This is a genomic window from Archangium sp., from assembly GCF_057119385.1.
Genome location: NZ_DBNGVP010000070.1, coordinates 1 through 57,671, shown reverse-complemented (window position 1 = coordinate 57,671; position 57,671 = coordinate 1). Strand labels below are relative to the sequence as shown.

45 protein-coding genes and 2 pseudogenes (1 of these 47 running past the window's edge) are annotated in these 57,671 nt (G+C 69.3%); 28 read left to right on the top strand and 19 right to left on the bottom strand.

Translation table 11 applies throughout. The features are described from left to right. Positions 1 to 674 carry the final stretch of a hypothetical protein gene (locus AC16DP_RS16470; protein WP_329727158.1) on the top strand. Its footprint begins 1,651 nt before the window's first position, so only the last 674 of its 2,325 coding nucleotides appear in the window; its start codon lies beyond the left edge, outside the window; its stop codon occupies positions 672 to 674. A gap of 137 nt (positions 675 to 811) precedes the next feature. Continuing rightward, a complete protein-coding gene (locus AC16DP_RS16465) occupies positions 812 to 1,657 on the top strand; it encodes a DUF2911 domain-containing protein (protein ID WP_329727159.1) in 846 nt (281 codons plus the stop codon). On the opposite strand, the gene bshA is transcribed toward AC16DP_RS16465, so the two are convergent. Together bshA and bshC are read right to left on the bottom strand one after the other, a co-directional pair. Then, entirely contained in the window at positions 1,658 to 2,818 is a 1,161-nt protein-coding gene (gene bshA / locus AC16DP_RS16460; protein WP_329727160.1) for an N-acetyl-alpha-D-glucosaminyl L-malate synthase BshA, read from the bottom strand. Between the two features lie 17 nt (positions 2,819 to 2,835). Then, positions 2,836 to 4,464: a bacillithiol biosynthesis cysteine-adding enzyme BshC gene (bshC, locus tag AC16DP_RS16455; RefSeq protein ID WP_329727161.1), complete on the bottom strand. Its 1,629-nt coding sequence runs from the start codon at positions 4,462 to 4,464 to the stop codon at positions 2,836 to 2,838. Between the two features lie 125 nt (positions 4,465 to 4,589). On the opposite strand from bshC, the gene AC16DP_RS16450 reads away from it, so the two are divergent. From AC16DP_RS16450 to AC16DP_RS16420, 7 genes are all read left to right on the top strand, one after another. Continuing rightward, on the top strand, positions 4,590 to 7,040 hold the full coding sequence (locus AC16DP_RS16450; RefSeq protein ID WP_414640684.1) for a PIG-L family deacetylase: 2,451 nt from the start codon (positions 4,590 to 4,592) through the stop codon (positions 7,038 to 7,040). Continuing rightward, positions 7,037 to 7,207, top strand: a complete 171-nt coding sequence (locus AC16DP_RS16445) for a hypothetical protein (RefSeq protein WP_329727163.1) — start codon at positions 7,037 to 7,039, stop codon at positions 7,205 to 7,207. The genes AC16DP_RS16450 and AC16DP_RS16445 overlap by 4 nt, the downstream gene beginning before the upstream one ends. Next, positions 7,204 to 8,916: a sodium:solute symporter family protein gene (locus AC16DP_RS16440; RefSeq protein ID WP_329727164.1), complete on the top strand. Its 1,713-nt coding sequence runs from the start codon at positions 7,204 to 7,206 to the stop codon at positions 8,914 to 8,916. Before AC16DP_RS16445 ends, AC16DP_RS16440 begins: the two co-directional genes overlap by 4 nt. Before the next feature lie 168 nt (positions 8,917 to 9,084). Beyond that, positions 9,085 to 9,825: a hypothetical protein gene (locus AC16DP_RS16435; protein WP_329727165.1), complete on the top strand. Its 741-nt coding sequence runs from the start codon at positions 9,085 to 9,087 to the stop codon at positions 9,823 to 9,825. A gap of 267 nt (positions 9,826 to 10,092) precedes the next feature. Continuing rightward, positions 10,093 to 10,962, top strand: a complete 870-nt coding sequence (locus AC16DP_RS16430; protein ID WP_329727166.1) for a hypothetical protein — start codon at positions 10,093 to 10,095, stop codon at positions 10,960 to 10,962. 118 nt (positions 10,963 to 11,080) lie between these two features. Beyond that, positions 11,081 to 12,451, top strand: a complete 1,371-nt coding sequence (locus AC16DP_RS16425; RefSeq protein ID WP_329727167.1) for a TAXI family TRAP transporter solute-binding subunit — start codon at positions 11,081 to 11,083, stop codon at positions 12,449 to 12,451. 103 nt (positions 12,452 to 12,554) lie between these two features. Further along, a complete protein-coding gene (locus AC16DP_RS16420) occupies positions 12,555 to 13,316 on the top strand; it encodes a hypothetical protein (protein ID WP_329727168.1) in 762 nt (253 codons plus the stop codon). A 27-nt stretch (positions 13,317 to 13,343) separates the two neighbouring features. Here the strand turns inward: AC16DP_RS16420 and AC16DP_RS16415 are convergent, their stop codons facing one another. Both AC16DP_RS16415 and speA read right to left on the bottom strand, forming a co-directional pair. Further along, complete coding sequence (locus tag AC16DP_RS16415; RefSeq protein WP_329727169.1) at positions 13,344 to 15,188, bottom strand: penicillin-binding transpeptidase domain-containing protein; 1,845 nt, start codon at positions 15,186 to 15,188, stop codon at positions 13,344 to 13,346. Positions 15,189 to 15,339: 151 nt separating this feature from the next. Further along, on the bottom strand, positions 15,340 to 17,352 hold the full coding sequence (gene speA / locus AC16DP_RS16410; RefSeq protein ID WP_329727170.1) for a biosynthetic arginine decarboxylase: 2,013 nt from the start codon (positions 17,350 to 17,352) through the stop codon (positions 15,340 to 15,342). Between the two features lie 223 nt (positions 17,353 to 17,575). Between speA and clpX the strand changes: the two genes are divergently transcribed. Continuing rightward, positions 17,576 to 18,649: an ATP-dependent Clp protease ATP-binding subunit ClpX gene (gene clpX, locus AC16DP_RS16405; protein WP_329727171.1), complete on the top strand. Its 1,074-nt coding sequence runs from the start codon at positions 17,576 to 17,578 to the stop codon at positions 18,647 to 18,649. A 12-nt stretch (positions 18,650 to 18,661) separates the two neighbouring features. Here the strand turns inward: clpX and AC16DP_RS16400 are convergent, their stop codons facing one another. The 3 genes from AC16DP_RS16400 to dnaK all read right to left on the bottom strand — a co-directional run bounded on the left by AC16DP_RS16400 (position 18,662) and on the right by dnaK (position 22,621). Beyond that, positions 18,662 to 19,417 carry a CvpA family protein gene (locus AC16DP_RS16400; protein WP_329727172.1) on the bottom strand — a complete coding sequence of 252 codons (756 nt, stop codon included), beginning with the start codon at positions 19,415 to 19,417 and terminating at the stop codon, positions 18,662 to 18,664. An 18-nt stretch (positions 19,418 to 19,435) separates the two neighbouring features. Beyond that, positions 19,436 to 20,443 (bottom strand): J domain-containing protein, encoded by a 1,008-nt coding sequence (locus tag AC16DP_RS16395; RefSeq protein ID WP_329727173.1) that lies wholly within the window; start codon positions 20,441 to 20,443, stop codon positions 19,436 to 19,438. A gap of 561 nt (positions 20,444 to 21,004) precedes the next feature. Beyond that, entirely contained in the window at positions 21,005 to 22,621 is a 1,617-nt protein-coding gene (gene dnaK / locus AC16DP_RS16390; RefSeq protein WP_329727174.1) for a molecular chaperone DnaK, read from the bottom strand. A gap of 213 nt (positions 22,622 to 22,834) precedes the next feature. Between dnaK and AC16DP_RS16385 the strand changes: the two genes are divergently transcribed. Further along, positions 22,835 to 23,674, top strand: a complete 840-nt coding sequence (locus tag AC16DP_RS16385; RefSeq protein WP_329727175.1) for a class II glutamine amidotransferase — start codon at positions 22,835 to 22,837, stop codon at positions 23,672 to 23,674. An 8-nt stretch (positions 23,675 to 23,682) separates the two neighbouring features. On the opposite strand, the gene mrtX is transcribed toward AC16DP_RS16385, so the two are convergent. Then, positions 23,683 to 24,405, bottom strand: coding sequence for a myxosortase MrtX (mrtX, locus tag AC16DP_RS16380; protein ID WP_329727176.1), 723 nt, complete (start codon positions 24,403 to 24,405; stop codon positions 23,683 to 23,685). After that, the gene (locus AC16DP_RS16375) at positions 24,402 to 25,004 is read right to left on the bottom strand and encodes an MXAN_2756 family trypsin-like serine endoprotease (protein ID WP_329727177.1); all 603 of its coding nucleotides are present in this window, start codon (positions 25,002 to 25,004) and stop codon (positions 24,402 to 24,404) included. Before AC16DP_RS16375 ends, mrtX begins: the two co-directional genes overlap by 4 nt. Before the next feature lie 254 nt (positions 25,005 to 25,258). On the opposite strand from AC16DP_RS16375, the gene AC16DP_RS16370 reads away from it, so the two are divergent. Further along, on the top strand, positions 25,259 to 26,992 hold the full coding sequence (locus tag AC16DP_RS16370) for a Tox-REase-5 domain-containing protein (RefSeq protein WP_329727178.1): 1,734 nt from the start codon (positions 25,259 to 25,261) through the stop codon (positions 26,990 to 26,992). A 15-nt stretch (positions 26,993 to 27,007) separates the two neighbouring features. Continuing rightward, positions 27,008 to 27,718: an immunity 52 family protein gene (locus AC16DP_RS16365; RefSeq protein WP_329727179.1), complete on the top strand. Its 711-nt coding sequence runs from the start codon at positions 27,008 to 27,010 to the stop codon at positions 27,716 to 27,718. A 25-nt stretch (positions 27,719 to 27,743) separates the two neighbouring features. Here the strand turns inward: AC16DP_RS16365 and polX are convergent, their stop codons facing one another. Next, positions 27,744 to 29,501, bottom strand: a complete 1,758-nt coding sequence (gene polX / locus AC16DP_RS16360) for a DNA polymerase/3'-5' exonuclease PolX (RefSeq protein ID WP_414640686.1) — start codon at positions 29,499 to 29,501, stop codon at positions 27,744 to 27,746. Between the two features lie 126 nt (positions 29,502 to 29,627). Here polX and AC16DP_RS16355 point away from each other — a divergent pair, with 126 nt between their 5' ends. Beyond that, on the top strand, positions 29,628 to 29,945 hold the full coding sequence (locus AC16DP_RS16355) for a Rieske (2Fe-2S) protein (RefSeq protein WP_329727181.1): 318 nt from the start codon (positions 29,628 to 29,630) through the stop codon (positions 29,943 to 29,945). 172 nt (positions 29,946 to 30,117) lie between these two features. Next, on the top strand, positions 30,118 to 30,585 hold the full coding sequence (locus AC16DP_RS16350) for a MogA/MoaB family molybdenum cofactor biosynthesis protein (RefSeq protein ID WP_047862654.1): 468 nt from the start codon (positions 30,118 to 30,120) through the stop codon (positions 30,583 to 30,585). 66 nt (positions 30,586 to 30,651) lie between these two features. Here AC16DP_RS16350 and AC16DP_RS16345 read toward each other — a convergent pair whose 3' ends face one another. Beyond that, complete coding sequence (locus AC16DP_RS16345) at positions 30,652 to 32,415, bottom strand: NAD-binding protein (RefSeq protein ID WP_329727182.1); 1,764 nt, start codon at positions 32,413 to 32,415, stop codon at positions 30,652 to 30,654. Between the two features lie 131 nt (positions 32,416 to 32,546). Between AC16DP_RS16345 and AC16DP_RS16340 the strand changes: the two genes are divergently transcribed. The 4 genes and pseudogenes from AC16DP_RS16340 (at position 32,547) to AC16DP_RS16325 (ending at position 38,624) form a co-directional block, all read left to right on the top strand. Then, positions 32,547 to 34,757, top strand: a complete 2,211-nt coding sequence (locus AC16DP_RS16340) for a DUF4139 domain-containing protein (protein ID WP_329727183.1) — start codon at positions 32,547 to 32,549, stop codon at positions 34,755 to 34,757. Position 34,758: 1 nt separating this feature from the next. Further along, entirely contained in the window at positions 34,759 to 36,378 is a 1,620-nt protein-coding gene (locus tag AC16DP_RS16335; RefSeq protein WP_414640685.1) for a mucoidy inhibitor MuiA family protein, read from the top strand. Further along, positions 36,379 to 37,380, top strand: a pseudogene (locus AC16DP_RS16330) (glycoside hydrolase family 6 protein); the annotation flags it as partial. 218 nt (positions 37,381 to 37,598) lie between these two features. Further along, entirely contained in the window at positions 37,599 to 38,624 is a 1,026-nt protein-coding gene (locus AC16DP_RS16325) for a ribonuclease T2 family protein (RefSeq protein ID WP_329727184.1), read from the top strand. A 96-nt stretch (positions 38,625 to 38,720) separates the two neighbouring features. Here AC16DP_RS16325 and AC16DP_RS16320 read toward each other — a convergent pair whose 3' ends face one another. Continuing rightward, positions 38,721 to 40,685, bottom strand: coding sequence for a WD40/YVTN/BNR-like repeat-containing protein (locus tag AC16DP_RS16320; RefSeq protein WP_329727185.1), 1,965 nt, complete (start codon positions 40,683 to 40,685; stop codon positions 38,721 to 38,723). 250 nt (positions 40,686 to 40,935) lie between these two features. Here AC16DP_RS16320 and AC16DP_RS16315 point away from each other — a divergent pair, with 250 nt between their 5' ends. From AC16DP_RS16315 to holA, 3 genes are all read left to right on the top strand, one after another. Then, positions 40,936 to 41,865 (top strand): TIGR02757 family protein, encoded by a 930-nt coding sequence (locus AC16DP_RS16315; RefSeq protein WP_329727186.1) that lies wholly within the window; start codon positions 40,936 to 40,938, stop codon positions 41,863 to 41,865. A 157-nt stretch (positions 41,866 to 42,022) separates the two neighbouring features. Continuing rightward, positions 42,023 to 43,051 carry a DNA polymerase III subunit delta' gene (gene holB / locus AC16DP_RS16310; protein WP_329727187.1) on the top strand — a complete coding sequence of 343 codons (1,029 nt, stop codon included), beginning with the start codon at positions 42,023 to 42,025 and terminating at the stop codon, positions 43,049 to 43,051. Continuing rightward, a complete protein-coding gene (gene holA, locus AC16DP_RS16305) occupies positions 43,048 to 44,364 on the top strand; it encodes a DNA polymerase III subunit delta (RefSeq protein ID WP_329727188.1) in 1,317 nt (438 codons plus the stop codon). The genes holB and holA overlap by 4 nt, the downstream gene beginning before the upstream one ends. On the opposite strand, the gene AC16DP_RS16300 is transcribed toward holA, so the two are convergent. Then, positions 44,324 to 44,878, bottom strand: coding sequence for an Lrp/AsnC family transcriptional regulator (locus tag AC16DP_RS16300; RefSeq protein ID WP_329727189.1), 555 nt, complete (start codon positions 44,876 to 44,878; stop codon positions 44,324 to 44,326). The genes holA and AC16DP_RS16300 overlap by 41 nt on opposite strands. Before the next feature lie 166 nt (positions 44,879 to 45,044). On the opposite strand from AC16DP_RS16300, the gene AC16DP_RS16295 reads away from it, so the two are divergent. From AC16DP_RS16295 to AC16DP_RS16285, 3 genes are all read left to right on the top strand, one after another. Next, positions 45,045 to 45,902 carry an alpha/beta fold hydrolase gene (locus AC16DP_RS16295; protein WP_329727190.1) on the top strand — a complete coding sequence of 286 codons (858 nt, stop codon included), beginning with the start codon at positions 45,045 to 45,047 and terminating at the stop codon, positions 45,900 to 45,902. A 25-nt stretch (positions 45,903 to 45,927) separates the two neighbouring features. Further along, positions 45,928 to 47,124 carry a sensor histidine kinase gene (locus tag AC16DP_RS16290; protein WP_329727191.1) on the top strand — a complete coding sequence of 399 codons (1,197 nt, stop codon included), beginning with the start codon at positions 45,928 to 45,930 and terminating at the stop codon, positions 47,122 to 47,124. A 128-nt stretch (positions 47,125 to 47,252) separates the two neighbouring features. After that, positions 47,253 to 48,500: a trans-sulfuration enzyme family protein gene (locus tag AC16DP_RS16285; RefSeq protein WP_329727192.1), complete on the top strand. Its 1,248-nt coding sequence runs from the start codon at positions 47,253 to 47,255 to the stop codon at positions 48,498 to 48,500. A 166-nt stretch (positions 48,501 to 48,666) separates the two neighbouring features. On the opposite strand, the gene AC16DP_RS16280 is transcribed toward AC16DP_RS16285, so the two are convergent. The 4 genes from AC16DP_RS16280 to AC16DP_RS16265 form a co-directional block, all read right to left on the bottom strand. Next, the gene (locus AC16DP_RS16280) at positions 48,667 to 49,164 is read right to left on the bottom strand and encodes a serine/threonine protein kinase (protein ID WP_329727193.1); all 498 of its coding nucleotides are present in this window, start codon (positions 49,162 to 49,164) and stop codon (positions 48,667 to 48,669) included. A gap of 11 nt (positions 49,165 to 49,175) precedes the next feature. Further along, complete coding sequence (locus tag AC16DP_RS16275; protein ID WP_329727194.1) at positions 49,176 to 50,105, bottom strand: DUF2381 family protein; 930 nt, start codon at positions 50,103 to 50,105, stop codon at positions 49,176 to 49,178. A 9-nt stretch (positions 50,106 to 50,114) separates the two neighbouring features. Beyond that, positions 50,115 to 50,657: a hypothetical protein gene (locus tag AC16DP_RS16270; RefSeq protein ID WP_329727195.1), complete on the bottom strand. Its 543-nt coding sequence runs from the start codon at positions 50,655 to 50,657 to the stop codon at positions 50,115 to 50,117. A gap of 90 nt (positions 50,658 to 50,747) precedes the next feature. Further along, positions 50,748 to 51,542, bottom strand: a complete 795-nt coding sequence (locus AC16DP_RS16265) for an NRDE family protein (protein WP_329727196.1) — start codon at positions 51,540 to 51,542, stop codon at positions 50,748 to 50,750. 115 nt (positions 51,543 to 51,657) lie between these two features. Between AC16DP_RS16265 and metG the strand changes: the two genes are divergently transcribed. From metG to AC16DP_RS16250, 3 genes are read left to right on the top strand one after another with little or no spacing between them, the layout of a single operon-like run. Further along, positions 51,658 to 53,769, top strand: coding sequence for a methionine--tRNA ligase (gene metG, locus AC16DP_RS16260; protein ID WP_329727197.1), 2,112 nt, complete (start codon positions 51,658 to 51,660; stop codon positions 53,767 to 53,769). 2 nt (positions 53,770 to 53,771) lie between these two features. Further along, complete coding sequence (locus AC16DP_RS16255; protein WP_329727198.1) at positions 53,772 to 54,752, top strand: HEAT repeat domain-containing protein; 981 nt, start codon at positions 53,772 to 53,774, stop codon at positions 54,750 to 54,752. Further along, positions 54,749 to 55,540 (top strand): TatD family hydrolase, encoded by a 792-nt coding sequence (locus AC16DP_RS16250; RefSeq protein WP_329727199.1) that lies wholly within the window; start codon positions 54,749 to 54,751, stop codon positions 55,538 to 55,540. The genes AC16DP_RS16255 and AC16DP_RS16250 overlap by 4 nt, the downstream gene beginning before the upstream one ends. Positions 55,541 to 55,626: 86 nt before the next feature. On the opposite strand, the gene AC16DP_RS16245 is transcribed toward AC16DP_RS16250, so the two are convergent. Both AC16DP_RS16245 and AC16DP_RS16240 read right to left on the bottom strand, forming a co-directional pair. Next, positions 55,627 to 56,967 carry a hypothetical protein gene (locus tag AC16DP_RS16245; protein ID WP_329727200.1) on the bottom strand — a complete coding sequence of 447 codons (1,341 nt, stop codon included), beginning with the start codon at positions 56,965 to 56,967 and terminating at the stop codon, positions 55,627 to 55,629. Next, positions 56,964 to 57,671: pseudogene (locus tag AC16DP_RS16240) on the bottom strand (hypothetical protein); the annotation flags it as partial. The gene AC16DP_RS16245 and the pseudogene AC16DP_RS16240, both read right to left, overlap by 4 nt.

Sequence of the window (57,671 nt, the reverse complement as noted above, 5' to 3'; positions counted from 1 at the left end):
CCACGCTGGAGAAGCTGCCGTCCGAGGCCGCGTCGGAGAGCCGCCGGGTGCTCCGGGACGCGGCGGGCGAGACGGAGCACTGGCTGACCTCGACGGGCGGCGCCCGGATCGACTTCCTCATCGAGGAGGAGGAGCGCGGACCGCTCGCGTGCGACCGCGACTTCCTCCTCTTCCTGCTGACGATCGGCCAGCGCTACTCGGCCTTCGAGACCAGCCGGCGCATGGCCGAGGTGGAGCAGCGCTACCGCACCTCGCGCTGGCAGAGCCTGCGGCCGGCGCGCAGCGTCCGCTCGGACGTGATGCTCTTCACCAACTCCCTGTGGCACACGCGCGTGAGCGAGGATCCGGACATCAACGCGCGCTACCTCGCCTGGCACTCGCTGCACGGATTGCAGGAGACGGTGGAGGCCATGAAGGACCAGGCCGCGGAGCTGGACCAGTACAAGCGGGACCAGTTCGACCGGATGGTGGGCATCCTGGTGTTCGTCTTCCTGCCGGTGAGCCTCGCGTGCGGCTTCTTCTCCGGAGCGCAGTTCCAGGAGATGAGTCCCTCGGTGGGCATCCCCGGCACCACCACCGGCTGGCTCATCTTCCTCGGCTACACGGCGGCCTTCACGGTGCTCGTCTTCGGCACCGTGTTCCTCGCGCGGGTGATGAGCTGGCGCAGGCGCTGAGGGGCTCGCGGCTCCTCCCCGGATGCGCGTGGGCAGCCCGCCGGAGCTGGTCAAACGGGTGCTGACGGCGTGAGGGCCGATCTATAGAGTCCACCCGCTCATCCGCCTTCCCTGAGCGAAAGGACCAAGTGAGGACGATGAAGAAGCTTCTTGGGTGCGTTGTCGCTGTTGTCGTGGCCCTCACCGCGCTGCCCGCCTCGGCGCAGCTCCAGCTGCCCGCCGCGAGCCCGTCGGCCAAGGTGTCTCAGGACGTGGGTCTGACCGAGATCTCCGTCGACTATTCCAGCCCCGCCGTGAAGGGGCGCAAGCTCTGGGGCGAGCTCGTCCCCTTCGGGCAGGTGTGGCGCACCGGCGCCAACATGGCCACGAAGATCTCCTTCAGCCGGGATGTGACCTTCGGCGGCAAGCCCGTCCCCGCGGGCACCTACTCCCTCGTCACCATCCCCGCCGAGAAGGAGTGGACGGTGGTGCTGAACAAGGAGCTCGGCCTGTTCGGCGGTGGCAAGGCCTATGACCAGAAGGACGACGTCGTCCGCGTCTCCGCGACCCCCGCCGAGGCTCCCAACCGCGAGCGCATGACGTTCCTCTTCTCCAACACCACCGAGGACCAGACCTCGCTCGACCTCGAGTGGGGCACGCTGCGCGTCTCGGTGCCCGTCAAGACCGACACGGCGGCGTACGCCCAGGCCAACATCCAGGCCACGGTGAACGGTGCGTGGCGCTCCCTGGCCAACGCGGCCCGCTATGTGGCCGACACGTCCAAGGACTACAACACCGCGCTCGGCTACGCGGATGACTCGCTGGCCATCCAGTCGCACTGGTACAACAACTGGATCAAGGCCGACATCCTGGCGCGCACGGGCAAGTACGCCGAGGCCCGCAAGTTCGCGCAGACGGCCTGGGACCTGGGCCAGAAGGACCAGAACTTCTTCTTCAAGGATCAGGTCGCCAAGGCCCTCCAGGACTGGAAGGGCAAGAAGTAGTCACCGGGCGGTTCCAGCCAGCAGCCGGCGATAGAGCGCCTCGTAGCGATCGATCGCCGGCCCGAGCTGGAAGCGCATCAGGACGTTCTCCCGGGCACGGCGGGAAAAACCCCGCCAGTGCTCGGGCTCGCGGACCAGTTCGAGCACGTGGCTGGCCATGGCCTCCACGTCGCCCACCGGCGCGAGGTAGCCCGTCGTCCCGTGCTCCACCTGCTCCGGGATGCCGCCGATGTTGCTCGCCACCACCGGGATGCCGCAGCTCAGGGCCTCGAGCGCCGCGAGCCCGAAGCTCTCCTGTTCACTCGGCAGGAGGAAGACGTCCGCCGCGGCGAGGATCTCCACGAAGCTCTCCTGCTTGCCCAGGAACGCCACGCGGTCCTCCAGCCCGAGCTCCCGCACCCTGCGCTCGGCGGGAGAGCGCTCGGGGCCGTCACCGATCATCACCAGCCGGCAGGGGCGCCTGCTCTGGACGGCCGCGAAGACGGACACCACGTCGCCGATGCGCTTCACCGGCCGGAAGTTCGAGACGTGGATGAGCACGGGCTCGTTCTCCGTCAGGCCGGGGAAGAGCTGGCGCAGGTGGGTCCGGTCGCGCGCCGGCCAGTAGCGCTCCGTGTCGACGAAGTTGGGGATGACGTCGATGGGGAAGGTCTCCGGGATGCCGAAGCCCTCCCAGGTGGCGCGCCGCAGGAACTCCGAGGGCGTGGTCACCGCGTCGCTGCGCAGGATGGAGAAGCGCGTGATGGGCAGGTAGGTGGGGTCCGTGCCCACGAGCGTGGTGTCCGTGCCGTGGAGCGTCGTCACGATGCGCGGCGCCTTGTTCCCCAGCACCTCGCGCGCCATCCAGGCCGCCGTGGCATGGGGCACCGCGTAGTGGACGTGCAGGATGTCCAGGTGCTCGTAGCTCGCGACCTCGATCATCTTCGAGGCGAGCGCCAGCGGGTACGTCCCCGAGTGGGCGAGCGCCGGGTAGTCGCTCTCCGTCACCTCGTGGAAGAGCACCTTGCGCGTCATGCCATGCAGCCGCACCGGCAGATCGCGCGCGATGAAGTGGACACGGTGGCCGCGCTCCGCCATGGCCAGACCGATCTCGGTCGCGACCAGGCCGCTGCCTCCAAAGGTGGGAAAGCAGGTGATGGCCAGGTTGAGACGGTCGCTCATGGGAGTGCGGGCCGAGGTCACGGCTTCAGGTCCTTCAGGTTGCCCGAGAAGGGCTCACAGGCCTCCAGCACGAGCCGCGTGAAGGCGTGGGAGCCGAGTCGGCTCGCGTAGTAGGGCAGGGCGTGGATGCGCTCCTGGGGCGCGCCGTCCGGAGCGAGGTAGCCCCGCAGGCGCTCCACGCGCTCGAGGGTGGTCTGATCCCGCTGCGTGATGGTGCGGCCGTACCGGGCCGCGAGGCGCGAGACGCCCCGGCGGACGGTCTTGTCGGTGCGGGTGATGGCCTGGGCGAAGGCCGGGTCGATGGCGGCCATGCGCTCGCCGAGGCGCGCGAGCTCGGAGGCGAAGGCGCTCAGGAGGCGGGCCTCGACGGCCTCGGGTGTCTCGAAGGCTTCTCCGCCGTCGCGGGCGGCGAGGCGGGCCAGCAGCTCGTCACGCGGGGCGTTCGCGTCATCCGGTGCGAGGCCGAGCGTGTCGAGCAGGCGGCGTGCGCGATCGTCGATCACCCGGAACCGGGCGCGCGGCACGATGAGCGGCATCGGCAGGCCCGCGTGCGCATACAGGGGCGCGAGCTGCGCGAAGTAGGCGATCTCCCCCGGCCCGCCGACGTAGGCCGCCGTGGGAAGCCAGGAGTCCTGGAGGATGGGCCGCAGCAGCGCCGACGTCGTGAAGCGCAGCGGCTCGCGTTCCAGCCAGGAGCGGAGCCCGGCCGTCGTCACCGAGGCGCCCTCGGGGTGGCCCACGAGGCTCCAGGAGCCTGGAGTGGTGGAGGGATCGAGCCGGTAGCGCGCACCCTCGGTACCGTCGGGAGAGAAGAAGTTCAGCGGCGCGCCCGGACGGATGTGGACCTGCTCGGAGAAGCCCGCCTGGGCGAGGGCATGGCCCCGCTCGGCGAGCTTGCTACAGATGGGCGCGGCCTCCTCGATGGCACGGCGGTGGATGGGCGCGGCGAGCGGCGCGAGGCGCGGGTCTCGCGGGTCGAGGAACACGAGCCCCTCCTCCGCGAAGAGCGCCGAGAGCACGTCGGCGAAGGCCTCCGCCAACGTTGCCTCGGGGCGGTAGGCGCGCTCGAGCAGGGACAGGTGCTCGTCCGCGTGGGGATTGCCGCCCAGCTCGGCGCGCAGGGCCGCGAGCGCACCGGTGATGCTCGGACCCAGGTGGCGGTGGGCCACCGGAACACGCGAGGTAGCGGCATCGGGCAGCTCCAGGGCCAGGCGCAGGGGCCCGCCAGCGGAGCGCGGAACGAAGCAGTGATCGATCTCGGGAAGGTCGTGGTCCTCGGTCTGCAGCCAGAAGACGGGGACACAGGGCCGGCCGGTCTCCTCCGCGAGGGCGCGCGCGGCGACGATGGCGGAGGCGGCCTTGTAGACCGTGAAGAGCGGCCCCAGGAAGAGCCCGACCTGCTGACCGGTCACCACGGCGGTCGTGCCGGGACGGGCGAGCAGCTCCAGGTTCTTCTCGCGGGCGGGGCTCGGCGCGAGGCGCGCGTTGCGAGCCACCAGCACGTCATGAATCGCCGGAGCCATGGGGCGGGAGGCCGCGGCGGCCACGGCTTCGGCGCGGGCGCTCCGGTGCCGGAAGCGGTCGGAGAGGAATTCGAGGGCTCGCGGATCACCGCGCAGCCAGGAGGCGGAGAAGGAGGAGGCCACGGGCGGCTTGTAACACGGACCCGCATCGGGAATTCCCGAAGGATTCCTCACACCCTCGGGGTGGCGTTCCTTGTTAGGGTCCGCCCGGAATGCGGACCCTGGTGATCTTCGGAATGGCAGTGGCCATGAGCCTCGGACTCTCGTCGGTTTCACTCGCGCAAGCGCCCCGGCAACCCCATGCGGGAGAGCTCGCGGCGGACCTCCGGCGCCTCGGCGTCACGGGGAGCGTGCTGTACGTGGCGGCCCACCCCGACGACGAGAACACGCGGCTGCTGGCCTATCTCGCCGGTGAGCGTGGATTTCGCGCGGGCTACCTCTCGCTGACCCGTGGCGATGGCGGGCAGAACCTCATCGGCACCGAGCAGGATGAGCTGCTCGGGCTCATCCGCACGTACGAGCTGCTCGCGGCGCGGCGCATCGACGGCGCCGAGCAGTTCTTCACGCGGGCGAGGGACTTCGGTTACTCGAAGAGCGCCGAGGAGACGCTGCGCATCTGGGACCGGGAGCAGGTGCTGGCCGATGTGGTGCTCGCCATCCGCCGCTTCCAGCCGGAGGTGATCATCACGCGCTTCACCACCCAGCCGCCGAACCACGGGCAGCACACCGCGTCGGCCCTGCTGGCGGAGGAGGCCTTCACCGCGGCGGCCGACCCGAAGCGCTTCCCCGAGCAGCTCGCGGAGGTGAAGCCGTGGAAGGCCGACCGGCTGTTGAACAACGTGTCCACGTGGAACTTGAAGCCGGACGCGGACATGTCCGCCTACCTCAAGCTCGACGTGGGCGGATACGATCCGCTCCTGGGGCGCTCGTGGGGGGAGATCTCCGCGGAGAGCCGCAGCCAGCACAAGAGCCAGGGCTTCGGCGTGCCGGCCGATCGTGGAACGCAGCTGGAGTACTTCAAGCCCCTGGCCGGAACGCAGCCGAAGTCCGATGTCTTCGAGGGGCTCGAGCTGTCGTGGCGGCGGTGGGGCGGCACGGAGCAGGTCGTCCGGACCATCGACGAGGCGGTGAACGGGTTCGATGCGCGCGCGCCCCACAAGAGCGTTCCGGCGCTCCTGCGCGTCCACGAGGCGCTCTCGGCGCTGCCGGACAGCAACCCGTGGAAGGCCCTCAAGCTGCGGGAGACCGAGGAGCTCATGGCCGCGTGCGCGGGCCTGTTCCTCGAGGCGCGTGCGGCGGAGGCGATGGCCGTGCCGGGCAGCCAGGTGGCGTTGAACCTGGTGGCGCTGAACCGCTCGCCCGCGGCGTTCCGGCTGGTGGGCGTGACCCTGCCGGGCGGCGAGTCCGTGGCCGCCGGTACCGAGCTGGCCGGCAACAAGCCGTTCAAGCTGTCCAGGACGGTGGCGATTCCGGAGACGGCCCGCATCTCCACGCCCTACTGGCTGCGCAAGCCCGTCGCCGGTGGCCTCTATGCGCTGGAGGAGCAGGACCGCGCGCTCGTGGGCAGGCCCGAGGGTGAGCCCGCGATGTCGGTGACCTTCCTCTACGAGGTGGGCGGCAAGCGCTTCTCCGTGGTCCGGCCGGTGGTCTACGTGTGGACGGATCCGGTGCGGGGCGAGCTGTACCGCGCGTTCGAGATCGCCCCGGCCATCACGGCGACGCTCGACCGGGAGGTGCTGATGTTCCCCAACGGCGCGGCCCAGGCCGTGTCGGTGGTGCTGGCCGCGGGCCGGGCCGATGCGGAAGGGAAGGTCCGGCTCGAGGTTCCGGCGGGCTGGCGTGCCGAACCCGCCGAGGTGCCCTTCAAGCTCGCCGCGCGCGGAGATGAGCGCACGGTCCGCTTCCAGGTGACTCCGCCCAAGGGCGCGAGCGAGCGGGGCCGGCTGCGGGTCATCGTCGACAGCGGAGGCCGCTCCGAGTCGTGGCGGGTCCGCTCGGTGACGCACGAGCACATTCCACCGCAGACCGTGCGCCAGCCCTCCGAGGCGGCCCTGGTGCCCTTCGCCCTGGCCACGAAGGTGCGGCGGATCGGTTACATCCCCGGCCCGGGTGACCGCGTGGCGGAGAGTCTCGCGGCCGTTGGCTATGAGGTGACGCTGCTGCCCGAGGAGCGCCTGGCCTCCGAGAAGCTCGAGGGCTTCGAGGCCATCGTGGTCGGGGTGCGTGCCTTCAATGCCAATCAGCGCCTCGCCCTCCACCACGAGCGGCTCATGCGCTACGTGGAGCAGGGCGGGCGGCTCATCGTGCAGTACAACACCAACAGCCGCGTGGGCCCGCTCAACGCCTCGCTCGGGCCCTATCCCCTGGAGCTCGGCCGCGATCGCGTGACGGACGAGACCGCGGCGATGACGCCCGTGGATCCCAACCTCCCGCTGCTGAAGGGACCCAACCGCCTCACGGCCGCCGACTTCGAGGGCTGGGTCCAGGAGCGCGGGCTCTACTTCGCCTCGAAGTGGGACGAGCGCTACAAGCCCGTGTTCGCGATGAACGACCCGGGGGAGGAGCCGCTCCGGGGTGGACTCCTCGTCGCCCGTCACGGCAAGGGAACCTTCGTCTACACGGGCATCGCGTTCTTCCGCCAGCTTCCCGCGGGCGTGCCCGGTGCCTACCGCCTGCTCGCGAACCTCCTCGCCCAATGACAGACGCCTCGAAATCCCCTGAAACGGCCCCGGCCCGCGCGCAGCGGCCCGAGCTCGACGACGCGCCACCCCTGCTCGGGTCCTGGCGCAACATCTACCTCGTCGTGCTGGGCACTCTTGCCTTCTTCATCGCCCTGTTCTGGGCGCTCACCCGGGCCTATTCGTGACACTGCTCGACTGGCTGGTCCTCATCGGGACGACGGCATCCATCGTGGGTTGGGGGCTCTGGCGCACGCGCGGCGAGAGCAACACCGCCGAGGGCTTCCTGCGCGGCACCCAGGACTTGCGCTGGCCCACCATCGGCCTGTCCGTCATGGCCACGCAGGCCAGCGCCATCACGTTCCTCTCCGTCCCGGGCCAAGCCTACGAGGACGGGATGCGCTTCGTGCAGTTCTACTTCGGCATGCCGATCGCGATGGTGCTCATCAGCGCCATCTTCATCCCCATCTACTACCGGCTGAACGTCCTCACCGCCTACGAGTACCTGGAGTCGCGCTTCGATCTGAAGACCCGCCTGTTCGGCGCCTTCCTCTTCCTCGTCCAGCGCGGGCTGGCGTCCGGCATCACCATCTACGCGCCCGCCATCATCCTCTCGGCCGTCCTCGGCTGGCCGCTCGAGCCGACCATCGTGGGCATTGGCGCGCTCGTCATCGTCTACACGGTGACGGGTGGCTCCAAGGCCGTCAGCCAGACGCAGAAGCAGCAGATGGTGGTGATGCTCGGGGGCATGGTCGTGGCCGCCATCGTCATCGTCTGGCGGCTGCCCGAGCACGTGTCCTTCGGCCGCGCCGTGGATGTCGCCGGAGCGCTCGGCCGCATGAACGTGGTCAGCTTCGATCTCGACATGCAGGACCGTTACAACATCTGGTCCGGGCTCACCGGTGGGTTCTTCCTGGCGCTGTCGTACTTCGGTACGGACCAGTCCCAGGTGGGCCGCTACCTGACGGGCCGCTCCATCGCGGAGAGCCGGCTCGGGCTGCTGTTCAACGGCGTTCTGAAGATCCCGATGCAGTTCCTCATCCTCTTCGTCGGGCTCCTGGTCTTCGTGTTCTACCAGTTCAACGCGCCGCCGCTGCTCTTCAACCAGCCGCTGCGCGCGAAGGTACAGGCGACCGCGCAGGCGGGCGAGTTCGCCGCCATCGAGCAGAAGTGGGCTCAGGTGCAGGCCGACAAGCGCGCCGAGGCCGACCGCTACCTGGCCGCGCGCGAGGCCGGTGATGCGTCCGCCGTGGACAGTGCGCGCGAGCGGCTCCGGGCCGCCGCGAAGACGGCCGACTCGGTCCGCAAGGAGGCGAAGGCCGTGGTGGCTCGCGCGCTGCCGGGCACGGAGACCAAGGACTCGGACTACATCTTCATCTCGTTCGTGAAGGACTGGATGCCCAGTGGGCTCGTGGGGCTGCTCATCACCGTCATCCTGGCGGCGGCCATGAGCTCCATCGCCAGCGAGCTCAACGCCCTCGGTGCGACGACCACGGTCGATTTCTACCGGCGGCTCGTGCGCCCTGATGCGTCGGATCGCCAGGTGCTCGTGGCCTCCAAGCTGTTCACCGTCTTCTGGGGCCTGGTCGCGGTGGGCTTCGCGAGCTTCGCGTCGCTGCTCGACAACCTCATCCAGGCGGTCAACATCCTCGGCTCCATCTTCTACGGGACGGTGCTGGGCATCTTCCTGGTGGCCTTCTTCTTCAAGCACGTCCGCGGCCACGCCGTCTTCTTCGCCGCGCTCGTCTCGCAGACGACGGTGATCGCCCTCTTCATGTTCAGCGCGATCGGCTACCTCTGGTTCAACGTGATTGGCTGCGCGCTGGTGGTCGTCCTGGCCCTGGTCCTCCAAGTGGTCATGCCCCGGGCCCCGGAGGCTCAGCCGTCGCCGGGCTAGCGAGCGACCGGGCGCTGGCTCGGGTGTGAGGTGCCCCAGGGAGCTGGGGCCATCTCCCAGGAGTCTCCTGCCAGGAACTTGCGGGGATCCCTTTTTTACCCGTTAATTCGTTTTATTGGGATGGCGGCGGATCTGGGCCGTCCTCATGGAGGAGAGGGAGAAGCCACCATGAAGGGTCGTGCAATCGCTCTGGGGTTGACCGCCTGTGTGATGGTGTTGGCGGGAGCGTGCGGGGGGACGGAGGCGTTGGACGAGGCCGACGCGCCGGAGACCGCCTATGACTTCTATCCCGACTCCCACTACATCATCTGCACCTCCGCGAGCAGCTGCCCCTGGGCTGGCGAGAACTTCGAGGCCTATGCGGAGGGCGCGCTCGTCGAGTGCTCGAGCGACTCGTCCCAGCGGGCCCATGTCGAGGTGACGTCCGGGTGCCTCGCGTCGAAGTCCGCGGGCACGGGGCGCCAGGGGTGGACGAGCACGTCCAACTTCCGGGCGCTCTCGCGGCTGTACGTGGATGGCAAGAAGGTGGGCTGGAAGACCGCGGCTCCGAGCTACCGCGCCTCCATCCAGGACTGGCAGGCGGATGCTCCCGCGTGGGCCGGGCTGCATGTCTTCGCCCGCTACCAGACCGAGAACGACCTGTACGTGGCGTCCTACCGGAAGGACGGGCTGGTCACGATCAAGAAGAAGCTGGGCGGCGTCTCCACCACGCTCGCGCAGAAGATGCTCGGGGCTCCGGAGACGCGGACGTGGCACACCGTGAAGCTCTCGGTGAGTGGCGACACGCTGCAGTACTTCGTCGACGGCGCGCTCCAGCTCACGGCCCACGACACGAGCCTGACCTGGGGCACGACGGGCCTGCGCACCGACTCCATGGACGTGTACCTGGACGACTGGAAGCTCGAGTAGCGGCCATGACCTCCGGGAAGTTGCCTCCAGAGCAGCCGGGCAACCGGCGGTGAGCCGAGGCGTTCCCGTGCGCCAGTGGACTTTTCACGGTCACCGGACAGAATAAAGCCCTGCTGCAACTTCGTTGCAGGAGGCAATGCCCAGGACTCGTCATGTCCTGTCTGTTCTGCCAGTGCGCCGCCACAACCCTCACGCACTTCTGGTAGACCTCCCCCTTCGCGGTGTGTGGTGAACCAAGGGGTTGGCCGCGAAACAAGAAAGGGACGTATGAACGACGTTTGGATTCACGCCGCGGAGCGCGGCCGCTCTCTCCTCCAGCGTGCCGCTCACAGACTGACGCCTGTCCGCGCGATTCTGCTCATCGTCAGTTGTCTTGCAGCCGCCGAACCCGCCCTTGCGCAAGTCTCGCCGTATCAGTGGCAATACAAGGCCAGCAACACCAACGGCGTTACTTGGGTGACCTCGCGAGCGTATGGCTCGTGGCAATCCCAGAAAACGCCCAGTGGGGCGAAGATCCTCATCTCGACAGGTCCGGGGACCGTACAGCCGCCCGGGAAGACGACGCACTTCCTCCAGTTCGACTTCATGGCCGTCAACTATTTCGGCTCGGGAGGCCACTTCGGGGCGTTTGCTCGAGGTGACATCTACACCCCTTCGCCGGTCTACCAGTCCGTCCCATACCCGTTCCGAGGCCATGGTGTGATTCTTGGAAATGTCTCCGGATACCCCACGCACCAGCACCCAGGCGTTGGTTCCGAGTGGCAATGCAACGCCCCGCCCCTTCCAAGCACGATCGCGATTGAAGCCGCTGGAGACCACACCTTCGGCCACTGGTTGCCGAATTGCGTATTCGGTTCGAACAGCTACGGCCCGGCGCTCGAGAACTTCAGGCAGTACAGGGTCTCGATTGCGGTCACGTACCATGACCCCGGGCCTGGGAGCGTTGGACGTTACACCACGAGCTGGCATCTATGGGATCTCGACAACTGGATGTTCCTCGGTGGGCGTCAGCTTTCCTACAACTACGAGAAGCAGCTGCTGAACGGCCGGCCCATTGGTGGTTGGTTCATCGGAGAGGCCTTCAACGACGGGAATTGGGAGCTGTACCTCAACAACGTGTCGGAGGGGTGGCAGTAGAGGCCCCGAGAGCGCGTCGATCCATCCCTGAGGGGACTCTCCCTCGGAGCGCAGCCCGGGACCCGAGAGCAGGTGACCAGGCCGTACCAGGATGACCCGAGCCGAAGGAGGGTCTGGCGTGCAGGGAGAGCGAAACGAGAAGCCTCGGGCACAGTCGCGTCTGGAGATGATGCGCGGGGCCGCGGCGGTGGCCGTGGTGCTGGCGGCGTTGGTGGCGGTGGCGTGGCAGTTCGTCGAGCCCGCTCCGCCGCACACGGTCGTCATCGCCACGGGTTCCGCGAGTGGGGCGTACCACGCGGTGGCCCGGCAATACGCCGAGCACTTCGCGGAGGCAGGGCTCGAGCTCGTCGTCCGGGAGACGGCCGGCTCCATCGAGAACTACGCGCTGTTGGGCACACCGGGCTCTGGTGTCGATGTCGCCATCGTTCAGGGAGGCACGGCTCCGGCGGAGAAGGAGCGGCGGAAGGAGCTGGTCGCGCTGGCGAGCCTGTACCTGGAGCCGGTGTGGGTGTTCTACCGGGGTGAGGCGCAGCTCGACCGGCTCGGCCAGTTGGCGGGCAGACGCATCGCGGTGGGTGCGGAGGGCAGCGGTGTGCGGGCGCTGGCGCTGGAGTTGCTGGCCGCGGGCGGAGTGGTGGGTGGGCAGGCTGGGACGACGCTGGCCGACCTGGGTGGGGACAAGGCCGTGGCGGCGCTGCGCGAGGGCTCGGTGGACGCGGCCCTGTTCGTCATGGGACCCACCGCGCCGTTGATCTCCGAGCTGATGCACATGCCCGGGGTGCGGCTGATGAGCTTCGAGCAGGCGCATGCCTACGCGCGCAGGTTCCGGTACCTGTCACCGGTGACGCTGCATCGGGGGTCGCTGGACCTGGTGCGAGACCTCCCGGAGCGGGACGTGCAGTTGGTGGCGCCCGCGGCGGTGCTGGTGGCGCGCAAGGACGTGCACCCGGCCGTGGTCGCGTTGCTGACCGAGGCGGCGGTCCGGACGCACCGGAACGGCGATCTGCTCAGCGAGCCCGGGAGGTTTCCGAATGACACGCTCACGGAGCTGCCCGTCAACGAGCAGGCGCGGTACTACCTGACGCACGGTCCGGACTTCCTGCGGCGCATGTTGCCTTTCTGGCTCGCGGCGCTCATCCACCGGTTCGTGGTGCTGCTCATTCCGCTCTTCGTGGTGCTGGTGCCGCTGTTGCGGCTGACGCCTCCGGTGTACCGGTGGAGCATCCGTTCGCGCATCTATCGCTGGTATGCGCGGTTGCGAGTCATTGACGAGCGGCTGCGCGGCGCGCCGGATGTCGAGCAGATGCGGAAGGATCTGCTGTTGCTCGAGCAGCTCGAGCATGAGATTGGCGGCTTGAAGGTGCCGCTGAGCTACATGGACGAGTTCTATGATTTGCGCCTGCACGTGGGCTACATCCGCGGCCGGCTGGAGGAGCGGCTCGCGGTGCCGGACGCGCCTCGTCCAGAGGTCGCGCTGAAGCACGGCTGATGGCTCCCGGGTATCCTTCATGATGGGTGTTGACGCGGTGGAGCGCCCATGAAAAAGGGCCTTACGGATACCCATCCGTGCATGCCCCTACGCAGGTGGTACCATGACGACTCTTTCTGATCTTGCGGACGCACACCCTGTGATCGGGAGGCGCTGGAGTCCGGACCAGTCTTCCGAGCAGAAGCGAATTCTGTGTCTGGCGCGAGATGCTCTGGACTTCATCTTCGCCACCGGCCAGCGGTACGATTTCGAAGACTTCTTCAAGAGACCAGACGCCCGTGGCCTCCCTCGTCGAGGTGGAACCTCGGAACTGAGCGAGCGCATGGATGGGACGAAGCGCTTCTTCGAGAAGGTTCGCGGTGAGCCGGAATTGGCTGAGGAGGTAGCTCAAAGTCAGGCCATCCTCGATGCGATTCAATACATTGAATCAACCGGACAGCAGGAGGCATTCGCTGCCTTTCAGCAGCAGGTGGAGTCCAACGATCCTCCCTTTGTCGTGGCATCGTTTGACACCCGGGAGGCAGCGGAAGCCTGGCTCGCGAATCATCCCCATCCACCGGACCCCGCGAGCGTACTCATCGCGAACGAGTTTCACGATGTTGTTTATGATCGCGAGACGAACCTCCGCCGCTTGCCACGCAGTCGTGCTCTCAAGTGGTACCTCGAAGAACTCGTGGAGAAAGAGCAGCCCGTTCCCGTGGCCTCTTTCGAGACGCTTGAGGAGGCGGACGCATGGTGGAGGGCGCAGTCCGAGCCGCCTGGATGGGCGTGGGTGAGGGTAGGGGGCCAGATCTACATGGCGGCCTATTACCCCAACATCCAGCACCGGGCCCTGTTCCCCCTTTCCCTGGCCAGGCCGGGGTAACAGGGAGAGGCAACTCCGCGGCGGGAGTCACAAAGCCGCGGCGAACTTCGCGGCGATGGGCACGGCCACACGGCCGCCCACGCCGCCGCCCTCGACCAGCACGGCGAAGGCGATGCCGTTGCGGAAGCCGATGAACCACGCGTGTGTGGGCAGCGGGGTGCCGGTTCCGAACTCGGCGGTGCCCGTCTTGCCCGCGAGCCCCAGCAGGCCCGCCGCCGCCCGGCCAGAGCCCTCGGTGACGACGGCGCGCATCAGCGTCTGCAAGGGCACACGCGTACCGGCCGCCAGCGAGGCGCGCGGGCCGTCCTCGAGCTCCGCGACGAGGTAGGGCGCGCGCCACCGGCCCGACTCGGCCGCCGCCGCCACCGAGGCCATGTGCAGCGGCGTGGCCAGCACGCGTCCCTGTCCGATGGCCGCCGCCGCCAGCTCGGCCTCGTCCCGGGGCGTGGGAAACGAGGCGCCAGGGGAGGGGAGTCCCGGGTCGTAGGCCACGTCGAAGCCGAAGCGGCGGGCCGCCTCTCCGAGCGCGCCCTCCTCGAGTCCGGAGGCCAGCAGCACGAAGGCGGTGTTGCACGAGTGGGCGAAGGCCACGCGAAGGCGGGTGTTCCCGAACGCCTCTCCCTCGAAGTTGCGGAATGACTTGCCGCTCACGGTCGCCACTGGCGGGCACGACGCCGGGGAGTCCGGGGTCATCCCCGCCGCGAGCAGTGCCTCCGCCGTGACGACCTTGAACGTCGAGCCGGGCGGGTAGCGGCCGGTGAGGGCCCGGTGAAGGGGCTGCTCGAGCGGCCGGCTCGCGATGGCCAGGATGGCGCCCGTTCCCGTATCCACCGCGACGAGCGCCGCCGGCTGGGCCACCCCCTCGAGCGCGGCCTCCGCGGCGGACTGCACCTCCTGGCGCAGCGTGGTGTGCAGCGGTGTGCCCGGCGTCCCCTCGAAGCGGCCGAGGACGCGCACCTCGCCGGAAGGACGGGTGAGGCGCACCTCCCCGGAGGGACTTCCCCCGAGCTGATGCTCATAGGCCAGCTCCAGCCCTGACAGGCCCACGATGTCTCCCGGCTGGTAGGTCGGGCCCAGCTGTGGGAGCAGCTCGGCCGTCACCTCGCCCACGCGGCCCAGGGTGTGGGCCGCGAAGCCCTCCGCCGGGGAGAGCCGGGCGCTCTTGCGGCGGAAGAAGATGCCCGGCACGGGCGCCAGCGCCGGGCGCACCTGCTGGTAGCGCTCCGGCCGCACGTCGATGATGGCCACGAAGTGCTCGGGTGCCACGCCCGGCGCGTTCAGCAGCTTCTCCAGCCGCGCCGGGTCCACGCCCAGCTGCGCCTGGAGCGCCGAGGCCACGGCGGCGCGATTCTGGATGCGCCGGGGCTCGACGCCGATGGTGATGACCTCGCCCTGGCGGGTGAGGGGCAGTCCGTCTCCATCGAGGATGGCGGCCCGTTCCAGGCGGGTCCTCGTGCGCGAGAATCGGTCTCCCTCGCGCAGCTCGGGGTGCAGCACCGCCGGAGTCCAGCGCACCCACCAGCGTCCCTCGCGGCGCACGAGGGGCAGTGCGCCGTTTACTTCCCACTCGCCCAGCCCGCGCACCACATGCGTGGCGCGGAAGGTGACCACGGCGCTCTCCGCCTCGCGCTCGACACGGCCGGGCTCGAAGCGCGAGGAGAGGATGCGCAGGTCATCGCGGAAGCGCTGGTGCCGCTCGACGAAGTTGGCGGGTGGTTCGGCCACCCTCCGCCCCATGGTGGCGAAGTCGCCCCCGGCCCATGCCTGCAGATAGGCCTGGGCCTCCTCGAGAGGACCTTCCGCGGGCCGTCCCCGCACCGAGACGCAGGCCGCCAGGAACAGGGCCGCCGCGACACTGACTCCAACCCTCAACCCTTGCCGTGACACGCGGCGCACTGTGCTGCGGACAGGCGGCGAGTCAAGGAATGCGGCGGGGAGTTGCCGGCCCCGGAAAAAGAAGACCCCGCGGCACCTGGGGGCGCTCGCGGGGCTTCAGGACATCCCTGGCTCTACCGTGGGGCGATCAGGTGCCGGTGGGCGGAACGGGGGCCTTGCCGGCCGTGCCGCTGTCCTGGGCCACCAGGCGCAGCTGCCCGTGCTGGGCCACGAAGGACGCGTCCACCTCGCGCTCCAGGTACGTGTAGCCGGACAGGCCTTCCTCGTACATGCGCAGCAGCTGGCGCGACTCGTCCAGCGTCAGCTTGCCGTTGCGCAGCGCCACCTCGGTGGACTTGCGCAGCTTCGCCACCAGGTCGTCCTTGTTGTAGCTCACGTAGTTGAGCACCTCGGTCACCGTATCGCCCTCCACCACGTGGTCGATCAGGTAGCCGCCGTTGGGCCCCAGCGACACCTGCACCGCGTGCGTGTCACCGAAGAGGTTGTGCAGGTCTCCCAGAATCTCCTGGTACGCGCCCACCAGGAAGATGCCCAGGTAGTAGTCGTCGTTGTTGAGCGGGTGCAGCTCGAGCGCGTCCTTCACCTCGCGCTTGTCGATGAAGTGATCGATCTTCCCGTCCGAGTCGCACGTGATGTCCGCCAGCACCGCGCGCCGCGACGGCCGCTCGTTCAGCCGGTGGATGGGCATGATCGGGAAGAGCTGATCAATGGCCCACGAGTCCGGCAGCGACTGGAACACCGAGAAGTTGCAGAAGTAGGTGTCCGACAGCTGCTTCTCCAACGCCTCGAGCTCCTCGGGAATCTCCCCCGACTCGCCGGCGATGCGCATGATCTTGTGGCAGAGGGCCCAGAAGATGTTCTCGGCCATCACGCGCTGCTCGAGCGACAGGTGACCCAGGGAGAAGAGCGTGAGCGTCTCCTCCTTGTAGTCCTGGGCGTCGTGGTAGGCCTCGAGCAGGTTCTTGTTCGTCACTTCCTTGAAGGTGGACAGCAGGTTGCGCACCACCGAGGGCGCCTTGTCGTCCGTCTTCTCCGGCACGCTCACGGGATCGAACTCGCTGGTGCCCAGCACGTCCACCACCAGCACGGCGTGGTGCGCCACGATGGCGCGGCCCGACTCGGACACCAGGGTGGGGTGCTGCACGCCCGCCGAGTCACACGCCTCCATCACCGCGAACACCACGTCGTTGGCGTACTCCTCCGTCGTGTAGTTCATGGACGAGGTGAAGTTCGTCTGCGAGCCGTCGTAGTCCACGCCCAGGCCGCCGCCCACGTCCAGGTACTTCAGCGGGGCCCCCTGGCGCGCCACCTCCACGAAGAAGCGGCCCACCTCGCGCAGCGCGTTCTTCACGTTGCGGATGTTGGAGATCTGGCTGCCCAGGTGGAAGTGCAGCAGCTCGAAGGAGGAGAGCAGCCCCGTCTCCTTCAGGAAGCCGATGGCGCTCATCAGCTCCGAGGAGGACAGGCCGAACTTCGAGCGGTCTCCGCCCGAGGCCTCCCACTTGCCCGCGCCTCGCGAGGACAGCTTCACGCGCATGCCGATGCGCGGGGCAATCCCCGTCTTGCGCGCCACCTCGGCGATGAGGGGCAGCTCCGAGGGCTTCTCCACCACCAGAACCACCTTGCGGCCCAGGCGGCTGAAGCGCAGCGCCGTCTCGACGTACTCCTCGTCCTTGTAGCCGTTGCAGATGACGAGCGCGTCTTCCTGATCCAACAGCGCCATCACCGCGAGCAGCTCCGGCTTGCTCCCGGCCTCCAGGCCGTAGCCGAACTGCTTGCCGGTCTCGACGATGGTCTCCGCCACGTACCGGTGCTGGTTGACCTTGATGGGGTAGACGCCCTGGTAGACGCCCTTGTAGTTGTGCTCGGAGATGGCCTTGCGGAACGCCTGGTTGAGGTGCACCACGCGGTGGCGCAGCACGTCCGTGAAGCGGATGAGCAACGGCAGGCCGATGCCACGGCGGCGGACCTCGTCCACCAGCTCCTTCAGGTCCATGTTCGGGGCCGTGGGGCCATCCGGATGGACACACACGTGCCCCTTCTCGTTGACGCCGAAGTAGGGGGCGCCCCAGTTCCGGATGCCGTAGGTGTCCTGGGCATCGGCGAGGGTCCAGCGGTGCTGAGGAGTGATGGGCGGCATCGGCGTTCCTGATCTCCCGGTCTAGGGGTGGGACGGTGTCCAACAGCGGACAGCGCGGGAAGTATCGGGAAACTCCCCGGGGTTCAACTCCTGGTTGAGGGGCGGCCGGCCAGACGTGGGGGCAGGCCCCCTTCCCAGCGCAATGAGTGGGCTGTCTCCCAGCGGATTCCTACCCTTCCCCAGAGGAGGTCCGGGAGCCCGCATGGAGCCAAGGGGAGGGTACATGGAGTCGTCCGCACGCAGGGACTCGCCGTTGATGACCCCGAGGGAAATCTACGAGCGTTTGGACAGGTTCGTCATCGGCCAGGAGGCGGCCAAGCGGGCCGTGGCCATCGCTGCCCACAATCATCTCAAGCGCATCCAGGCGCGCCGGCTGCGGCGCACCTCGCTGCTCAAGAAGAGCAACATCCTGCTCATCGGGCCCACCGGGAGCGGCAAGACGCACATCGCCCGCAACCTGGCGGAGATCCTCTCCGTCCCGTTCACCACCGTGGACGCCACCGAGTACACGGAGGCCGGCTACTACGGCAAGGACGTGGAGGTGATGGTGGCGGACCTGCTCTTCAAGGCCAACCACTCGGTGGAGGACACGCAGCGGGGCATCATCTTCATCGACGAGGTGGACAAGATCGCCCGGCGCTCGCAGGGCGCGCGCAACGGGGCCGGCAGCCGCGACATCGGCGGCGAGGGCGTCCAGCAGGCCCTGCTCAAGCTGCTGGAGGGACGCGAGGTCTTCGTCCCCATGAATGTCACGCAGACGTTCAACCGCGGGGACTTCGTGCCCATCGACACCCGGGACATCCTGTTCATCTGCGCGGGGACGTTCTCGGACCTGCACGAGTACGGCGGCAACGTGGACACCCGGCCCATGGGCTTCGGCGCCCAGGACCTCCAGAAGGTGCGCCGGCGCGTCACCACCAGGCAGCTGGTGGACTTCGGCATGCTCGCCGAGTTCCTCGGCCGCCTGCCCGTGGTGGTGCAGCTGGAGCTGCTCGGCGAGCCGGAGCTGCTGCGCGTGCTCACCGAGCCCCCGGACTCCATTGTCCGCGAGTACCGCGAGCTGCTGGGGCTGGACGGCATCGAGCTGGAGCTCACCGACGACGCCCTGCGCGAGGTGGTGCGCTTCTCCATCGACAAGGGCCTGGGGGCGCGCGGCCTGCGCTCCATCCTCGAGCACGTGATGTCGGACGTGATGTTCGAGGCCCCCGAGCACCGCCGCCGCCAGGTCACCGTGGACCAGGGCTTCGTCCGCACCCGCCTGGCCGGCCTGGAGGCGAGCGCCGGGCTGGGCGCCTGAGCCCTTGCCTGGCTACGGGCCGCGCTCGGACGCCCGGGCGGCGGCCCCCAGCCGGGCCACGAACTGGGGGTCCTGCAGGAGCTGGAGGACGAGGTTGCTGCGCAGCGCCGCCTGCGTGTCGCCCTTCTCCAGCGCCTCGCGCAGGTTCTTGTCGGAGAGGGCCCGCTGGAAGCGCGGGTCCTGCTTCAGCGACTTGAAGGCCGGATCGTTCGCCATGCGACGGGCGCTCTCCGGGTTGCCGGACACCCTGGCCACCGCGACCATGTCCTTCACCGCGGCGAACTGCGTCATCTCGAAGAGGTTGTAGCGGCGCGCCAGGCCGAAGGACACCGAGTCCCTGGGCGACACGCCCATGCGCTTGCCCGCGACGATGATGTACTGCTCGGCGAAGACGAGCGCGCTGAGCACCACGTAGGTGATGAGCGCCACCTTCGCCCCGCCGAGCACGAAGCCGAGGGCGCTGTCCACGCCCCGCTTGTCCGGATCCGGCCCGCCGAAGAGCCGCTGCAGGAAGTAGGTGAGGGCGTAGCGGACCGCCACCAGCACGGTGATGAACACCACCATCGTCCCGGCGACCGTTCCGATGAGCAGCGGCGCGCCACCCAGGGCCGCCGCCATCCTGGGCCCCACGTACGTGCCCAGCTTGCGCGACACGTACCAGGCCACCGCCAGCGCCACCAGGTTGGCGATCTGCTTCGCCCCTCCGCTGATGGCTCCCGCCACCGCGAAGAGCAGCACCAGCCCCAGGATGATCAGGTCGATGGTCACGCGCTCCCCCGTTTCGTGTCAGCGGATCTTGAAGGCGTCGCCCTGCTTGCGTGACTCTTCCAGTAGCACCTTCTGCACCTCGGCGAGCTTCTCCTTGTAGCGGGTGTTGGCTGGCTCATAGGTGAGCGCCATCTTCAGGTTGCGCTCGGCCGAGGCCCAGCGGCCCGCGTCCGCGTCCGCCGCGCCCGTCTGGTAGAACTGCCGCCCCTTGGGGTGCACGCCGATCTGCTCCTCCACCTGGCGCTTGGAGGCGGCACGCGTCTCGGCCTCGGAGGACTCGGTGAAGCGCAGCTTCTGGGCCCGCTCCGGCCCCGAGATGTTCGCCGTGTACTGCCGGCGCTTCGCGTCGTCCCGGAGCACGTAGTAGGCCTCGGTGACGCGCTTGTAGAGGTCGTGCACCCGGTCCTTCAGCTCCTTGTTGTCCAGGTGGAAGAAGCGGTCCGGGTGGTAGGTGCGGCTCTCGCGGTAGAAGGCCTTCTTGATGTCCGCCGGGGCGGCCGCGCGGTCCACCATGAGGACCTCGAAGTAGTCCATCTGATCCAACCGGGCGCAGCGATCCCAGAGCTCGGTCATCTGGCTCGGGTCGATGTCCAGGGTCTTCCCGGCCGCGGCGGGCGGCGGGGGAGGGGGCTGGATGGCGGCGGCGGGCGGCGCGGGCGGGATGGCCGGAGCCACCGGGGGCACGAGCGGCGCGATGGCCGGCGCCACGGGCGGAGGAGGCGGCTGGAGCGCGGCGGGAGGCGGCGGTGGTGGACGCACCGGGCCGGCTCCGGACGGAGGCCGCGCGGCGGGTGTGGTCCCCGCGGGCGCCACGGCCGGCAGCGAGGTGGTGGGCCGCACGGCGGGACGTGGCCCCGAGCCCGGCGTGGTGCTCACGGGAGGCGGTGGAGGCACGGCCCCGGGCGCCAGCGTGGGCGGCTGCGCGCGGGACTGCGAGGCCGCGGCGGGCGGAGGCGGGGGCGCGCTGGCCGCCGCCGGGGGCGCGGGGGGCGTACCAGGAGGAGGCGGTGGCCGAACGGACGCCACGCTCGGAATTCCAGTGGCGGAGGGGCGCGTCGCCGAGGGCGTCCCCGGAGGACGCGGCGGCGTGGCGGGAGGCACACCCGGGGCAGCGGGCGCACCCGGAGGCACGGCCGGACGGGCTCCGGAGGTGGCGGCGGGAGCGCCCGGGGACGAAGGTGGCCGTGCCGCTGCAGGCGCCGTGGGTGCGCCGGGGGCCGAGGCGGGACGGGCCGCCGCGGGCGTGCCGGGCGTCGCGGGTACACCGGGGGTGGCCGGGCGGACGCCAGAGGCCGCGGCGGGTGCACCGGCGGTGGCCGGGCGGACGCCGGAGGCCGCGGCGGGTGCACCGGGAGCGGTCGGACGCGCGGCAGCGGGAGGTTGGGCGGGCGCTCCGGCTACCGGAGGCCGGGCGGGAGCCGCGGCGGGTGTGGCACCCGGGGGCGGCGGAGGGCGAGCGGGGGACACGGCGGGCGCGGTGGCTGCCGACGGACCCGTCCTCGAGCCCGGCGCCGCGGGCTGGGTCTCTGCCGGAGGGGCGGGGGGCTTCCCGGCGCCGTTCTGGGGAGGCTGGGACATCGCGCTCGTCTATCTCCCTCGACTGGTGGCCACGGCGGGCAGATCCGCCCCATGCCCCGCGAGTTGAATCTGCTTGTTGGCCTGGATGGAAGCCTGGATGTCCGCCTCGGACATGCCCGAGGACATGGTCAGCGTGGTGGACGTCTTCTGCCCCGTCTCCTGGTCCGTCGCCGACACGTTCACCAGGCCGTCGGTGTTGATCTCGAACGTCACGTCGATCTTCACCTCGCCCCGGTAGCCGATGCGGAAGCCCGAGAACTCGAACTCACCCAGCATCTCGCACTCGTCGGCGCGGTTGGACTCGCCCTGGTAGACGCGGATCTTCACCTTCTCCTGGCCATCGCGGCTGGTGGTGAACGTCTTCGAGCGGTCGATGGGCACCGGCGTGTTCTTGTCGATGACCTTCTCCGTGTAGCCGCCCACCGTGCCAATCCGCAGCGACAGCGGCGTCACGTCCACCAGGAAGGTCTCGGTGGCCGCGTCCAGCAGCGCGTTGGCCTGCAGCGCCGCGCCCATGGCCACCACCTGGTCCGGATTGATGCCCTCCTTGGGCTCCTTCTGGAAGTAGTGGCGCACCGAGTTGCGGATGATGGGCAGGCGCGTGGGGCCTCCCACCAGGATGACCGCGTCGATGTCCGCCGCCGTCATGCGCGCGGACTGCAGCGCCTCGTCGCACACCTTGAAGGTGCGCTGCACCAGGTCCATCACCATCCGGTTGAACTGGTCCTGCGTGAGCCGGCCCGTCAGGTCCAACACGTTGCCGTTGGCGTCCTGGCAGATGCCCTGGCAGTTCACCTCGGCCAGGCCCGTGCTGCCCACGTCGATCTTCGCCCGCTCGGCCGCGTCCTTGAGCATCTGCAGGCAGAACTTGTTCTGCCTCAGGTCCAGCCGCGTGCGCTTGAGGAAGTCGTCCGCCAGCCACGTCATGATGCGGTCGTCGAAGTCGTCGCCGCCCAGGTAGGTGTCACCGGCGGTGGACAGCACCTCGAAGACGTCCTTGCCGATCTCCAGGATGGAGACGTCGAAGGTGCCGCCGCCCAGGTCGTACACCACCACGCGCTGGCTCACCTCGCGGCCAAAGCCGTAGGCGAGCGCCGCCGCGGTGGGCTCGTTGAGGATGCGCAGCACCTCCAGCCCGGCGATGCGGCCCGCGTCCTTGGTGGCCTGGCGCTGGTTGTCGTTGAAGTAGGCCGGCACGGTGATGGCCGCCTTCGTCACCTCTCGGCCCAGGTACTGCTCCGCGATGGCCTTCATCTCCTTGAGCACCAGCGCGGAGATCTCCGGCAGCGAGTAGTCGTGCCCCCGCACCGCGATGCGCACCGAGTTGTTCTCGCCCTCGACGATCTGGTACGGCATCACCGCCTGGGCCTTCTTCACCTCGTCGGAGAAGAAGTAGCGCCCGATGAGGCGCTTGGCCGAGTACACCGTGCATTCGGGGTTGGTGATGATGTTGCGCTTGGCCGCGTTGCCCACCAGCACCGAGCCGTCCTCGAGAAAGGACACGCACGAGGCGTGGGTCGTCTCACCCCACTCGTTGGGGATGACGAACGGCTGACCGTCCTGCACCACGGAGACACACGAGGTGGAGGTGCCCAGGTCGATGCCGATCGCGATGTCGTCCGACATTCCGTCTCCGGTGTAGCCATGGAGGGGCGTTGAATCCCCAACCCTCTGGAAAGCGCCGGGATGTTAGTCACCTCGCACTTGGGCTGTCAAACGTTCCGTGTGGGTAAACCTCAGTCCTTTCAAGGGGTTGGCTGGGGTATCGGCGGGGGGCAACCCGGGTTGAGGGGCCTGGAGGGCGTCATTATCTATAGAGGCACCAAGGGGGTTTTCCGCATGTCCGTCGCGCTGGCTGTCCTGACGTCCGACCCGAACCTGGTGCGGTGCGAGCTGCATCGGCTGGAGGGGCAGGTGGCGCTCCAGGGGGAGGAGGGGCGGTCCAACGCCGTGGGCATCGGCGCCTACGCGCAGGATGACGTCCTGCTGCGCCGCTTCCCCCGGGACGCGGACCTGACCCTGGAATCGCTCGCTTCGCGGCACGAGACGGAGGCGCTCCTGTTCCACGGGCGGCGGTTGCCGGTGGGGCTGTCGCTGGAGGAGAACACCCAGCCGTTCCGCTCGCGGCGCTGGCTGTTCGCGCACCAGGGGCAGGTGGAGGACTTCGCCCGCCTCCGGGCCGGGCTGCTGGACGAGGTGCCGGACTTCCTCAAGCGCCAGGTGCGCGGGGAGACGGACAGCGAGGTGGCCTTCGCGCTCTTCCTCAAGCGGCTGTGGGAGACGGGGCACGGGGATGACCCGAGGCTCCCGGCGGAGGTGGCCGGCCGGCTGCTGGCGGACACGGCGAGGAGCCTGTCGCAGGCCTCGGCCCGGGCGGGCGCCGCGCGCACCTCCACGGTGAACCTCTTCGCCACCAATGGGTACGTCCTGGTGGCCACGCGCCTGGGTGGCCAGCCGGTGTACTACTCGCGCCTGGAGGGCACGGACCGCTGCGAGGTGTGCGGCCTCACGCCCGACATGCCGGACACCCTGCAGGCCATGGGGGCGCACCGGCGCCGGCGCTCGGTGGTGGTGGCCACGCACCTCAAGCGCCCGGCGGGCTGGGTGGAGCTGGCCGAGGGCACCACGCTGACGGTGGAGGCGGACCTGCGGGTGCGCCACCTTCCGTCCGCCTCCTGACGCCCGGGTCAGAAGCCGAAGAAGGACACCTCGAGGAAGCGCACGAAGAGGTTGGCGGCGGCGTGGAAGAGGGCGGCGCCCACCACGCTGCCGGTGCGCTCGCGCATCCAGCCGAAGAGCAGGGCGGGGAAGAAGACGGACAGGCGCCACACCTGGAAGATGGCCAGGTGGCCCAGCGCGAAGAGCAGCGCCGTCAGCCAGAAGGCGGGGCCCAGCCGCACGCCGAGCAAGCGCCGCCCGTGCGGCCAGGCGTCGCGCAGGCGGGCCTGCATGTAGCCCCGGTAGAAGAACTCCTCGGGCAGGGCCACCACGAAGAGCTGATCCACCACCCACTCGGCGAAGCGGGGCGGCAGCCGCGGGGTGAAGTGCGCCGAGCCCCGGAAGGGCGCCAGCAGGCGCGCCAGCTCCGCGGGCAGGTGTTGCAGCACCTCCGTCCACAGGACGAAGGCCCCGAAGAAGAGGGGGAACACCACCGCGCTCATGACGAGGAAGAGGCGCACGTCCTGGCGCCAGGTGCGCAGGGAGAGGCCGTAGTCGCGGTAGTCCTCGCCGCGCCAGCGCATGGGGATGAGCGGCAGGTAGAGGAAGCCCACCGTGGCCACCAGCTTGGGCACGCCGGAGCCTCCGAAGAGGAGGAAGGAGACGATGATGCCCAGGAAGCCGAGGCCCCACAGGCCCAGCACCTCCTGCACGGCGGTGGGGCGCCAGGGCGTGGCCGCGGAGACGCTCACGGGCGGGCCACCTTCGTGGCGAGCTGCTGCCGGACGACGTCCAGCGACAGGGCCCGGCAGCCGCGTCCCTTGCGCTGGACGGACACGGCGACGAGCCGGCCCGTCTCGTCATAGAGGGGACTGCCGGGGGGCAGCGCCAGGTCCACGTCGACGAAGGGCGCGGGCGCCTTGCGCGCGAGGGCCGAGGCCGGCGTGTCCTTGCGCTTGCCCCTGCCGGGGATGATGCCGATGAGCCACTTGCCGGTGAGGTCTCCGGTGTTGGGCTTCACGGCCGCGGCGGGGTAGGTGCCGGCGGGGGCGGCGACGACGGCCACCTTCAGGTACGCGTTGGCGAGCACCACCGTGGCCGGCAGCGTCCGCCCCCCGTACTCCACCTGCGCGGCATCCAGGTTGACGTGGCGCACGGAGGTGAGCACCTGGCCCTCGGTGCCCACGATGATGCCGAGGCCGGCGGCCCGGGAGCCTCGCACCCGGACGACGGATTGTTCGTACTGGGCGAGCGCCCGCTGGAGATCGGCGCGCGAGGGGCGCTCCGGCTCCGAGGCGGAGACCCGGGTGGCGAGCAGGACGAGGACGAGCGGGAGCAGTCGGCGCGGCAAGGCGCCGCGAGCCTAGAGCATCCAGGGGGGGCCAGGCGAGGTGACCACCACAAGTTGGGAGGGTGCGCGCCCTTCTGCCGGTGGGGCACGAAACCGCTCTGGCGGGCTTGAGTGGTAGACGTCTACCACTGGTGTGTGTTAATGTGGGTAAGCTGTGGTGTGACTGGTAGACGTCTACCACTGCAACGATGTCGACCCTGCGCAACGCACCGCGTTCTCGCAGATGCCGCCCTGGATTTTGGACACGCCCACTCATGCCGCTGCGTTCTTCTGACGCCTCCTTCCGCGCGAGGGAGCGCTGCGCCTGGGGAGTGCTCATGCTGGCCCTGTGGGTGCTGAGCGGATGCACCACGGGTGCGTCTCCGGCCGGGCTGCTGGCGAGCCCACGCCCCCATCGCATGACGCCTTCCTTGCGTACGGAGGCAAGCCGGAGCGCCGCACAGCCAGAGGACTCCCCCACGCTCGACGAGGACGACGACCCGGAAGACGGCGTCGAGGAGGAACTCGGCGTCCCGATAGTGACGGCGGACGCACCTGGGGACGTGTCCGGCTCGCGGGGGCGCCGCCCGAGGCGGGAGGAGGACGCGCCGCTGGAGGACGAAGGTGGGGTCCCGGTGGGTTGGCCCGATGGTGTGGGGGACGGCCGCCCTGCCCCGGTGCCCTTCAGCCTGGACTACTTCCGGGGCCTGCTGCACCAGGTGGGCGTACCCGAGGAGGTGATGCTGAGTGACGGGAGCACCCTGTCTCCCGAGCAGGCGGTACAACTGTTGGCGCACCTGCTGGAGGCGGAGGCGGGGTTGGGGGAGTTTCCCCGCCAGCGCATGGCGGCGCACCTGCTGCTGGAGGTGGCCACGGGCGCGGGTCCGGTGACGCGGGAGGAGTTGCACGCGCGCATGGACCGCTTCCACCGGTTGAGGGTGGTGCGGCCGGACGGCTACCTGGTGCGGGCGGTGACGGGCGAGGCCGTGCAGCGTGCGGGGGAAGTGCGGCTGGAACCGGACGGCACGCTGCGGGCGGGCCGCTACGAGGTGGGCCCCTTCTACGCGGTGGAGGACGGGCAGCTGTGGCCGGTGGACTCGGGGCTGGAGGTGCCCCGGGGTGCGAAGCCTCTGGGCCCCTATGTGCCGGATGACGGGGTGGTGCTGCCAGCGCTGGAAGGAGCGGGGCTGGCGCTGGGGGACATGCTCGAGGGGCTGTGCCGGCTCGTCTTCCACCCGGGCGAGAGCCTGGAGAGCCTGACGCAACTGCCGGGAGCGGTGCGCGTGCTCTTCCAGAATGCGCCCGAGTATTGGGAGACCTTCCGCCAGAGGCCGCGGGGCGAGCAGGTGCGTGAGATGTCGCGGCTGCTGGCCAACGCGCTGCTGACGGTGGGCACCTCGGGGGCGGGGGCGGTGAAGGCGGTGGGGTGGGGCGAGAAGCTCGGCCGGCTGTCGGTGCCCCTGCTGACGCTGACGAAGAAGGGCGAACTGGTGCTGCGGCTGGTGGCGGTGCCCGGGCGGGCCGTGACGGTGGCGGGCCAGGGAGTGAGCGTCGCCTGGGGCCTGCACCTGGCCAAGGTGGGCTCGGGCCAAGGTGGCGGCTGGGTGCCGCCGGTGGGGGGACCGGGGCAGTGGGTGCCCAAGAACGAGCGGATGTCGCCACGCTCACGTGCCTTCCAGCACAAGGTGACGAAAGCGCCCGCGGGCTGGGTGTACCGGGTATGGCGCAATGGCGAGAAGGCGGACTTCGACGGCTTCGACCTGGACCAGCGCATCCTGACGGAGACCAAGGGCCTGGGCTACGACAAGCACTTCGATGCCGACCTCAATGCCAGGAAGTATTTCCGAGGCGCCAGGCGGCTCGTCAGGCAGGCCCAGCGGCAACTCCGGGTGGCCAAGGGTGTCCGCATTCGTTGGCACGTCGCCGAGGCCAGAATGGTGGACATTCTCAAGAGATTGTTCAAGCAGGAACGAGTCGAAGGTATAGAGGTGGTCCACACGCCACCCTAGTTCTGTACGATAGACATGAGAGAGACCTATTACACCGGGGCTTATTGGCCGGCGCGTCGCGAGTCTGCTGAGCAGTGCGCACGACGCGCGGAGACCTTCTTTCGTCTCCTCTCGGATTGTGACTCCCTCTTCACGAATTGGTTCGAGCAGGCGAACTCAATCAAAAAAGCGCTGCAACTCCAGTTCGAGCCCACCTACGAGACGTTCCTGCGATTCTTCATGAGCAGGAAATACAATGAGGGGGCGTTTGGGTTCAGCTTCGGTGCTTGGACGGGGCACAAGGAGGATGGGCAGGGTGGGATGGTGGCGCTCAGTTGTGGCTCTGCTGTGACTCCCCCTCCAAACAATTGTCTTCTCCACCTGCCCGCGGAGGAACCAGGTGCCGAGCATGTACTCACCACGCAAGTCCTGATTCAGGTGCTTCGCGCGATGGTCCTGGCCTGGGAGCCAGCTGATGGTGGAGTCTTCTCGAAAGCCTACCAGGATCTGAGAGATGAGCCCGCGAGCAAGCCCTACACTGGTTGGCTCATGTATCTCTCACGCAACCGTGGGGAGGTGCCGCCTCTACCAGAGCCCGTGCGCGTCGAATCCGTAGAAGACAAGGGGACCCTCATCATCCTCACCCCGGAGCGCTTCACCGTGGGCAACCCGGCGCACATCGCCCTGGCCGACGAGGTGCGCACGTTGCTGGAGCGGGCGGGGTTGTTGACCGGGTACAACCCGTAGGGCCGCCCGCTGCCTCAGGCCCTCCTCAGGCGGCTCGCAGTTTGCGGAGGGTGGAGACGAACTGCTCGGCGGGGAGGGTGTTGAGGAGGTCCTCCTTCCGCGCCCAGCCCCGGCGCGCGGTGGCCACGGCGAAGGCCAGGTTGCCCAGGTCCGACACCTTGTGCGCATCGCAGCTCGCCACCAGCTTCACCCCGCGCTGGAGCGCCATGCGCACGTGCTCCGTCTTCAGGTCCAACCGCTCCGGCTTGCCGTTGACCTCCACCACCACGCCCCGCTCGGCGGCCTTGTCGAGCACCGCCTCCATGCGCACGGGGTAGGGCTCGCGGCTGTGGATGAGCCGCCCGGTGGGGTGTCCGAGGATGTGCAGGTGCGGATTGTCGAAGGCCGCCAGCAGCCGGCGCGTCATCTGCTCCTCGTCCATGCTGTGCCGTACGTGGACGGAGCCGATGACCACCTCCAGCTTCTCCAGCACCCCGTCCGAGTAGTCCAGGGCGCCGCTCTCCAGGATGTCCACCTCGATGCCCTTGAGCAGCCGGAGGCCCTTCACCGTCTCGTTGACGCGGTCGATCTCGTCCCACTGGCGGCGCAGGTCATCCTCCTTGAGGCCTCCGGCGTAGATGGCCGCCTGGCTGTGCTCGGTGACGGTGAGGAACTTCAGCCCCAACGCCTGCGCCGCGCGCGCCATCTCCTCCAGCGAGTTCTTCCCGTCCGACCAGGTGCTGTGCGCGTGCACGGCACCCTGCAGGTCCTCGAGCGTGACCAGGTTCGTGGGCAGCCGGCCCTCGAGCGCGGCCTCGATCTCCCCGGTGTCCTCGCGCAGCTCGGGCGGGACGTACTGCATGCCGAGCAGCGCGTAGAGCGCGGCCTCGTCCGGCACGCTCAGCTTGGTGCCATCGGCGCGGTGCACGCCCCACTCGGAGATCTTCAGCCCCTTGTCATGGGCAATGCCCCGCAGCCGCACGTGGTGGGCCTTGGAGCCGGTGAAGTGGTGCAGGGCGGTGGCGAAGTCCTCGTCCGGCAGGACGCGCAGGTCCACCTGGAGATCCTTCTCGTGCAACCGCACCGAGCACTTGCTCTCGCCCCGGCCGATGATGTGGGCCACCTCGGGGGCACGGGCGAAGGCGTCGAACACCGCGTTGGCATCCGGCGCCGAGGCGATGAGGTCCACGTCTCCCACCGTCTCCGCGCGGCGGCGCAGGCTGCCTCCCACGCTCGCGCGGATGACGCCAGGCGTGGCCTTGATGGACTCGAGCAGCCGCTCGGCCACGGGCATCACGTCTCCCAGCAGCCGCCGGGACGTCCGGGTCCGCCGGTACAGCTCCACGCCCGCGAGGATCTTCGCCTCGCTCTTCTCCCCGAAACCCGAGAGCTTCCGCACCCGGCCCTCGCGGCAGGCCTTCTCCAGTGCGTCCACCCCGTCCACGCCCAGCTGGCGCGCCAGGGCCAGGGCCTTCTTCGGGCCCAGATCCGGCACCTGGACGAGCTCCAGGACCCCGGGGGGGAACTCGGCGCGCAGCGTGTCGTAGTAGGCGAGCTTACCGGTGGTGAGCAGCTCGGAGACCTTGTCGGCGATCGCCTGGCCGATCCCCGGCAGCTCTTTCAGGCGGCCTTCGCGCACGAGCGCCCCCAAGTCGTCGGAGAGCCCGGCGATGCGGTCGGCGGCGGTGTCGTATGCGCGGCTGCGGAACGGGTTCTCCCCCTTCATCTGGAGGAGGAGCGAGATGTCCCGGAGGACCTGGACCACGGCGGCTTTATCGGGAGGCGTCACAGGGGGGAAGGTAATGCCCTTGGAACGGGGGTGCAGGCGAGCGGAAACGTGAGGTTCACATACAAGCACTCCCCGCCCGGCCCCGGCCGGGATACAAGGGCTCGGGTCGTTCATTCCAGTGAGCCACGAGAGACGGAGTCGATGAAGATCAAGCTCGGACCGGCGGACTTCGCCGAAAAGGAGATGCGGGGCTACGAGGTGGGCAAGCGCAGCCTGTGCGTGGCCAGGATCAACGGGCGCTACAAGGGGCTCGATGACTGGTGCAACCACGCGGGCTGTCTGCTCTCCGGGGGCCGCCTGGAGGGGAACATGGTCGTCTGCCCCTGCCACGAGGTCGGCTTCGACATGGACACCGGCAAGAACGAGACCTCGCCGGGCGTGTGCGATGACCAGCCCACCGTGAAGGTCGAGATCGCCGAAGGGCAGTTGGTCGTCGAGTTGCCCGACCAGGACGTGTAGGAGGCTCGCCATGGGACACGAGGGACACGATCACGACCATGACCACGGGCATGGTCACGGGCATCACCATCACCCCCACGGGCACGAGCATGGCCACGACCACGGCCATGACCACTCCCACGGACACGAGCACGGCTCCGGGCCGGTGGCGGAGCACAAGGCGCACGCGCCGGTGCACGTGAGCACGTTCGTGGTGACGTGCTCGGACAGCCGCGACGAGTCGAAGGACGAGAGCGGGCGGGTGCTGCGCGAGCTGCTGGAGGCCGAGGGCCATTCGGTGAGCGGCTACCGCGTCATCAAGGACGAGCCCGAGTCCATCCGCGCCATGCTGAAGGAGGCGCAGGAGTCCGGTGCGCGGGCCGTCATCTTCAACGGCGGAACGGGCATCGGCCGCCGGGACAGCACGGTGGAGACGCTGCAGGGCCTCTTCGAGAAGACACTGCCCGGCTTCGGCGAGCTGTTCCGGATGCTGTCCTTCCAGGAGATCGGCAGCGCGGCGATGATGTCGCGGGCCACCGCGGGGACGTACCAGGGGATGATCCTCTTCTCGCTCCCGGGCTCGCCGAAGGCGGTGCGGCTCGCGCTGCGCAAGCTCATCCTCCCCGAGCTGGGTCACGCGGTGCGTGAGCTGACGCGCTGAGCCACGGACTTCCGGCCGGGCCTCGCGGGCCTTCCTCTCCGCGCGAGGTCTGGCCGGTCCGCTGCGTCATCCCGCGCGCCGCGGCCTCGCTTCCTCCGAGTCCTCCCGGACGAGGCGCTGGCCGATGAGCGCGAGCAGCTCGGGAATCTGCCGGATCGCGGCCCGGTCGTTGTCCCGGTACGTCTCCTCGAGCTCGGCCCACGGAACGATGCACGGGTGCGTCTTCGCCACGTCATCTCGAGGGCCCTTGCGCCACCCATCGAGCAGGTACCGCGCGCACCAGCGGTCGTGCTCCATGCGCGCCAACAGCTCCACCTCGTCGGGGGTGAAGGCGAACCCTTCCGTGCTCGATGAGGCGGGTTCGAGCCCGCACCCCACGGCTCGCAGCTTGACGGGGATGTGGTCCGCCTGTTGACGGTTCGACTCGCGGAAGAACTCGTCGAGCTCGGGCCACTCCCTCAGGGAGGCACGCGCCCCCAGGACTTCTCCCTCCGCCAGCTTGCGCCGCAGGTAGTCCGTGTGCGCCGTGCGCGCGAGCAGATCCAACGTCTCGCCCAGGATGCTCTCGCGGTTGCACAGCCGGTCGATCATCCCGAAGACGCTGATCCGTCCGTTCCAGCGGCCCTCGCCCGCGCCCTGCACCAGGGCCGACATCCCCGCCTCGTGCGACATGCGCACCCGCACCGGCACCCGCCGTCCGCGCAGCCGCTCCACCAGCGTCAGTCCACAGGCTAGGCCGCGGCGGTCGTCGTCGAAGCACACCACGATGTCCAGGAGCCGGTGCGGATCCTGTCCCCACGCCTCCAGGCGCGTGAGCACCTCGGCGTACTCCACGTCGCCCTCGAGCACGTCCAGGTCCGCCACCTCGGTGAACCCCGGGCACCTGCCGAGGAACCGCTGCCGCCGCTCCTCGGCCTTCCGGTCGACGATCGTCACCCGCAGGCGGGAGCCGTTGGCCAGGTGCGTCAGGCGGGCGGCCTGCAGCGCCACGCTTTCTCCCATCTGCCCGAACCCCACCACGCACAGGTGCACGAAGCGCGGGTCTCCAGGCCCCACCCGCTCCCGGTCCAGCGGGTGGTCGCGCAGCAGCACACGGGCCGCCGCCTCGTGGATGTTGAAGGGCTGGGCCTCCACTGGCTCCGGGCCCGTCAGCACCTTCGAGGCGCGGATGAGCCCGCACAGCTGGAGATCTCCCACGTGGGCGAGGACACGCAGGGGCGTGGTGCGTCCGGGGGCCTGCTCTCGCACGAGCCGGCGCGCGGCGAGGGCTGTCTCGATGTTCGCGCCATCATCGCCGGTGACCGCGAACAGGAGCGCGGCCTGGGCCACGCGGGCCTGACGGAGGATGGCCTCGTCGGCCGCCGCGCTCAGCAGCACGAGCGCGCCCGACTCCCGCGCCGCGAGCAGGGAGTCGTTCTCCTCGTCCTTCTCGATGATGACGACCCGCTCGCCCCGGGACAGCAGGTCCTGGGCGAGTTGGTGCCCCTTGCGCCCCAGGCCGCACACCACCACATGGCCGGAGAGCCGGCGCAGCCTCAGCCGCTCGAGCTCGCCCGCGAAGAGCACGGAGCCGGCGCGCAGCACCGCGTAGAAGGACACGGCCGCGGAGGACCAGCGGGCCACGTCGAGCGTCCAGGGCGTCCTGCCCGGCAGCACCTGGAGCTGCAGCACGAAGAGCTGCACCGACTGGTAGAGCAGGTCCGAGGCACCGAAGAGGGGATCTCCCAGGTAGTCGCGGAGCCCCACCACACCCAGGCCGAGGGTGGAGAGCACCCACGCCACGACCATTCCGGGCTCATGATCGCGGAGGAAGGCAAGGAGACGTCGCATGTGCCCGCGAGTCTACCTCGCCCGCCGGAGCGGAAGGAGCGGGTGGGAAGCAGCCAGGGGAACGTCCTGGAGCCTTGCTCGGTCGAGGAGCCGCGTTCTAGCGTGCCGCGCAACGTATTTCGGGAGGGTGCATGTCCATCGTGGAGTCCCGCCTCGACACCGTGACGCTCTACCATCAGGGCGCGCGGGTAACCCGGTTGCTCTCGCTGGACTGTCCCGGGGGCAAGCCGCCCACGGTGCTGGAGATCCCCCGGCTGCCGCTGTCCCTGTTCGACGCCACCGTGCGCGTGCGCGTGCTGTCCACGGACAATCCCCAGGCGGACCTTTCCGCCACCAACGTGCGCGTGGGGTTGTGGATCCCTCCCCGGGAAGCCCCCCTGGACACGGTGGACGAGGCCGCGCTGCGCTCCCTGCGCCAGCAGGTGCGGACCGTGGAGAGCCAGCTGCGGCAGCTCGATTGGGAGATGTCCATCCTCGCCGGCATCCCCGTGCCGGAGCGTCCGGAGCCGGAGGAGGGCAAGCCCCCGCCGCCCGCTCCCCTGGGCGCACGGCTCGCCCTGGAGCAGTTCTCCCAGGACGGGGTGCAGTCCCGCCTCGTGGAGGCGCGTGCCCTGCGCGAGCAGCTCCGCAAGCTGAGGGAGGACGTGGCCGACCTCGAGGCCCGGATGGCGAGGGCCTCCACCGCGCGCGAGGTGACCGCGCGGGAGCTCCACAAGTCCGTCCACGTGCAGCTGCGCCACGCAGGCGGCGAGCTCCGGCGCGCGGAGCTCTCCCTCGAGTATTTCATCCCCGGCGCCCGCTGGGTTCCCTCCTACCAGTGCCGCCTGTCGCGGGACTGCCGGCAGGCGGAGCTGGTCACGCGTGCCCTCATCTGCCAGGACTCGGGAGAGGACTGGCGCGGCGTGAAGCTGGTGCTCTCCACCGCCGCCCCCATGAGCTGGACGGAGCTGCCGGAGCTGTCCTCCATCCGCATCGGCCGCGCCCAGCCTCCGTTGCCCGCTCGCGCCGGTTTCCGCCCGCCCCCGAAGGGCGCCACCGCGCTCTTCTCCGACTATGACCGCGACCGCCAGTCCTTGACCGTCCAGGCGCCGTTCATGCCGTCGTACTCGCCGCCCGCGCTGGCGGCCCCCTCGGATCTGGAGGAGGGCGTCGTCTTCGGCGGAGTGAGTGACGTCATCGAGCAACGCGAGGAGCGGAGGCGGAGCAAGAAGGTCTCGCGCCCGAGCCTCGACGCACTGGACGATGACATGGTCATGGCCGAGAGGTCGGCCGTGTACAGCGAGGTCTCCGCGGATGAGGGGGAGGTGGCGGCGATGGACGAGCCGGCCTACCCCATGGCACCTCCGCCGGCTCCCGCGCCCATGGCCGCCCGCCCTGCTCCCGCGCGCTCCAAGGGCGTGTCGCGCGGGGGTCCGGGGGGTCCCGCGAGCGGTGGTGGGGGCCCCTCGCAGGCCGGCCTGGAGGCGGTGGTCTTCACCCACCTGCGGCTCTCTTCGCCGGCCGATAGCATGCGCAACCGGCTCCAGCCCGTCGACGCGCGGCGCTTCTATCTGGAGTCGCTGTCCCGGTTCCAGGTGGAGGTGAATTTCGATGTCATGTCCGCGGTGGAGGAGGCCGAGCGGCGTGCCCTCGCCGCGGCCCACCAGGGGCTTCCGGCCGGCACCTCGGACGTCCGGGCGGCCAGTGGCCACTTCGACTTCAGCTACACGGCCGATGCCACGGTGGACGTCCCGTCCGACAACACCTTCCACTCCGTGGCCGTGGGCACGCGCACCGGCGAGTCCAGTGTCCTCTACGTGGCCGTCCCGCGCGAGGACAGCAACGTCTACCGCCAGGCGCAGGTGACGAACCCGCTGTCCGCTCCCATGCTGCCGGGCCCGGCCGAGGTCTACGTGGGCGGCGAGTATGTGCTCTCCACCACGCTGCCCTCGGTGCCCCCGCGTGGCGAGTTCAAGCTGGGCCTGGGCGTGGAGCAGGCCATCCGCTGCGCGCGCAACACCCGCTTCAGCGAGGCCCGCAGCGGCGAGAAGATCGTCGCGACGACGGAGCTGTGGCACGACATCCTCATCGACCTCGTCAACAACCTGGACCGGGAGATCGTCTGCGAGGTCCGCGAGCGCATTCCCCAGCCCGCGCCGAACGCGGAGGTGGTGGTCGAGGAGAGCACCGTCACCCCCGCGTGGGAGCCCTATGCGCAGGAGGAGCGTGGCAGTGTGCTCGAGGGAGGACGCCGCTGGCGCCTCACCGTCCCCGCCAACGGGACGAGCAAGCTGTCCGCCCGGTACGTGGTGAAGCTGTATGCCAACAACGAGCTCAACGGCGGCAACCGCCGGGAGGCCTGACATGAGCACGGCCATCCAGACCCTGGGTGTGGAGCGCTACGAGCCCGCCTTCCCCGAGGCGGCTCCCGTCCTGGACGCGCCGGTGCGCGTCGTGACGTTGCTGGAGGATCGGGCGCAGGTGACTCGCGGCGGCACGGTGCGCGTGCGCGCGGGGCAGAACCGCGTCGTGGTCCAGGGCGTGGCTCCGGTGATGCAGGACGTGTCCCTGCGCGCCGAGGTCATCTCCGGACGGGCCCGTGTGGCGGACGTGCGCGTCCGCCGCAGCCTGCGCATCCGGATGGCGGACAAGCCCGAGGCGGCGCGGGTGCTCGAGGAGCGCATCGAGGCCCTGCGGCGCGAGCGCGAGCAGGTGCTGGAGGACCAGGCCCGCGCCCGTGCTCGCTTCGATCGCGTCCAGCGGATGCTGGTGCTCGGCGCCTCGGAGATTCCCGAGGACGCGGGGTGGGGCATGGGTGCCGCGGCCCAGTGGCAGGACACGTTCGATTCCCTGTTCCGCAAGGCCCGCCAGCTGCGCGAGGCGGCGCTGAAGGCCACCTTCACCGCGGAGCGGCTGGCCGAGGAGATCGCCGCCGTGACGCGCCAGCGTCAGGCGATGGCTCGCGTGGACCAGCAGGTGGTGGGCTGGCTGGAGGTGGACGTGCTCGCCGAGGCCGAGGGCGAGGTGGAGGTCCGCATCCACTACGTGGTGCCCAACGCCCTGTGGCGGCCGCTGCACTCGGCGCGCCTGCTGGAGGGGAAGCGGATCCTCTTCGCCTCGTCCGCCGCGGTCTGGCAGGACACCGGCGAGGACTGGAAGGAGGCGGAGCTGCGCTTCTCCACGGCGCGCTCCTCGCTGGGCATCGAGCCGCCCCTGCTGCAGGCGGACCTGCTCACCGTGAAGAAGAAGAGCGAGACGGTGGTGGTGCAGGCCCGGCAGGTCCAGGTGCAGAAGGCCGGACTGGGCAGTTCGCCTGCCTCGGGCGGGGCCGCTCCGGCGGCACCCTCCGCCCTGGATCTGCCCGGCGTGGATGATGGCGGGGAGACGCGCAACCTGAGGGCGCCCGGACGGAACACCATCGTCTCGGATGGGAGGCCCCACATCATTCCGCTCTTCACCTTCGAGGCCGAGGCGGAGTCGTCGCTCGTGGCCTTCCCGGAGCTGGAGACGCAGGTGTTCCTGCGGGCGGTGGCGCGCAACACCTCGCCCAACCCGGTGCTGGCGGGGCCGGTGGAGCTGCTGCAGGAGAACGGCTTCGTGGGCTGGACCCAGACGCTGTTCGTGGCGCCCCAGGAGAAGTTCGAGCTGAGCTTCGGCCCGGAGGAGTCCATCCGCATCCAGCGCGAGGCGAAGCGGGAGAGCGAGCTCCACCCGGTGAGCAAGTGGAACGAGACCACGATGCGGCTCACCCTCTACCTCTCCAACCTGTCGGGGAGCGCGCGCTCCGTGGCGGTCTCCGAGCGCCTGCCCGTGTCGGAGATCGAGCACGTGAAGGTGGAGTTGGACCGCGAGAAGACCAGCGGCGTGCCGGTGCTCGACGAGAACGGCTTCTGCACATGGAAGGTCGAGCTGCCCGCCAACGGTCATGCCCGGCTGCACCTGGTGTTCAAGGTCTCCACGGCACCGGGCGTGCAGAGCGCCTGAGTCGAGAACGGCCTGTGGCGGCTCGACGCCGCCAGCGGCACCACCAACGCCTGGGGCGCGATGGCTGGACAGAGTGGACTCCCGCTGGTGAGCGGCCAGACGTACACCCTGTCCTTCACCGCCTCCGCCTCGGCGAGCGTGAGCATCCTCACCACGGTGCAACTGGACAGCGCCCCCTACACGGCCACCCTGAGCAAGCAGGTCGCGCTCGACGGCACGTCGCGGCGCTATTCGTTCCCCTTCACCTCGTCCGTGAGCTCCGCTCAGGGGCAGGTGACCTTCCAGTTGGGCGGCCGTGGTGCCCTTACCGTCCGGCTCGACGACATCTCGCTCACCCTGGTGGCCTACAACATCCCCGGCCGTGACTGCGGCAGTCACTCGGGCGGCGGCGCGGGCTCTCCCGATGCCTACCGCTCGTGGATCTCCGCTTTCGTCTCGGGCCTCGGTGCCCGTCCCGCCATCGTGCTCATCGAGCCGGATGCACTGGCCCAACTCGACTGCCTGCCGAGCGACTGGGACCGGCAGACCCGGTTGGATCTGCTGCGCTACGCCACCGAGCAACTGCGCGATCGCGCGCCCAACACGTGGGCCTACATGGACGGAGGCAACGCGCGGTGGATTGCACCCGACACCATGGCGCAGCGGCTGCAGTCGGCCGGGGTGGGCAACATCCGGGGCTTCGTGGCCAACGTCTCCAACTTCTACACCACGTCCGAGACGGTCACCTACGGCAACGCGGTCAACGCCGCCCTGTCCAGCCGCTACGGCTACACCCGGCCCTTCGCGGTGGACACCAGCCGCAACGGCAATGGCTCCAACGGGGAGTGGTGCAACCCGGCCGGACGCAAGCTGGGGACTCCGACGCAGGCGGGCGGTGGCGCGGAGTTGCTGCTGTGGGTGAAGGTCCCCGGCGACTCGGATGGCCAGTGCGGCATCGCCCCGGGGACGCCCGCGGGCCAGTTCGACCCGGAGCTCGCCTGGCGGCTCATCCACGGCACCTGAGCCGGCTCAGGAAACGTTCCGCGCGACGTGAACGGCGGTCACTCGAACCGGAACGTGTAACTCCGTCATCTGGGACCCACCCTCCAGGGCGATGTCTCCTGCCCTGAGGGTGGGTCCCGTTGTCATGCCATGAGCACGAGGGGAGTACCGGGAGGGCATTGTTGACACACTCCTGTCGAAGCCACCTTGACGTACATCTCGTCGTGGAGGGTCTTCATATGGCAACCAGGCATTTCTTCCCTCGTCGAATCCTGGCCCTGTTGGCCATCTCGTTCTCGGCCCATGCGTTCGCTTCCGTGAGGGCCGCCGGCACCTTCGAGGCCGTGCGCTCCTGTGAGGCCTTCAAGTCCTTCAAGAAGGGCACCAATCCCGGGTTCGTCCGGCTGGAGCCGGGACAGAGCTATGCCATCGAGGAGCTCAACGAGCAGAACTGGGATTGGATACGCGTCAACGTCCCGGACGTGCGGGAGCCGAGCCGGTGGGTGTCCAAGGAATGCGGCGTGGTCCAGCTCGTTCCAGGGGAAACCGGTCCGTCCGGGCCCGGTGTCAAACCGCCCCAGCAAGAGACACCCGGCGGGCGGGCCCAGTGCCACACCGCCAACACCTACGACAGCAACGTGCTCTCCATGAGCTGGCAGCCCGGCTTCTGCGAACACGCCAGCTTCCACGGAACGAAACCGGAGTGCCAGGCGCTCCAGAGCGGTGAGCTCTCCATCTCGCACCTCACGATCCATGGGCTGTGGCCCAACAAGAAGTCCTGTGGAACCCGCTACGGAGACTGCCGGCAGGTTCCGCTCTCGCTCTCCGAGGACACCCTGGCGGAGGTGGGGCCGTGGATGCCGAACCTCATGTTCGGGACGGATTTCGCCACCCATGAATGGGACAAGCACGGCACCTGTCAGGCCCGGCAGGATGATGAGTATTTCCTCACCATCAAGCAGTTGACCGAGCTCGTCGATCGTTCCGCGATCGGTGAGTTCATCCGCTCCAACATCGGCAAGGAGATGAGCGTGAGCGACTTCTTCGCCGACGTGCGGCGTGAGCTCGGCCCCGACGTGGAGCAGCGGATTCAGTTGCTGTGCGCGGGAGGGCGGTTCCTGCAGGAGGTTCGGCTGAGCCTGCCGCGGGACATCGTTCCCAGCCCGGACATCGCCAAGATGACGCAGGGCGCGCCGCGGATGGGCTCGAAAACGAGCAACTGCAACACCGACACCATCTACATCGAGCGCTCGGGCAAGGACTGAGGGGACGCCCGGCGCGAGCGCGGGGAGAGAGGGAGCGCCAGGCTTCGTCACGGTGCCTGGCGCCCCGGATGTCTCCAGAGCGCGCTCGCCTCGGCGCTACGGCGTTGGCCGAGGCTGGCGCAGGATGGCCCCCTGCGCCCCCGAGACCCACAGCTCCCTGCCCACCGGCGTCACGCCGTAGAGGTCCAGGGTGGTGGGGAGGGCCATGCGCCGCCACGAGGCGCCGTCCCAGTGCAGCAGCGCCCCTCCCGTGCCCACGGCGTACACCTCGCTCGTGCAGCGGCCCGTGACCGCCAGCAGGCGCTCGATGCCCTGGAGCGCGTCGCTCGACACCTCGCTCCAGTCCTTTCCATCCCAGTGGAAGAGGCCCGCCGTGTCGCCCTTGCGGCCCACGGCCCACATGTCACGGCGCCAGGAGCCCCACAACGCGGACGCGGTGAAGCCGGGCGTCGGGTGCTCCTGCCAGCCCTCGCCGTCCCAGTGCAGCAGCTTCCCGGTGCCGGCCACCCACGTGTCCTTCGGGCCGTGGGTCCACACGGCGAACAGCTCGCCCTGGCCCTCGAGCGCGATGCGCCACGCCTGGCCCTCCCACGCCCAGACGCGCTGCTGGTCCATCGCCCAGACGTTGTCCCGCGCGCTGGCGTGGACACGGGTCCTCCAGGGCTCCGGGTCTCCGGGGAGCAGGCCCTGCAACGGTTGGATGCCCGTGCCGGAGACCGTGAACTGGGGGGAGCTGACGGTGCGGCGGGGGGGCGGGATCAGGTGCGCATGCCAGGTGCCCTCGGACGTCGCCCACGTCGACGCGGCCACGTCGACGCGGGACGGCCCGCCCGGGTTGGCCCAGACCACGGCCCCATCGGGGCTGGCCGAGAGCTCCACGAAGTACGCCTCACGAACCGAGGGGGTGCTGGGACTGTAGGCCGCGGGAAGGCCGCGCAGCTGGCGCTGGTCCCGCCAGGCGCTTCCGTCCCAGCGCAGGATGGCTCCCTCGTCCCCCACGGCCCAGAGGTCGGACGGGCCCGACCCACCGGTGGTGTGCACGTTCCACAGCGAGGAGGTGCGCCGGGTCGACGTGTCCGTCCTGGGCTCCTCGAGGGTCGTCCACGTGCTGCCATCCCAGTGAAGGATCTGCTTGGACGCCATGCTCGGGGCCCAGGTCTGGTAGACGAAGACCCAGGCGTCGTTGGCGCCGCCCACCCAGAGGCCCGAGTAGGTGCTGATGCCCGAGCTGGGGGGCGGCGGGATGCGCTCCTCGCTCCAGGCTCCGTCCTTCCAGAAGTAGGACTCAGGTTGGGCGCCGAAGGTCACCCACCGCCCGGAGTTCCGCTCCCACATGCCCACGGGAGTCGTGGTGGCGGCGACCTCGGAAGGCACGGCCTGGGCCGCACAGCCCGTGGGCGTGCAGCGCAGCAGCCCGGCATCCTCGACACCGACCCACACGTCATCGGCCGATAGGACCGACACGCCCCTCAGGTTCGCCGAGGTGCCGCTGGGCACCAGGGCCCACGCGCTGCCGTTCCAGCGCAACAGGCGCCCGCTCTTGCCCGCGGCCCACACCTCATGGGACGAAGCGCCCTCCACGGAGAGCAGGTCCACGGCGTCCCCGGGGGCCGGGACGGCCGTCCACGCGGAGCCATCGAAGTGCAGGAGCGTCCCCGCGTCGCCCACGGCCCAGAGGTCGGCCGGACTCGCGCCCCAGATGCCGCGGAGTGTCTGCGAGGTGGGCGTGGACTGCCACGTCCACTGGCCCTGCGGCGCCTGGTGCAGCACCGTGCCGGCCTGGCCCGCCATCCAGACCCCCCCGGTGGGGTGCGCCCAGACGGCATGGAGGTGGTGGCCCTGGGGCTCATGACTCACCCAGCACCAGCCATCGCGGCACGAGCCGGTGCCGGTGGTGGGGACCGCGGCGGGCAAGGGGAGTGCGTCGAGCTCCGCGGCCGTGGGACACGCGGGGGCCTTCTCGATGTCCGGGGCGGGCGGCTCCTCCCGCTTGCAGCCATTCGTCCAGGTGAGCAGGCACGCGAGCGCGAGCGCCGCGCGCGACAGGTAGGGTCGTGACATGGAGTTCCCTCGACTGCCAGGGACTGCCGGCCACTGCCCTGGTGGAGGCCGGACTGTCGCTGAAAATCCCCCAGAAGGGGAGGCGAAATCGGGCGGCCCATACCTCGCGGAGATGGTTGGCGGTGTCCGCGAAGGCCGCGGCCGCGGGCTGCCGGGGTGATCCCTCCAGGCCCCTCCTGGCCCCGGGGAGGGGTTCATGGATGAACTCCGTGGCGGAGTGCGTTGCTCCAGGCTACGGAGTGTCTGAACCATGCCCCCGAGAGCTCGAGGATCCACAGGGCTGAGCCCGCGAGACGCCGCTCGCCTGCGCCCCTGCCTGGATGCCTTCCTGGCGTCGACGGACAGCCGGGCGCGCATCGCGTTCGATCCGCTCGAGTTTCCCCACCGCTACCGCGACCCGAGGGACATCGAGGTGAGCGCGCTGCTGGCCGCGGCCCTGGCGTACGGGCGCGCGGACCTGTTCCGGCCCAAGGTGGATGCTCTGCTCGCGCGCATGGGCCCGTCCCCGGCCGCCTTCGTGCGCGCGCTGGATGTGGCCGGGGCGCGCGAGCTGCTCTCGGGCTTCGTCTACCGCTTCAACGTGGGCACGGACGTGGCGGTGCTGCTGCTGGGCATGGGCCGGGCCCTGCGTGAGCTCGGGAGCCTGGAGGCGCTCTTCGTCCAGGGGCTGGAGGCCCGGGGCTCCTGGCATGGCGCGCTGGATGCGTTCACCTCCGCTCTGCGGGACGTGCCCATGGAGCCCCTGCGCGAGGCGCTCGGGCCCGAGCGCGGGTTGCAGCACCTGTTGCCCTCGCCCCTCGGAGCCGGCGCGGCCAAGCGGCTCAATCTGTTCCTCCGGTGGATGGTGCGCGGCCCGGATGGCGTGGACCTCGGCATCTGGACGCGGGTGAGCCCCTCGGCGCTGCTCATCCCGCTGGATACGCATATTGGACGGATCTCGAAGCACCTGGGGCTGACCCGCCGCAATGACCTGAGCTGGCGCACCGCCGAGGAGGTGACGGCCTCCCTGCGCGCCCTGGATGCCTCGGACCCCGTGCGCTTCGACTTCGCGCTGTGTCACTACGGCATGAGCGGCGTGTGCCCCACGAAGCCCATTCCGGAGAATTGCTCCCGGTGCAAGTTGCTCCCCGCGTGTTCCGTGGGACAGAAGACCGTGAAGGCGCGGAGCCGCGTGAAGTGATGACCCTCACCCCAGCCCTCTCCCAGAGGGAGAGGGGGCACACACGGGGGCAACCCAAGGGGTCCGATACCCTCACCCCGACCCTCTCCCGGCGGGAGAGGGGAAGGCTACCTCCTGAGTGGTTGACGGGGACGCCGCGAGCGGGGATACACGCCCCATGACGTTGGCCTCGGTCGTCGGACAGCCTCGCGCCATCGACGCGCTCCTCGCGGCTCTGCGCGGCGGCTCCGTTCATCACGCCTATCTCTTCGCCGGCCCCGAGGGGGTCGGCAAGGAGCTCGCCGCCGTGGGGCTCGCCCAGGCCCTCACGTGCCCGGAGAAGCCCGATGAGGGCTGTGGCTCCTGCTCCAGCTGCACCCGCATCGCCAAGGGCGCCCACCCGGACGTCTCCTGGCTCATGCCCGATGCCCAGCGCGTCGAGCGTGGACTCGCGGGGCGCTCGGACATCCAGGGCACTCCCAGCCGGGAGATCCGCGTGGAGCAGATCCGCGGGCTGCTGGAGCGCATCACCCTGCGCGGGCTCGAGTCCAAGCGCAAGGTGGCCATCGTGGTGGATGCGCACATGATGAACCCGCAGGCGCAGAACGCCTTCCTCAAGACGCTCGAGGAGCCGCCCTCGGACACCACGCTCATCCTGCTGGCCTCGGCGCCGGACAAGATGCTGCCCACCATCCGCAGCCGCTGCAGCAAGGTGCACTTCGGCCCGCTGCCCGTGGCGCTCGTCGCCGAGCGGCTCCAGAAGGAGCGCAAGCTGGACGCCCAGACGGCGGAGCTCGCGGCGGTGATGGCGGGCGGCAGTCTGGGGCGCGCCCTGGCGTTGGACCTCGAGGCGCTCGCGGCGCGCAAGGACGTCATCAGTGGCTTCGAGGCCCTGAAGCCCGGCGAGGTGGGCGCCATGCTGCGCTGGGCCGAGACCTTTGGCGCCTCGCGCGAGGAGGCCGAGCAGGCGTTGTCCATCCTCTCCATGTGGACGCGGGACGTGTCGCTGGCGAAGGCGGGCGTGGAGCGGCTGGCCAACCAGGACATGCTGGAGCTGGCGCGGGAGGTGGCGGCGCGCACGCACGAGACGGTGCTGCACCGCCGGCACGCGCTGCTGGAGAAGACGAAGGCGACCATCGTGGAGCGCAACGCGGCGCCGAGGCTGCAGCTGGAGCGGATGCTCATCGAGCTGCTGGAGGGGCGATGAGCGCGGACATCGAGGACGTGCTGGACGAGGCGAAGGCCGGCAAGGTGGCGCCGCTCTACCTGTTGTCGGGCGAGGAGTACCTGGTGCGGCGGGGCGCGGACGAGCTGGTGAAGGTGCTGCTGCCGGACGCGTCGGCGGGGTTGAACTTCGCGGTGCTGGACGCGGGCTCGCCGCGCGAGGTGGCGCAGGAGCTGGCCACGTTGCCCCTCTTCCCCGGGCGCAAGGTGGTGCTGGTGCGCGATCCGGAGTTCCTCGCGCCGAAGAAGGGCCGCGGGGACGCGCTGGGCAAGGCGCGCGAGGCGTGGAAGGCGGGCAAGCGCAAGGAGGGCGCGCGGCGGCTGCTGGCGCTGGCGGCGCGGGCGGGGTGGGGCGTGGAGCAGCTCGATCCGGGGGCTTCGGGCGCGCCCTCGGTGGACCAGTGGAAGGACGAGCTGAACGTGGACCTCGCCGAGGCGGACCTGGTCTTCCTCAAGGAGGTGGCCACGTTCTGCCGCGAGGAGCGGATTTCGGCGCCCGAGGGTGACGCGAGCGCGCTGCTGGAGCTCTTCCAGAAGGGCGTGCCGCCGGGGCACGCGCTGGTGCTGGCGGCCTCGGAGGTGGACGCGAAGAATCCGCTGGTGAAGCTGGCGGCGGACAAGGGCCGCGTCGTCGAGCGCAAGGTGGCGGCGCGCCACAAGGACTTCGAGCTCGAGCCGCTCGCCGAGGAGTTTCTCCGGCCCTTCAAGAAGAAGCTGGGCAAGGGCGCGGCGGAGCAGCTCAAGGAGCGCATCGGCGGCAACGTGCGGCTCCTGCAGTCGGAGCTGGAGAAGCTGGCCACGTACGCGCAGGGCCCGGTGATCGAGGCCCAGGACGTGGCGCTGCTGGTGGCGCACACGCGCGAGGAGGAGTTCTTCGAGCTGTCCGAGGCGCTGCAGAACCGCAACTTCAAGGCGGCGCTGGACTACACGATGGACGCGATGGGACAGGGGGTGCACGGCCTGCAGCTGCTGGGCGCGGTGGCCTCCATCACGCGCGGCATGCTGGAGAACCACGAGCGGCTGGAGAAGTACGCGGGCGGCTCGCTGCCGCGCTCATACCCGGACTTCAAGTCGCGGGTGTTCCCCCGGGTCGAGGAGGAGGCCAAGGCGGCCAAGGGCAAGGCCCCGCACCCGTACGCGGCGTTCCTCGCGATGCAGGGGGCGGCGCGCTACAAGCGGCGCGAGCTGCTCGACGCGCTGGTGGCGTGCGCCGACGCGGACCTGGCGCTCAAGTCCTCCGCGAGCGGCAAGCTCGTCATCGAGCGGCTGCTCTGGACCGTTTGCGGGAGCGCCTGACGGGCTTTTCGCTGGGGGCCGCGCGCTGCCCGGCGCCCTGGGGCCCGTAGAGCGGCAGCCCGGGGCTGCGGACGTACTCGAAGATGAGCGACGTCTCCAGGTGGGCCACCTCGGGCCGCGTGGTGAAGGCGTCCATGCCCAGGTCCCTCAGGTGGTCCGCGTCCCGCACCGCCACGTGCACGAGGAAGTCGTTGGCTCCCGCCACGTGGTAGACGGCCAGCACCTGCGGCAGCGACAGCGCGTGGTGCCGGAACTCCTCCACCATCTCCCGCGAGTGCTGCCTCAGCCGCACGGCGATCATCGCCTGCAGCCCGATTCCCACCGCGCGCGGCTCCACCTCGGCGTGGAAGGACTTGAGCACGCCCGTCTCGCGCAGCCGCGTCACCCGCGCCAGACAGCTCGACTGCGCGAGCCCCACCTCCGCGGCCAGCTCCTTGTTCGACAGCCGCGCGTTCTTCTGCAGCGCCTCCAGGATGGCGAAGTCGATGGCGTCCAGGTTCGAGGTTCCTTCCATGTGGGGAAGCGTATTCCGGTCAGCGCGGGTTCACCCGGCCGAAGTGTCGAACTTGAACCTGCTCCGCGGAGTGAAATCCGTCCAACGGACAGAAAGAGGGGGCGGTTCCGGCGAGGTGGCCATCCTCCCTGGTGGGGACCGCGCTCAAGTGGTAGCGCATGATGTCATGCTCCACCGTGAAGACGTGTCTCTCCGGGCTTCGAAGCCCCTGGCCCACGACATCCTGTCCCGCAACAACGTCCAGGTGACGGGCCGGGGGACCCAGCCGATCCTCTTCGCTCACGGCTTCGGTTGTGATCAGCACATGTGGCGCTTCGTGGCCCCCGCCTTCGAGGCGGACTACCGGGTGGTCCTGTTCGACTACGTCGGCTCGGGCAAATCGGACCTCCACGCGTACAACCGCGAGCGGTACTCCAGTCTGAATGGCTACGCGGAGGACATCCTCGACATCTGCCGGGCGCTCGACCTGAGGGACATCATCTTCGTCGGGCACTCGGTGAGCAGCATGATCGGGCTGCTGGCCGCCATCCGCGAGCCCGAGCGTTTCCATCGTCTCGTCCTGGTGGCTCCCTCGCCCCGCTACCTCAACGAGGCCCCCGACTACGTGGGCGGCTTCGAGCGGCAGGACATCGAGGAGCTGCTGCAGACGATGGACAAGAACTACATCGGCTGGGCGAACTTCCTGGCGCCCAGGGTGATGAACCGGCCAGACCGGCCGGAGCTGAACCAGGAGCTGACGGAGAGCTTCTGCTCCACGGATCCGACCATTGCCCGGCGGTTCGCGGAGGTGACGTTCTTCTCCGACAACCGGAAGGATCTCCCCAAGCTGACCGTGCCCTCGCTCATCCTCCAGTGCTCGGAGGATTTGATCGCGCCCAGGCAGGTGGGCGATTACCTTCACAGGAACCTGGCGCGCAGCACGCTGCGGCTCACTCGTGCCACGGGTCACTGTCCGCACATGAGTGCTCCCGAGGAGACCACCTCCCTCATCAAGGACTACCTGGGTCAGGGCTCCATGTCCTGACGCCGCGTGAGAAGAGGTCGAGCCGATGCAGCCCATGGACGATGCGTTGAACACCGCGCCCTGTGGGGTCTTCTCGTTCACCGATGACGGGACCCTCGTGGCCGTCAACGGCACGTTGGCGGAGATGCTCGGGTACGGCACTGGAGAGCTGGTGGGCGGCCGCGTGGAGTCGTTCCTGACGCTGGCCAGCCGCATGTTCTACCAGACGCATCTCTTCCCGATGCTCCGGATGCAGGGCAAGGCGGAGGAGATCTTCCTCTCGCTGCGCTCCCGGAGCGGGGAGAGCATCCCCGTGCTCCTCAACGCCGTGCGCAAGGAGCACGAGGGGGGCGTCGTCAATCAGTGCGCGCTCATCCCGGTGCGCAACCGCGGCAAGTACGAGGACGAGCTGCTGGCGGCGAAGCGGACGGCGGAAGAGGCGCTGCGCAACAACGAGGAGCTGACCCGGGCCCGGCGGGAGCTGGAGCTGCATGCCCGGGAGCTGGACCAGAAGCTCAGCCGGCTGGAGCAGAAGAACCAGGAGCTCACCCGCATCAGCACCATCCTGTCCCATGACCTGCGAGAGCCCATCCGCAAGCTCTCCATGTTCTCGAGTCTCTTCACCCAGCAGGACCGCCAGGTGTTGTCGGCGACGGGCCAGCGCTCGTTGGATCGGATCAAGCTCCAGAGCGCGAGGATGGAGCAGCTGGTGATGGCGCTCCAGGAGTTCGTGTCGCTGGACGACACCCAGGAGCCGCTCGAGGACGTGGAGCTGGGCGATGTGGTGGGTGGCGCCCGGCAGCTGGTGACCGAGAGGGCCGGCACGATGATGGAGCTGCGCAGCGAGCCGCTCCCCGTGCTCCAGGGCCGGCGCCGGCAGCTGATGATGTTGTTCTTCCAGCTGCTCGACAACTCGGTGAAGTTCCGCAGGCCCGAGGAGAGCCCGCGGATCGGCATCGAGTGCCACGTCATCCAGCACAACACCTACCGGGCCAACACGGGCAGGTACCACTACACCGACTTCGCGCGGATCCTCTACGCGGACAACGGGATGGGGTTCGACAACCGCTACAGCGACTACGTGTTCGAGGCGCTGAAGAAGCTGGATCCGGACAGCCCGGGGCAGGGCATCGGTCTGGCCATCTGCCGCAAGGTGGTGGAGAACCACAACGGCTCCATCTCGGTGGAGTCGGAGCCGGGACGCGGAACCCGGTTCACCCTGCTGCTGCCCTTGCGGCAGTGACGGGCCCTGGCCGAAGCCGATTCGGTCCCAGGCCCCTTGCGCCGCACGGTTCCGCAGCCTATTCGATGTCTCTCCGCTGCATGGATGCGTAATTTCTTCCCGTGCCCCTTGGACGGGAGGAAATTCGGATGAAGAAGCTCGGGTTCGAAACGCGTGCGGTCCACTCTGGCCGGGAAGACCTGGCCGGGCTCGGCGTCCATGCGCCGCCGATCGATCTCTCCACCACCTATCCCGTGGGCAGCATGGGGGGCATCGGCGAGTGCTTCGACGCGCTCGCCCAGGGCGGTCCCCTGCGGGACAACCCCATCTACGCCCGGCTGCACAACCCCACCGTGGTGCGCTTCGAGAAGGCGCTGGCCGCGCTGGAGGGCGCCGAGGAGGCGGTGGCGTTCGGCTCGGGCATGGCGGCGCTGACGGCGGTGCTGCTCGCGGCGCGCCAGGGCGGCAAGCACGTGGTGGCGTGCCGTCCCGTCTACGGCGGCACGGACCATCTGCTGGACAGCGGCCTGCTGGGCGTGGAGGTCACCTGGACGCATCCGCACCACGTGAGCAAGGCGCTGCGTCCGGACACGGCGCTCGTGGTGGTGGAGACGCCGGCCAACCCCACGCTGGCGCTCATCGATGTTGCCCGGGTGGTGGCGCAGGCGGGCGAGGTGCCGGTGCTGGTGGACTCCACGTTCGCCACGCCGGTGCTGCAGAACCCGCTGGCGCTCGGGGCCTCGCTGGTGCTGCACAGCGCGACGAAGTTCCTCGGCGGGCACGGTGACGTCATGGGCGGCGTGGTGGCCACGAACGCCGTCTGGGCGGCGCGGCTGCGCCAGGTGCGCATCGCCACGGGCGGCGTGCTCCACCCCGAGGCGGGCTACATGCTGCACCGGGGCCTCGCGACGCTGCCCGTGCGCGTCCGCGAGTCGCAGCGCGGTGCCATGTTCCTCGCGCAGCGGCTGGCCTCGCACCCGGCCGTGTTGCGCACGTGGTACCCGGGGCTCGCGGGGTGTGATCCCGAGGGCCTCATCGGGCGGCAGATGCGCGGGCCCGGGTGCCTGCTGTCCTTCGAGGTGGTGGGGGGCGCGAAGGCGGCGGCCCAGGTGATGGAGCGGGTGGAGCTGCTCACGCCCGCGGTGAGCCTCGGCTCGGTGGACTCGCTCATCCAGCACCCGGCGAGCCTCACGCACCGCGTGGTGGACGAGAAGCACCGCGAGGCCAGTGGCATCTGCGCGGGTATGCTCCGGGTCAGCGTGGGACTGGAGAGCCCCGAGGACCTCTGGGCCGATCTGCAGCGCGCCCTGGAGGGGGTGCAGGTGCTCGGCCCCGAGGTGGGGGAGGGGAGTGAGAAGAATCGCCGCCCGAGTGGAGATGCCGTTTGGGTTGGGTGACCTTTTCCAAGGCCAAGGGCGGAGTTGAACCGCGATCGCTTTACAGGCGATTACCGGTGCGTGTTCGGCATCTCCGGCCGGGCAGCTACCGATAGAGACGAAAAGGCGCGGAAAATCCTGACAACGGGCGCGGCATCCCGAGGAGGGCGGTGGACCGCGCCAGCCCTCAGCGGAACGAGTCGACGATGTCGACCCCCGCCACGGAGAAGTCGAGGATGGCGGTTCCAGGCAGCGATTCAGGCCGCTTCCGGAGCTGATTCTCGCTCAACCGGGCTACCGCGCAGATGGGCACCTTCTCGCTGTCCGGCGGGTGGGCCTCGTAGTACCGGATGACGACCTGCGGACCGCCCGTCCAGACCTGCCCGTACAAACGGGTAGTGGACTCGAGCGTACCGAGTTGACCCTGCAGCATGCTCTCGATTGGACCATCGTAGAGCGTGATGGGCTTTGACTTGATCTGGTTCGCGTCGAGTTCCACCCATGCGCCATTCCCGACGCGCAGTTTCATGTAGCGCATCGCCTTCTTGGCCTCCTCCGGGCATTCCTGGGGACCTGGGGTTCCATCCGGCCGCAGAGCTACCACACCGACATTGGTCGCCACGCAGCCAGAGGCCGCACCGAAGAGCACAACGGAGCCGATGAAGAGCGCTTGGGTCATGGGCATGGATGTCACCTCTACTTCCGAATCAACTTCTGATCCAGGTTCACAAGCACCTGCAGCTCCCCGTCTTCGCGGAAGATCTCCAGGACCAGATCAACGAGGCCCGCTTCCGACTCGAAGGCACTCTGGTCCGCCACCACCGCGATTCTTCCCGACTGACCGGGGGAGAGCTCGGCCCGGCTCACGCGAAGCGCGAAGGGTCGAGCAGTGTATGTCGTGAGGTCGGCGGTCAGCCGGGCATCCCTGAATATCCACGGCTCGTCGTTGTACGTGTTGGTCAGGTGAATCAAGGCTGCTGCCTTTCCTGGCCCCTCGAAAACCTCGACCTTCATGTCCATGTCCTCGCTCTTGAGGACCGCCACTCGCTTCCTCCGAAAAGGCGTCTTCTCCACCTGCCCATTGACGAGCAGCGTGGCGAAGGCGTGGTCCACCGAGTTCTCCTCCTTCTTGAGGCGCTCGTTCTCCTCGCTCAGCTTGAGCTCTCTCTTGCGTGAGTCATTGAGGGCCGACAGCACCGCGTTGTAGCTCTCGCGGTCCTTGAACACATTCACCTGATGGTCCGTCCATCCCCACTTCTCACGGCGCGGTGACCTCACGAGGAACGAGAATTCGGTCCCATCCACGAGCGTCACGAGCAGGGGAACCCACTCGTCCTCGCCCAGGTCCCGCAGCGGTTCCAGCACCACCTTCTTGCTTCCCACGAGCGGACGCTCGAACCGCCCCTCCCACCCCAGCAGGCGGGTCCTGGCCGGATCGGGTTCCTGCTCGAAGCGCAGGGTGGTGGAGACCTGGCCGGATACATAGACGTTGTTCGCCGTCCGGGCGGGGTGTTCCGAGAGCAGCAGCGTCCTGATCTCCGTCCTGGCGCCGGGCTCGAGGGCCTGCGCCACGGACGCCAGGAGGAGCAGCAAGGGCATGCAGCGGATGGGTGAAAGGGGGCGCATGGCCGGGTCTCAGGAGCCGAAGTGAGGGGAGAGCATCTTGTCGTGGTAGCCGGTGCTGTCCGGGTGCGAGCGGAAGCGCTGGGCCAGCTTGCAGAGCCGTTGCAGCAGGTCCTCGTACTCGGCCCGGCTCACGCTGCACAGCGACAGGTACAGGCGCGCCGCCCCTTGCAGGTACGAGAAGAGCGGGTGGCAGTCCAGGCCATCCGGACGCAGACGCAGCATGAGGTAGAGCCGCTCGAACTCGGCATCTGTCTCGGGCTTGTCCATGGCCGTGCAGTAGATGACTGCCGTCGACTGCAGCAGATGCAGGAAGGCGTCGTGGCGCGGAGGGGCCTTCAGCGGCAACGGCGTCTTCTCCGCGACCGTCCAGAGCCGCGAGATGGGCTTGAGCTTCACGTGCACCATCCTCCACGAGTCGTCCGCCACCGGCACCTCCTCGCCCAGCGGGAGCGCTCGTCCATGCGCATCGAACTCGATGGGCACCTGAAGCCGTTCAGGCCAGTCCGGCTCGAGTCCCGCGCGCTTCAACTCCTGTCTCACGTTCAAGTCCATGCCTCTACCTCCAGAGTCGAGGCGAGGATGATACTTCTCCCGTGGGAAGTCGAGACCTCGTTGGTCGGGTCCCGCGTGCGACCGGGGCCGTCACCCCGGGTAGAGCAGCGGCGTGACGTCCTGGAACGGCCCCTGGCATGGGGCCACGTCGGCGGCGAGGTAGTGGGCCACCCGTCCTGGCGCCAGCGCGACGATGGCCGACGAGCGCGTCCCATATTCGGGCGTGTGGATGCAGAGCGCCTGGTACTGGCGGAGGCGCTCGTGCAGCTCCGGCGGGAACTCCTGGAGGAGGAGCTCCGGCACGCGCTCGGGCAGCAGGTGGTCCGAGAGGAGGGCCTGGAGCTCCGCGACGGCCTCGGGCCAGGGCTTCCGGGCGGCCTTCTCGGCCAGCTTCCGGGCCCTCGCCACCTTGGGCAGGGCCGGGGTGTCGAGCTCGTCGTTGGGCAGCACGTGGACGCCCGGCGGGACGTCCTCCTGGCGAATCCGCTCGGAGTCCGGGCGGGCGTACGCCACCCGGAGCACCCCGGCGTCCCCATAGAGGAGGTTGAAGGGGTTGTACTCCCGGGCATCCAGCCCCGCGAGGTAGCGGTCGACCCCTTCCACGCTCTGGGCCCGCAGGGCGCGCATCACCACCTCGCCCCGCGAGCGAGGGGCCCGCGTCAGGTTGGCGGAGCCGCGCTGATTCGTCAGGCCCACGAAGAAGCCCCCGTCCGTCACGCCCATCCACGTCCCCTGACGCTCCAGGTCGCGGCCTCCGACGACCCGGGGAGAGAGGGACAGGACCTGGGGGCCAGCGGCCGGGCGGGCGTGGAACTCGTCGCGGTTGGCGGCCAGGACGAGCGGCCACTCGGGGTGGATGTGGCGGAGGATGGCGATGGTGCACATCGTGTGGGGTCGATAACAGCTCCGGGACCCCGGTGCATCAGGTGCGTTCCTTGATTACTTCCCGATGACCGGAGCCCTCCGAGCGGCTAATGTCCGCCGCCCTTCAGGAGAACCCATGGCGGAGAGAATCCTCGTCACCAGCGCGCTGCCGTATGCGAACGGCCCCATCCACATCGGCCATGCCGTCGAGTACGTCCAGACCGACATCTACGTGCGCTTCCTGCGCTCCTGCGGCAAGGACGTCGTCTACTTCTGCGCCGACGACACCCACGGCACTCCCATCGAGATCAACGCCGCGAAGCAGGGTCTCAAGCCCGAGGAGTTCGTCGCCCGCTGGTACGACGCGCACCAGGCGGACTTCCGCGACCTCGGCGTCAGCGTCGACTACTTCCACTCCACCAACTCGCCCGAGAACAAGCACTACGCCGAGTTCATCTACGGCAAGCTGAAGGACCAGGGCGACATCGAGAAGCGCGACATCGAGCAGGCCTACTGCGAGACGGACAAGCGCTTCCTGCCGGACCGCTTCATCAAGGGCACCTGTCCCAACTGCAAGGCGGCCGATCAGTACGGCGACGCCTGCGAGAAGTGCGGCAAGGCCTACGCCCCCACGGACCTCATCGAGCCCCGGTGCGCCCTGTGCGGGACGCCGCCGGTGCGCCGCAAGTCCTCGCACCTGTTCTTCAAGCTGTCGCGCCACGCGGACTTCCTGCAGGAGACGCTGCGCAAGCCCGGGTTCCTCCACCCCGGCCTCGCCACCCAGCTCCAGGGCTTCTTCGAGCAGGGTCTGGCGGACTGGGACATCAGCCGCGATGGCCCGTACTTCGGCTTCTCCATCCCGGGTGAGACGGACAAGTACTTCTACGTCTGGCTGGATGCTCCCATCGGGTACATCGCCACCACGGAGAAGTGGGCGAAGACGACGGGCAAGGCGAAGAGCGCCCTGGACTACTGGGCCGAGGACAGTGACGCCCGCATCATCCACTTCATCGGCAAGGACATCGTCTACTTCCACGCGCTCTTCTGGCCGGCGGTGCTCAAGGAGGCCGGCCTCAAGCGGCCCGAGAGCGTGAAGGTGCACGGCCACCTCACGGTCAACGGCGAGAAGATGAGCAAGAGCCGCGGCACGCTCATCCCCGTGCGCTCCTACCTGGAGCACCTGGATCCGAGCTACCTGCGCTACTTCTACGCGGCCATGCTGGGCGCTGGAGTCGAGGACCTCGACCTGAGCCTCAAGGACTTCCGCCTGCGGGTGAACGGCGAGCTGGTGAACAACATCGGCAACCTGGCCAACCGCAGCCTGTCCATGCTGGCGGGTGCGGCGCTGGAGAAGCGTCTGGCTCCCGCCACGAAGGAGGGTCCCGGCAAGGCGCTGGTGGAGGCCGCGCTGGCCCGGGTCCCCGAGGTGCGCGAGGCGTTCGAGAAGCTGGAGTACCGCAACGCCATCCGCGTCATCACGGAGATCTCCCAGTCGGCGAACGGCTTCCTCCAGACCGCGGCCCCGTGGGCCAAGGTGAAGACGGATCCCGAGGCCGCTCGCGCCGACCTGAGCGATGCCGCCGAGGTGGCCTACCTGCTGGGCGCGCTGCTGACGCCGGTGATTCCGCGCGTGACGGAGAAGCTGTTCGCGCAGCTCAACGCGCCGCCGCTCACCTTCGAGGCGCTCGCCACCGCGCGCTACCCGCTGCTGGACCGCAGCCGGCCCGTGGGCACCCCCGAGCCGCTCCTGCCGCGTCTGGAGGAGGAGCGCGTCAACGCCATCCTCGGCCAGACTCCCGCCGCCGCCGAGCCGGCCAAGGAGGAGAAGAAGGGCAAGGGGGACAAGGGCGAGAAGAAGGCCGCCGAGCCGAAGCCCGCTGCCGAGGCCAAGCCCGCCGCGCCCGCCGCCGAGGCCGCGCCCGGGGAGATCGAGATCGGTGACTTCGGCAAGGTGGTGCTCAAGGTGGGCAAGGTGCTCGCCGCCGAGCGCGTGCCCAAGGCGGACAAGCTGCTGAAGCTCACCGTGGACCTGGGCGAGGGCCAGCCGCGCACCATCTGCTCCGGCATCGCGGAGGCCTTCCAGCCCGAGCAGGTGCAGGGCCGCAACGTGGTGGTGGTGGCCAACCTCAAGCCGCGCATGCTGAGGGGCATCGAATCGCGCGGGATGATCCTCACCGCCGGACCTGGCGGGAAGAACCTCTCCTTGCTGGATCCGGGGGATATGCCTCCCGGCTCCGAGGTGAAGTGAGCGTGACGGACTGGCGGGCCGAACGGGACCGGGCGCTTCTCGCCCTCGAGCGAGAGAAGCACCCGGGGTTGCGCATGGAGGCGGCGGAGTTGCTCTTCCACCTCGCCGCCGAGGACGCCTCACGCGCGCCCGAGATGTCCGCGTCGTTCCAGCGGTTGCTGGCCGACAAGCAGGTGGCCGTGCGCCGCACGGGCGTGGGCATGGCCACCGCGGTGCTCGCCGCCGAGGAGCTCCCCGGCTTCTTCGCCACGCAGCTCGCCGATCAGGAGAGCCTCGTGCGCCTGGAGGCCGCCGGGCGCCTCGCGGACCTCGCCCGGCCGGACTGCCGGGGGTTGTTGGCGCAGGCCCTGGAGGACCCCGTCTTCGAGGTCCGCTTCGAGGCCGCCCGGGGCATGGCCGCCCTCAAGCACCCGGCGGGGCTGGAAGTGCTCGTGGAGGCGCTCGACGAGGAGCTGCTGCGTTTCCGGGCGCTCGGGGCGATGGCCGAGCTGGGGGACGCGCGAGCACTGCCGGCCGTGCAGCGGCTGTTCCGCCGGTGGATGCTGCCCGCCTTCGACAAGACCCAGGCCGCGGGCGTGCTCGCGAAGCTGGGGGATGCCGAGGGGGCCGCCTGGCTCCTCAAGCGGACGGAGCGGCGGCGGTGGAACTGGGCGCAGGACCGTGCGCTCGCCGTGGAGCTGTGTGGCGAGGTGAAGGCCTCGGGCGCGCTCGAGCGGCTGCACACCATCCTCACGGATCCGAAGGACGACTGCCGGGGCGCGGCGGCGCGGGGACTGGGCCGCCTGGCGGACCCGAAGGCCCTGCCGTGGTTGCTCGCGTTGATGGATGAACCCGGAGTCCCCGAGGACTACCGGCTCGATGCCGCCGAGGGCCTGTGGCTGCTCGGCCTTCCCGAGGGCCGTGACCGCGTCCGCGCGGTGCTGCCCTCGTTGTCGCAGGAAGCCCGTGCCGAGCTCTCCGAGCTCATCCAGGAGATGCCATGAGGCTCGTTGATTCACATTGCCACTTCGATCGTGCCGATTCCGAGTACGTGAACGCCGCGCTGGAGCGGGCCCGTGCCGCGGGGCTGGTGCACGCGGTCATCGTCGGCCAGTTCCAGGGCCCGGGGGATTGGGGCATCGCGCTGGAGGTCGCCGCCGCGCATCCGGAGTTCCTCACGGCGACGCTCGGCATCCATCCGCACGAGGCGGCCCGAGCCACCGAGGCGGACTTCGAGCACCTGGAGCGCACCTGTGCCCGGCCGGAGATCCACGCGGTGGGCGAGGCGGGGCTGGACTACTACTACGAGCACTCCGCGCGGGACGTGCAGCGGGAGGTGTTCCGCAGGCAGTGCGTGCTGGCGAAGCGTCTGGGCAAGCCGCTGGTGGTGCACGTGCGCGAGTCGACGAAGGGCGGGGACGCGCATCCCGAGTGCGAGGCCATCCTGAAGGAGGAGGGCATGAGCCGGGGCGTCATCCACTGCTTCACGGGGGACACCGAGGCGGCGCGGCGCTACCTGGACCTGGGATTCCTGCTGTCGCTGTCGGGCGTGGTCACCTACAAGAAGACCGAGGCGTTGCAGGACGCGGTGCGCTTCGCGCCGCTGGACCGGTTGATGGTGGAGACGGACAGCCCGTACCTCGCGCCCATCCCGTATCGCGGCAAGAAGAACGAGCCCTCGTACGTGGTCGAGACGGCGAAGAAGGTCGCCGAGCTGAAGGGCGTGACGCTCGAGCGGGTGGCCGAGGTGACCACGGCCAACGCGGCGGCATTGTTTGGATTCACGGTGTGACGCGGTAACAACCATGGAGGGCCAAATTCGGGGTTCACATGGAGCCAGAGCCGGGAAGATGGCTGCGGCCTCGGTGCAGTTCTCCGTTAGTCCCGGCACCGCTCCGCCATGCGGTAGAGGTACGTAAGGGAGCAGTCCAACAGCGACTGTCGAGAGCGCATGTAGTTACGGGCTCGGACGAATGGAAGCCAGACGCGGTTGCCCACCAGTACCTGTGCCTCATCAAGCTTCTGGCGCGGTATCCACCTGCCGTCAAGGTTGCGCACCAGCACTTCACCCAGGTACGCACCAATGGCGGGCACCGCGTGCTCGTCGATGGCCTCCCGAAGGCGACTTTTCGGGAACTCCTCCCGCCAGAAGTAGAAGTCGGCATCCGAGAGGGACTCGGGTGTCGCCTCGAAGATTGAGGGCACCTCCGAGTGAAGTAGGGCCACGAGGTGCTCGGCGTAGAGTCTGTACTGCTGGAGAGCGCGCTCTACATTCTCTACGTCCGAAGGCAGGGCGGCATCTACCGGGAGCCACTCCTCGGGCTCGGGTGGTCGCCACGCGTTGAGTTCAGCGATTCTGCGCTGGCGCTCGTAGCTGGGGGCGCGGTCCACCACACGGGAGAGCAGCGGAGCCAGGTCCGGCGGGAAGCGGGGTTCCACGGGGGCGAGCATGGCACTGCGCTCATGCAAGGTGCTCAGAATGGTGTCGAAGTCGAGGTCCGGCCGGAGGTGGGCGTGAGCGCGGGCCTGTGCGAGCCGTGCCTCCTCGCTGGCGAAATCCGCCACTGTTGGCCACGTCACCAGGAGGATGGAGCCGTTGGGCAGTTCGTCCACCCGGTGGGCTGGAGTGGACAACATGCGCTCGCGGCCAACCGTCTCCACCAGTTTGGGTCCGAAGACGTTGAGCCAGGACACCTCGTAGATTTTGTCGTACCCGTCTCTGTATTCAGTCTCGTCGTCGCGACCGAAATTGGGAGAGCCTGTCAATTCCATGTCATCACTGCTGTGTGCCGCCGCATGGGTGACCGGGTAACGCAAGGCCCACGCGCGCACCATCTCGACAAATTGGCCACAGCGCTCCTCCTCGGCGAAGAAAGAAAGCGGCTGCACGTTGACCGTAATGTCCAGTTTGGGATGTCGGGGAGGGAGCCAGAGCCAGAGGGTCATGTCCAGCGCGGGCCACTTCGTGCGATAGAACCCTAGGCTCGTGAACACATCGTCACGACCCTCCTCTAGGGCCGTCCAGATTGCAGCGCGGGTGTATTTGCGTCGGCGCTTGCCTTCAGCGACGTCCGGCATCCACCCGGCGGCGTACCTTTCAAGCGCTTGGAGAAAGGGCTCCAGCTCTCTTTCCAGTGCAACCTGCTGGTCGAAGGCACCGTCGAAAGTGAGTCGAAGGCGATCCTCCGGCTTCAAGTCGTGCACACTCAGTCGCTTCATTGGAACAACACCTCGACTCCCGGAACGGCTGCCTTGGCCGCGTTCACGGCTCTCTTCAACTCGTTTACATTGATGGGTTTGAGGTCGCCGCCCTCGTAGATGAGGCGCACCCGCTGAACGGGAACCTCGCCAGCCGCACCGAAAGGACGTTGGAGGGAATCCCGGCGGATATCCAGACTCCCGCCGTACTTCTGCAGAGCTTCCTTCGCGTCCTCAATCACCTGACGTCTCAGGGCTCCTTCGTCCAACAGCGAGAGATTTCGGCTCTTGAAGCTGAACGACTCCACGCGCCGCGGCCCTCCCCCGAGCGCGCCTTCTTCAACGACGAGCACATCCGCGAAGCGCAGGCCGGTGCCCGGCTTCCTCACGCCCACCTGGATTTCGATGCGAGGCCTGTCGAAATCCCCGAGGAGGCTGCGCTGGGCCCGCGGCTTCTCCGCGTCCGCTTTCAGCAGCCTCACCATGTCGCGCTCGAAGGCCAGCCCCCGGGCAAACCACCCGCGCAACTGCTCGTAAGGCGCCCACTTCAGGGGGCCCTCGGCGGCCGTGCCACTCTCCACCTCCTTGAAGCGCTCGTTGTAGTACTCCACGTACTCGCGCCAGCGCGGGCTGCCCTGGGCCTCGGGCGGTGGGGCTTCGAGGGCGGGGCGGTGCTGCTCCAGCACCTTCACGTCCTTGGGCAGGCGCGGGCCCGTGGCCTCGAG

Coding starts and splice junctions, on each gene's coding strand:
- AC16DP_RS16465 (WP_329727159.1), top strand. CDS start 812: ATGAAGAAGCTTCTTGGGTGCGTTGTCGCTGTTGTCGTGGCCCTCACC.
- bshA (WP_329727160.1), bottom strand. CDS start 2,818: ATGAGCGACCGTCTCAACCTGGCCATCACCTGCTTTCCCACCTTTGGA.
- AC16DP_RS16450 (WP_414640684.1), top strand. CDS start 4,590: ATGAGCCTCGGACTCTCGTCGGTTTCACTCGCGCAAGCGCCCCGGCAA.
- AC16DP_RS16445 (WP_329727163.1), top strand. CDS start 7,037: ATGACAGACGCCTCGAAATCCCCTGAAACGGCCCCGGCCCGCGCGCAG.
- AC16DP_RS16435 (WP_329727165.1), top strand. CDS start 9,085: ATGAAGGGTCGTGCAATCGCTCTGGGGTTGACCGCCTGTGTGATGGTG.
- AC16DP_RS16430 (WP_329727166.1), top strand. CDS start 10,093: ATGAACGACGTTTGGATTCACGCCGCGGAGCGCGGCCGCTCTCTCCTC.
- AC16DP_RS16420 (WP_329727168.1), top strand. CDS start 12,555: ATGACGACTCTTTCTGATCTTGCGGACGCACACCCTGTGATCGGGAGG.
- speA (WP_329727170.1), bottom strand. CDS start 17,352: ATGCCGCCCATCACTCCTCAGCACCGCTGGACCCTCGCCGATGCCCAG.
- clpX (WP_329727171.1), top strand. CDS start 17,576: ATGGAGTCGTCCGCACGCAGGGACTCGCCGTTGATGACCCCGAGGGAA.
- dnaK (WP_329727174.1), bottom strand. CDS start 22,621: ATGTCGGACGACATCGCGATCGGCATCGACCTGGGCACCTCCACCTCG.
- AC16DP_RS16385 (WP_329727175.1), top strand. CDS start 22,835: ATGTCCGTCGCGCTGGCTGTCCTGACGTCCGACCCGAACCTGGTGCGG.
- AC16DP_RS16370 (WP_329727178.1), top strand. CDS start 25,259: ATGCCGCTGCGTTCTTCTGACGCCTCCTTCCGCGCGAGGGAGCGCTGC.
- AC16DP_RS16365 (WP_329727179.1), top strand. CDS start 27,008: ATGAGAGAGACCTATTACACCGGGGCTTATTGGCCGGCGCGTCGCGAG.
- AC16DP_RS16355 (WP_329727181.1), top strand. CDS start 29,628: ATGAAGATCAAGCTCGGACCGGCGGACTTCGCCGAAAAGGAGATGCGG.
- AC16DP_RS16345 (WP_329727182.1), bottom strand. CDS start 32,415: ATGCGACGTCTCCTTGCCTTCCTCCGCGATCATGAGCCCGGAATGGTC.
- AC16DP_RS16340 (WP_329727183.1), top strand. CDS start 32,547: ATGTCCATCGTGGAGTCCCGCCTCGACACCGTGACGCTCTACCATCAG.
- AC16DP_RS16335 (WP_414640685.1), top strand. CDS start 34,759: ATGAGCACGGCCATCCAGACCCTGGGTGTGGAGCGCTACGAGCCCGCC.
- AC16DP_RS16325 (WP_329727184.1), top strand. CDS start 37,599: ATGGCAACCAGGCATTTCTTCCCTCGTCGAATCCTGGCCCTGTTGGCC.
- AC16DP_RS16320 (WP_329727185.1), bottom strand. CDS start 40,685: ATGTCACGACCCTACCTGTCGCGCGCGGCGCTCGCGCTCGCGTGCCTG.
- AC16DP_RS16315 (WP_329727186.1), top strand. CDS start 40,936: ATGCCCCCGAGAGCTCGAGGATCCACAGGGCTGAGCCCGCGAGACGCC.
- holB (WP_329727187.1), top strand. CDS start 42,023: ATGACGTTGGCCTCGGTCGTCGGACAGCCTCGCGCCATCGACGCGCTC.
- holA (WP_329727188.1), top strand. CDS start 43,048: ATGAGCGCGGACATCGAGGACGTGCTGGACGAGGCGAAGGCCGGCAAG.
- AC16DP_RS16300 (WP_329727189.1), bottom strand. CDS start 44,878: ATGGAAGGAACCTCGAACCTGGACGCCATCGACTTCGCCATCCTGGAG.
- AC16DP_RS16295 (WP_329727190.1), top strand. CDS start 45,045: ATGCTCCACCGTGAAGACGTGTCTCTCCGGGCTTCGAAGCCCCTGGCC.
- AC16DP_RS16290 (WP_329727191.1), top strand. CDS start 45,928: ATGCAGCCCATGGACGATGCGTTGAACACCGCGCCCTGTGGGGTCTTC.
- AC16DP_RS16285 (WP_329727192.1), top strand. CDS start 47,253: ATGAAGAAGCTCGGGTTCGAAACGCGTGCGGTCCACTCTGGCCGGGAA.
- AC16DP_RS16280 (WP_329727193.1), bottom strand. CDS start 49,164: ATGCCCATGACCCAAGCGCTCTTCATCGGCTCCGTTGTGCTCTTCGGT.
- AC16DP_RS16275 (WP_329727194.1), bottom strand. CDS start 50,105: ATGCGCCCCCTTTCACCCATCCGCTGCATGCCCTTGCTGCTCCTCCTG.
- AC16DP_RS16270 (WP_329727195.1), bottom strand. CDS start 50,657: ATGGACTTGAACGTGAGACAGGAGTTGAAGCGCGCGGGACTCGAGCCG.
- AC16DP_RS16265 (WP_329727196.1), bottom strand. CDS start 51,542: ATGTGCACCATCGCCATCCTCCGCCACATCCACCCCGAGTGGCCGCTC.
- metG (WP_329727197.1), top strand. CDS start 51,658: ATGGCGGAGAGAATCCTCGTCACCAGCGCGCTGCCGTATGCGAACGGC.
- AC16DP_RS16250 (WP_329727199.1), top strand. CDS start 54,749: ATGAGGCTCGTTGATTCACATTGCCACTTCGATCGTGCCGATTCCGAG.
- AC16DP_RS16245 (WP_329727200.1), bottom strand. CDS start 56,967: ATGAAGCGACTGAGTGTGCACGACTTGAAGCCGGAGGATCGCCTTCGA.